This window comes from Candidatus Saccharibacteria bacterium oral taxon 955 (genome assembly GCA_010202265.1).
GTDB lineage: Bacteria > Patescibacteriota > Saccharimonadia > Saccharimonadales > Saccharimonadaceae > Saccharimonas.
The window spans coordinates 518196-575866 of sequence record CP047918.1 but is presented as its reverse complement, the minus strand read 5'-3'; the positions used below and the strand labels follow the sequence as shown (position 1 = coordinate 575866).

The following is a 57671-nucleotide window of genomic DNA, read 5'->3' as shown; positions in this document are numbered from 1 at the left end:
GGCTGGTTGTCGCTGCGCCAGTGCTGTGGTGTCTACTCGCGCTGTGGCAAAACTTTGCTGGCACGGTCGACCGTTCAAACACGGGGTTGTTTGGCGGTACGATTATAACAACCGTTGGAGTTTGGATAATTGCTTTTTCGGCGCTATGGCTTTGGGCGGCGGTGTTGACGGTTCGAGAATTACCAAGACGGACGTAGGCATATATAGAAAATCTGTCGCCCGCTTGACGACAGTTTCAGTATGACTCACTTTTACGAGTTTGCTCGAACCTACTACCAATATGCGGTACGGCGTTGAAAAAGAGATCAGGGCAAAGCCCTGTTCGGCGGGTCACCCGCGCCCTGACCCGCCGAAAACCACTGTCGAGATTCCAGCGGTTGCTATGAGGTGCCCTATTTGGTAAATAAGCTTAGGGCTGTAACTCCAAGCGCCTTAGCTACTTTTCTATATTTGAATGGGTCAAGGGAGTAGGTTGCACGGGAGAAACGGTATTTGTACCGACGGATCTTGTGTTCTACTCCACGCCAAAACTCGATAGAAAGTTGGTGGTGGATACCTGTTCTTCGGGTTTTGCGGCCCACACCGATCTGACTGGAGCAATCGACCGAGGCTTGCTAGAGATCGTCGAGCGAGACAGCCTGATGCGTAGCTGGTACGAAAAGCGTAGTCCGCGCATGCTGGATTATGCGATTCTGCCACTACATCTGCAAAACGGGGCGAAGTACTGGAGCAGTCGAGGTCACGATGTGACCGTCCTTGATGTGAGCCAGATGGGAGTTGTCATCATTGAAGTGGTGATTACCTCCGACTCATATCCCTGCTTTGTAAGTGGTGCATCCAGCTCGCTGGAGTCGTTTGATGAGGCTGCTATCAAGGCTTTTCAAGAGGCTGAGTCTAGGCTGATCTACGGCTTAAACGAGCAGAGTACACGAGAGCTTACTCCCGAACACGTTCATAGCGTCCTAGACCATGAAGTGCTTTACGCTCAGTCGAGGCTATATCATGAGCACCTGGAATTTCTTTTTGAGGGTGAAATCTCAAAAACTACTCCCGAGGTAGCAACTTCAATTGACACCCTAAGACGTAAGCTGGACGCGGTTGTCGTGAACGTATCGGAGGAAGACTCTGCGCTAAGAGTTGTAAAAGTACTAAGTCCTAAGTTGGTTCCGATCAGTTTTGGCTTTGGTGCCGGACACTACTCTCATCACTCACTGGCTTGTGTGGTGGACAACACACGTCTTATGCCACACTATTTTGCTTGATTCTGTCTTGTGTAGATGTGCGAATGACACAGGATAGATTCACGAATCCAAATAGAAAGGAGGTGATTCTATGCACACCAAGACTCTCTCGACAATCACGGTGACCATGTCGCCCATCTTCCGGGCTATGGATAGCGGTGGCGGAAGCAACTGCGGTGGTGTCTCTGGTGGCGGCAACTGCGGTAACGGCGGCGGAAGCGGCTGTGCTGGTGGTAGCTGCGGTTCCGGGTGCGGAGGCAGCAGCTGCGGAAGCGGCTGTGGCAAGTAGCCTCCATCTCCTCGGATAGTGCGATTACAAAAACGTAGTGAACACTACGTCTCGTCCCCGTCGTTACGCATATCGCGACGGGGACTCTTCAATTTATAGAGTAAAATCTTTATAGCTAGCCAATGTTGCTTGCACAATATCTTGGTCAGTCTGGCGCAAGTACTGTTTCACGAAATAATACCCAAGTCTATATCCGGCCCAGCGTGGCAAAATATCATCGCCAGTGAAGAATATTTTGTTATAATCATAAATTTTGTCTTCAAACTTATCTTTTAGCACGGTAATCATCTTATCTATTTCAGCTCGAGGAGTTTCCTGTATTTCTTTCAAGAAAAACTGTTTATCTTGTCGCCCAGTTTTAATCATCGCCTCCTCTTCTAGCGCAATAGCCAGGCCTTCCAGAATCATCCCATCAAACATAGTTTCGGCATATTCAGGCAGTTTCTCCCAGCGTAGCGAATGTGACATCTCGTGGCATATCGTTTCGAAGATAAAACCTTCGCTAATTTCGTGTTGATTTTTATCAAGCGAGAGTATAATCAAGCGTGAATGAAGCGTCTTGCCAGCGATTCCATCCTCGGCGATAGTTGGCAATATAAATGAGGATGTAGCGATAATTACATCAACTTCATAGTCAAACTGTGCGAATGTGGCGGAGATAAAGCCTTCGGCTTTTTGAGTCGCGTTTTTGAATATCGTAATTTCTGCATTAGTGAATATTTGATTGGCATTGGCGATGTGAATATGGATTTTGCTCATGGTTTTATTATACTGGCAATAACATAAGTATTACTACAGGAGACGATGCTAACTATTAAATTCACCACTCCAATAGCAACCGCTGGAATCTCGACAGTGGTTTTCGGCGGGTCAGGGCGCGGGTGACCCGCCGAACAGGGCTTTGCCCTGATCTCTTTTTCAACGCCGTACCGCATATTGGTAGTAGGTTCGAGCAAACTCGTAAAAGTGAGTCATTTTAGAGGCTAAATACAAACTGTCGCCCATCGAGCGACAGTTTCAGTATAATTTCGTATCTGGCTGGGGATGAGGGATTCGAACCCCCGAATGCTGGGACCAGAACCCAGTGCCTTACCGCTTGGCGAATCCCCACTAACGGATTCAATCTATGATTATACTACTGATTTATGTATGTCGCAAGGGCTGATAATAGGTAATTGACAATACCACTTTACTTTGATAAAGTGAAGGTATGGAAAACGTAAGTGATATTTGGAATGAGGCGCTACCGAGTCGTTTTGCTCGAGAGTTGTGTGCGATTTCTAATGAGGAATTGATGCGGGCGTTTCTTCGTGATGTCATGACTGAACGTGAGCTAAGAGAGGTGGGCGCTCGGTTACGTGCGGCTGAGATGCTACGAGCGGGGGCGACATATACACAGATTGTTGCTGAGACCAAGTTATCGAGTCGTACGGTCGCACGAATCAGTGAGTGGCTCAAGGGCGGTGCTGGCGGTTACGCTTCGGTGCTTGATCGCGCCCATACCAAGCCAGCGCAGGTTGACTAGGAGTATTTCGTATCTCCTGGTCAGTGATGCCGCTGGTTTTTCGGGAGGGTAGTTGATTTATAGCGACGGGCTCATGAGGAGTCTGACCTATCTATATCGATAGGATATAATTGAAAGGAAGATGAAAGTGAATATTACGACGCCACGAACTCCTAGCGGGTTCAACGAATATCTACCAGCCGAGCAGATTGAGTTTAATCGACTTCTTGATATTGTTCGAAATACATATGAAAAATACGGGTTTACGCCACTTGATACGCCAGTGCTTGAGCTCTCGGAGGTCCTACTTGCAAAGGGTGGCGGAGAGACAGAAAAGCAGGTGTATAGATTTGAGCGTGGTCGCAATGACTTGACGATGCGTTACGACCTGACTGTTCCTCTGGCACGTTATGTCGCCAAGCATGAGGGGGTGTTAGCATTTCCGTTTCGGCGCTACCAAATTGGCAAGGTCTATCGCGCCGAGCGGGCGCAGGCGGGGCGTTTTCGCGAGTTTTATCAGTGTGACATAGATGTGATCGGTAGTAATAGTCCGATTGTAGATGCTGAGTTCCCAGCGATTATCAACGATATATTTGATCAGTTCGGTTTTGGTGAGTTTACGATCCGAATTAACAACCGCCTAGTGCTTAATGGTTTTTTTGAAGGAATCGGGCTGGAGGACGTATCGGTCGAGGTGCTGCGTGCTATCGACAAGATGGAAAAAATTACTCGAGAAGAGCTAGTTGCTGAATTTGAGTCGATTGGACTTAGCAAAAAGCAAATTGACCAAGTAATTGAATTTACCGAGATTGCTGGCACGAACGACGAGATACTCGGTAAGCTTGCTGGTTTGGGTGTAAAGTCTGAGGTGTTTAGCGATGGTGTTGCTAAACTTGGTGCTCTTGTTGCGGCTTTACGCGCGATGAGTGTACCAGAAAAAAGATTTCAGATTGACCTGAGAATTGCACGCGGACTCGACTACTACACGGGTACAGTGTACGAAACAGTTCTCAATGATTTGCCAGGGGTGGGTAGTGTGTGTTCGGGCGGTCGATATGACGACTTGGCGGGATACTACACCAAGACGAGGCTGACGGGGGTTGGTATATCGATTGGTTTGTCGCGGTTATTTTATAAGTTATGTGAGGTGGGTGTCATAAAGACGACAAGACAGAGCCTAGCTAATGTCATTGTTTTGCCTCTCGATAGCGAGCAGGTTTCGTATGCGCTTGAGGTGGCCTCTGAACTACGTACGACGGGTCTGCCAGTGATCCTATATACAGAAACGGTGTCTATAAAGAAAAAGATGAAGTATGCTGATCGTATGGGGTGTCGATATGCTGTAGTAATAGGCGAAGATGAGGCGATAAAGAGAGTGCTGAACGTGAAGGATATGACGACGGGTGAATCGAGTATTGTGTCGGTTGAAGAGCTAGTCTGGTTGTTAAAAAGATAACCCCGTGTCCTCACAATAAGAGGCTGCCAGAGGTCGGCTCCTCGTTGCAAAAACTACTTTCTTTTCACGTATTTTCACGGGGTAGGATATAAGCATGAGCACTGCTCATGGTTTAACAGAAAAAGGAGGTCTACATGAAGCTATCGACAAAAACTGTCGCCAGCCTACTAGTTGTCACGGCAGTAGCGGCGGCTGTTCCAGGACTTAGCCAAATCGCAGTCCCAAAAAAGCGCCGTGAATCGCAATTTGATAAATTACTACAGACGCATGACCGCAAGGGCGAGCTTCGGGCAGAGGTGCTTGGTATCTCGCCGCATCGATTTAAGCAGATGTGTAAAAAAATGCCGTTTGAGGAAGTGACTCGTACTTGCGGGTTGAGTTCGAAGCGAGACTTCCGCATCGCTCTTTTTGGTTGCCTAAAAAACGAGTTGCTTGGACGTGGCTGGTCGCGCGCTAAGATTGAGGCGTATATTTTGACTCGTGCGCCTCGTATGGCTCTGGTTTAATACGTCGTGTGGAAAATACGCCCCAGGGCAGCTACTCTGGGGCGTATTTGCTTGAGCCTACGCTACCTGTAGCGTATTACAATATCACAATAACGCTATTGCTAGTCCTATGATATCAAAAATGGTTAATTTCAAGAGTTGACGACGCTATGGGTGTGGGCTATTATTGAGGACAGACGCTACTGGTAGCGTGTTTGGCACCACAACACACAAATAATCAACAGTAATTCGGGCGTTCATCGAGACACCTTGAGTGTCTTTTTTGGTACCCGAGAGCAAACGTACGAGGAGGGGGTATGTACACATACATCAAGAAACGAGACGGACGAAGGGTTGCATTTCGCCAGGCAAAAATTATGTCAGCGATTGAGCGCGCTGGTCTCGAGACTGGTGAATTTGGCGAAGTAGTAGCTGATAAGCTCGCCGAAAAGGTTGTCGCACGAGCTACAAAAGAGATCAGTGAAAAGGTTCCGACTGTTGAACAGATCCAGGATATAGTTGAAGAGATATTGCTTGAAAGTCGGTACAAGAAAACTGCCAAGGCTTATATTATCTATCGCGATCAACATAAAAAGCTTCGAGAGATTGCTAGCGGCGCGCATGTTGATCTGGTTGATCAGTATCTAGCGAAACTCGACTGGCGTGTCAACGAAAATAGCAACATGGACTATAGTCTCCAGGGTCTAAACAACTATATTTCGAGCGAGGTAAGCAAAACTTATTGGCTTAATAAGATTTACTCACCAGAGATTGGTAAGCTGCACCGAAGTGGTGATATGCATATCCATGACCTTAATCTCGTTAGTGTTTATTGTGTCGGCTGGGATCTGCAGGATGTGTTGCGATCGGGCTTTACTGGCGTTACGAATAAAATCTCTTCTCGACCAGCGAAACATTTTCGTACAGCTCTCGGCCAGGTGGTGAACTTCTTTTACACGCTTCAGGGCGAGGCGGCAGGTGCTCAAGCGTTTAGCAACTTCGACACGCTCCTCGCGCCATTTATCGCTTACGATAAGCTGAGCTACAAAGAAGTCAAGCAAGCTCTCCAAGAGTTTGTGTTTAACGTAAACGTTCCGACTCGTGTTGGATTCCAGACGCCATTTACTAATATTACACTTGATCTCGAGTGCCCAAGCTATATGGCGGGTCAGCCTGTAATAATTGGTGGTGAGCTGGCGGACACAAACTACGGTGATCACCAGGATGAGATGAATATCTTCAATAAAGCACTACTCGAGGTACTGTGTGAGGGTGATGCAAGCGGGCGCGTCTTTACTTTCCCAATTCCGACTTATAATATCACTCAGGACTTCAACTGGGATAATCCAGTTATCGAAAAGCTATGGGAGGCTAGTGCGAAATATGGTATTCCATACTTCTCAAATTTCGTAAATAGCGATATGAACCCAGAGGATGCTCGTAGCATGTGCTGTCGTTTGCGCATAGACAATCGCCAGCTTGAGTATCGTGGTGGTGGCTTGTTTGGGTCAAATCCGATGACAGGAAGTGTCGGTGTGGTAACGATCAACCTGCCTCGTTTGGCGCTCAAGAGTAAGGACGAGGCGGAGTTCCGCAAGGGCCTTGATCATCTGATGGAGAAGGCCAAGGAGTCCCTCGAGGTTAAGCGAAAGACACTAGAACGCTTGACGGACATGAATCTCTATCCTTATACAAAATACTACCTACGTGATATCAAAAAGCGCTTTGGAGTTTATTGGAAGAACCACTTCAGTACAATCGGTTTGATCGGTATGAATGAGGCTTCAGAGAATCTGCTGGGTGTAAATATCGGTTCAACTCAGGGTCGTGAATTTGCTGAGCGAACGCTTGATTACATGCGTGATCGCCTAGTTGAGTTCCAAAAAGAAACTGGCAATAACTACAATCTCGAGGCGACACCTGCCGAGGGTACGACTTACCGTTTGGCGCAGATTGATAAGGCTGATTTTCCAGAGACAGCACATTTTGCAAACGGTATCGGTCGTGATGTTGAGCATCCGTTTTATACAAACTCGACACACCTACCTGTTAACTTTACAGATGACCTGTTTGAGCTACTTGATTTGCAGGACAATCTCCAGACGAAATATACTGGTGGTACGGTGATCCACTTCTTCCTTGGTGAGCGCATGGCTGATCCGAAGACGCTCAAAGGCTTGGTCAAGAAAATCTGCGACAACTACCATTTACCTTACTTTACCTTCAGTCCGAGCTTTAGTGTTTGTCCAAATCACGGATATATCAATGGCGAACAGTCGACTTGTCCAAATTGTGAGTCGAACTGTGAGATATACTCGCGTGTGGTTGGGTTCTTGCGTCCAGTTGAGCAGTGGAACAATGGTAAAAAAGCAGAGTTTTGTATGCGTAAGCAGTACGACAAGGCGGGGAACAAATAGAGTAGGAGACTTAGCATGAGGCCCCTAGCGGGCCTCATGGATTCTTGTGCCATGAGAGTAGGCTGGCTCTGGTGCAATCCAAGACAAAGGGGAAATAAAATGACAATCGGCGGTATTCAAAAGTTTAGTACAGTTGACTATCCGGGATATACAGTCGCGAGCATATTCACGATTGGATGCAATATGCGGTGCGGTTATTGTCATAACCCCGAACTGGTTTTGCCGGAGCAATACGCTGGCGCTATCCCCGAAGAAGAGATATTTGAGTTTCTCGAGAAGCGTCGTGGACTACTTGATGGCGTGGCGATCAGTGGTGGAGAGCCGACTATGCAGGAAGATCTACCTGATTTTATACGTCGATGCAAAAAAATGGGCTTTCTAGTCAAGCTTGATACAAACGGGACAAACCCTGGGGTGCTAAGAGAACTACTCCAGGAAAATCTGGTTGATTTTGTTGCAATGGATATAAAAGGCCCGCTCGAGAAGTACTCACAGATTGCAGCTCGGCCGATCGATATTGACGCAATTCGCGAAAGTATTGATCTAATCCGGACAATTCCGCATGAATTTCGTACAACAATTGTGCGGGGACAGCTCGTTCCTGAAGATTTTGAGTCAATTGGCCAGCTTGTGCACGGCGCTGATCGTTTTGCTTTGCAGTATTTTGTGCCTGGGACGACGGTTAGTCCACAGTTTAACAAACGCGAATCATTTACAAAACAAGAGATGGATCAGGCTCGCGACATTATGAGCCGTCATGTCCAGGAATGTGTGGTGCACTAATGGAGAGATATGTAGCCAAGGTAACTCGGATTCATAAAGAATCGTCTGATACGATAACGATTTATTTTCGTGTTGAGGATGATAGGCAGTTTATATATACGGCTGGTCAGTATATCACGGTGTTTTTTGATGATAGCTCGACACCTGAGGGAAAAGCATATAGCCTATCGTCGGCGCCACATGAGGACGATTTGAGTATTACGGTTAAGAGGGTCGGTGAATACTCGGGTAAGTTGCACGATCTGAAGCCCGGTGATACGTTTATGATCTCGGCGGCTTATGGGTATTTTAATCCCGAAACATCTCGACCGTTGGTTTGTATTAGTGCAGGCTGTGGACTTGCGCCAATCTGGAGTATTGTCAAAGACGAATTGCGTCGAGACAAAGGACGATTAGCGCACGTATTTTTCAGTAATCGTGATGCAAAAGAGATTCCTTTTCACGAGGCGTTAAATGGTCACGAACAGGCGCATGATTCGCTCACGGTACATCATCATATTACACGAAATAAGCAGGTTCCGGTGAACATGCACCGCGGACGGATCGATCTTGACGCTTGTGTAAAAGCTGTAGAGGGAGAGGTGAATTACCTACTGTGCGGTTCGGTTGAGTTTGTGAGAGATATGTGGCGTGGGTTGGTCGATCGTGGGGTGTCGAGCAGCTTGATTAGTACGGAGACGTTTTTTGAATGAGTGAATTGTTGATAAAAGATCCAGAGATGTTACTACCCAGTAAACAGGCCGTTCGGTCTGAGATTGCTTCTCGTGCAGTGGCGCTTTGTGAGGGCTGTCCGATGGCAAAGCTTTGTGCGTCCAAAAATACTGGTAAATGTCCTCCTCCTGAAATAAAGCAGCAGATGCTTGAATCAATCGACATTGGAGACGGGGGGGCAAATACGGCTCCTGTGTCGTATCGCAAACAGCTTCTCGACGATTCTATACCGAGCGTCATGGCACAGCTGACACCGAAACCGGTAGTAAAGAAGCCCGAGATAAGACCTAGTCATTTGCCTTTGCCAAAAGCGGCTCCACGTCCAGCTCCAGTGGCTAAGTTACCGGAGCGTCGTCAACCATCTCGTCCTATGCGTCAGCAGAATGATATGAGTGCAATTGGTCGAGCGGTGGCTGATATTGCGCACTTGATGTTTGGCGGAGCTGAATCTGGTGCAGGTCGCCTCAAAAAGTAGTATACTTTAGGCATGGAGATGATCATAAAGCTACTTGCCGACTGGTTGATGTTGCCGCTCATTGTACTGGCGATGTATGGGCTACTATTTCGGGTGCCAGGTAACGATCGGTATGATCGCTATAGTCGAATTTTTATGGCGGGTATAACATCGTATTTTACTGCTAAGTTACTTGGTTCTATATGGCAACCTGAGCAACTTCGACCGTTTGAGCAGTTGGGGCTAAACCCTGGTGCGGCTTACCTCAATAATCCTGGCTTCCCGTCTGATCATGCGTTGTTTGCGATGTTTTTAGTGCTGGCTGTATGGTATGGTACGCGTAGCCGTAAGATGACTATTTCGATGGCAGTGATGACGCTACTAATTTGTATTGGTCGTGTGCTTGCTCTGGTACACACGCCCCTCGATGTTGTTGGTGGAGTAGCTGTTGCCGGTGTTGGGGCGCTTTGGTATAAGAATTACGCAAAAAAGCGACTGAAGGCGCGTCTAGCCAAACCCGTCAAAAAGTAGTACAATATACCAAAGTTTAGTAATAGTTTGTGGAGAAACTTATGGTAAAAGAAGCAGTCCATGAAGACGCTACTGATGCGCGCGTGTCGCCACTGGTATCGATGAGCCGTCGTGAGCTTATCAGTATGATTCTTGTGGGTGTTGCAGTTGGCGCGATTATCTCGGTGTTATATTTCCTGCTCAATAAATTTATATTTAGCGCAGTACTTTGTCGTCCTCAGTCGACAGCTGATTGTGGTCAAGCGCCTAATTATGCGATGATTGTCGCCATGCTGGTCGGGTCGATTGGCGGAGTGGTGGGATTAGCGCGAACACGCATATATCGCCCGTTACTTATCGTTATCGTATCGGTAATCGCCCTTTGGGGTATCCAGAATGTTCTGATGGGTCTAGATTGGTACTGGGCAATGATGATCACTGCTGTATTTTTTGGTCTGGCCTATGGAGTGTTTGGCTGGTTGGCGCGTATACGTAATTTTATTCTAGCTATCGTTTTAGTGGCTGTACTAACCGTGCTTGTTCGCTGGGTGCTAGTCGCGTAAAGTAGTATTCGTGAGTGATATATAATAATGAGTATGGAAATCGTACTCATTATTTTGTTGATAGTAGTTATTTGCGGGATTGGCGTCGTATTGTTTGTGTTTTTGCAGAAGTTTAACGAAATAAAAAATACAAATGCTGTAGAATTGATGAAGACTGATGTGACAGAGTTGTCGCGTAGTATAATGTCGCTTCAGCAGACGATGGGCGACAAGCTGGAAAAGTCAAATTTGGGTGTACAGCAGTCGGTCCAAAAGCAGTTAACCGAAAGTGCAAAGTTGGTGGCCGATGTGACTCAGCGTTTGGCGCGGCTGGATGAGACAAACCGACGAGTCATAAATGTTGCAGATGAGCTAAAGACTCTGCAAAATGTACTGTCTAATCCAAAACAGCGCGGTGTGTTTGGCGAGTTTTATTTATCGAGTGTGCTGGAGAATGTCCTACCGCCGGGGCAGTTTCAGACACAGTATAAATTTAACGACGGGGAAATTGTTGATGCAGTTATCTTTCTAGACAAGGGGCAAATATTGCCAATTGACTCGAAGTTCTCGCTCGAGAACTACAATCGCATGATTGAGGCGAACGGTAAAGAGCGCGAGCAATATCTTCAAAAAGTAAAGGCAGATCTGAAGGGTCGAGTGGATGAGACGGCAAAGTACATTCGCCCGAGCGAGAAAACGATGGATTTTGCATTTATGTTTATTCCTTCCGAGTCACTCTACTATGATTTGTTGGTGAACAATGTTGGCAGTGGCGGTAGTTCGCGTGATTTGATCGAGTACGCGTTTCGGGAGAAGCATGTTATTATCACTAGCCCGACAAGCTTCATGGCTTATCTCCAGACTGTATTGCAGGGGTTGAGGAGCCTACAGATTGAAGAACAGGCAAAGGATATACAGGTGCGAGTCGGCAAACTTGGCCAGCATATTGCTAAGTATGATGAGTATATGAAAAAGCTAGGTAACTCGCTTGGCACAACGGTCAATCATTATAACAATGCCTATAAAGAATTTGGCAAGGTTGATAAAGACGTTGTAAAGATTGCTAATAGCGACTCTAGTGTAGATCCATTGTTGCTCGATAAGCCTAACGTCGAATAAGTTGGTTCAATAAAAAATCGCTCTCATTAGAGGGCGATTTTTTAGTTGCTTGTTACGACTAATCGCTTCGACGACCAGCAACAAGTAGGTATAGATTTCCACCGAGAGCCGCACCTATTAGTGTACCGAGAATTACTTCGAGTGATAGGCGACTAGTGGTTTTTTCCTTGTTGGTGGTTGCGCCATTTGAGCTGTTTAGTTCACCTTCCGTGCGGTCAGTGACGGCAAGTGCTACTGCCGGGTTGATGGTTACTCCCTTGACATAAGCTACGTGTGGAATCTTTGGTGCTTCTGCCTTTTGGTTCTGCTGTGTGGCAAGATATGCACTCTGGTACCTTGCGACTTCTGCGGTACGAGTTGCGGTGTATAGGGTAGTGCCGGCTACTACGCCAGCTACTAACGAGAGGCCGATACCAAGTGCACGAGCGCCGTTTGAAAGTTCACGATGGCAGACGACCGCTGCTATACCGAATAGGAATACGGCGCTACCAACAAGTTCGGCGCCAAAGATCGCCCAGTCCATGTTTGTGATCTTGTCAAAACTGAGACTTAGGGCGTTATTTGATACCCAGTTGATTGTGATAACGGCTAGCATCGCACCGAGGAACTGAGCGCCCCAGTAGAACGGCACGAGAATGCTCTTGAGCCGTCGCATTGCCCAGAGTCCAAACGTCACTGCTGGGTTGACATGTGCACCAGAGATGGCACCGACTGCCATAACAATTACAGTGAGAGCGAGGCCGGCATATAGAGCGCCTGACTCCTGATACGTCGCTAGAACGACCAGTGTCAAGATGAATGTACCTAGAAGCTCGGCAAATACAATATTGACGATATTTTCTGGTAGTTTGTTTGCGTTACTCCTGCCGCGAACAGCTGCTGATACAGTAGTGGTTTTAGGTTTTGACGCGTCTGCACGAGCAGTGCGGACACTAGTCTTGGCTGCGGCCGGCTTTTTGGCGGTCGCTTTTTTTGTAGAAGCGGCTTTCTTTGTAGCCATTTGATATATCCCTCCTTTAATCAGATATGAAATCAGTATAGCATAAACTATAAGCTGTCTACTACTATCTGGTCGTATCTGTTATAATAGCTGGCATATGGGAAGATATCTTGAACAGACTGAAGCACGAAGCGAACTCCAACAGAGGATAGCTGCGGAGCTAAAAGCAAAGGCTTCGGCACGTGCAAAACAAGAGGGTGACGGCGCGGAACTTCGCGATGCGCCTGATGGTGTTAATGATGCGGCATACCTAAAGGGCACAAAAGCGACTACGACGCTCGCGCCAGTGTGGATTTTGATATTTTTTGCGGCGCTTGCCGTGCTTGCTTTTTTCATCTACCAAACCAATCGATAATATTACAAACCCTAACTAAGAGGTAGCGATTATTATGACAGATCTCACAGAACTACGTGCCCTACTTATCGCGCGTGTAACTGAGTCCGCTAATCCGAACGATGTTTTAAAGAGCAGAGAGCTTCGCGAGCTTTACGCGCAAATACCCAAGCAAGCTCCAGAAGACCGAGCGGAATTCGGACGGCGCGTTAACGAACTGAAGGTGGCGATTGAGGCCGAAGTCGCTAAAAAAGAGGTCGAAGCAATAACTGCTACTTTGCCGCCAATTGATGTAACCGCGCCGATGGATGTCAATGCGCCAATACCAGACCTGTTGCCTACCGAGCATGGTACGACACATCCACTCATGCGAGAAATCGAAACTATTTCGGATATTTTTAATCGCATGGGGTTTGTGACCGAAGAGTCGCGCGAGATTGATGATCAGTATCATATGTTTGAGGTACTTAATTTTCCTAAAGGACATCCAGCGCGTGACGACTACGACACTTTTATGACAGTCGAAAAAGATTCAGAAGGCGATCCGCTGATTGCGCCAGCACATACTAGCACTATGCAGAATCGAACGCTTGTCAAATATCGCGATCAGCTTGAGCGTGGAGTACCGATCGCTGCGATTGTACCTGATCGAGTGTTCCGGAATGAGGATCTAGACGCACGACATGAACATACATTCTACCAGGTTGAGGGGATTTATGTGGCAAAAGGTGTAAATGTCGGTAATCTCGTCTCAACTCTTCAGAAGTTTCTCGAGGAGTACTACGGTCGCACTCTGAATGTACGGGTTAATCCATTTTATTTCCCGTTCACTGAGCCAAGCTTTGAGTTTGCGTTGGAATGTCCGTTTTGTGAAAAGGGTTGTTCAGTCTGTAGCCACAGTAAATGGATTGAGCTTTTGGGCTGTGGGTTAATCCACCCAAACGTGTTACGCGCAGCTGATATAGACCCATCAATCTATACTGGCTTTGCTTTTGGCTGTGGCATTGATCGATTAGTGATGATGAAGTATCAAATTGAAGATATCCGTCACCTTGAGAGCGGTAAACTTAATTTCTTGAGGCAGTTTTAGTATGGTAGATCGATACAAATTGAAAGTCGCTATCAACGCAGTACTGTGTAGCTCGCGGGAGCTGAGGCGATGATTACACGTGCTGTTGTTGTTGGGTTGATGTCTGGTGATAAGGTGTGTCTACTTCGGCGTGCTTCTAACTCGGACTGGGAGCCAAATGCTTGGCATATGCCGGGTGGTACTGTTGAGGACGACGAGGAGGTTCAGAAAGCTGCTGTTAGAGAAATTAAGGAAGAGACGGGCGTATTGGTCAAGGAGAGTGATCTGATATTTCTTGGAGTAGCGATATATCGCGAAACTAAAGGCAGGGATGTGAGTGTATATTTCTTTGCAACGAAAAAATGGACGGGTCAGCCAGAAGTGTGTGAGCCGGATAAAACCCGGGATATTATGTGGTGTGATGTGGCTGGCATGCCAAAAAGCGTACCGGCACACGCAATGCGGGTGTTTGGCGATCTTTCGGCGTCACATTTTCTAGAGTTGCGTGACGGGGTTGTTATTTACGAAACGAAAGGTGTAACTCATGAAGGTTAGTTTAAAGATAATTCAAAAACTCGTCGACGTTGATATTCCTCCAATTGACGAGTTGGTCAATCGAATAAACGGACAGCTTGGTGGGGTTGAAGAGGTTATTGACTTTGGCAAAAAATACCAAGATGCGATTGTTGTGAAAGTAGTTAGCGTCGAGAAGCATCCAGATGCGGATCGGCTGAGCGTCTGTCTGATCGACGACAATGGGGCTGTTGGCGATGTTGAGCGCAATGGTAATGGCCGTGTACAGGTTGTTTGCGGTGCGTCTAACGTTCATGCTGATATGTGGGCGGTATGGCTGCCGCCAAAAGCAACTGTGCCGGCGAGCTATGACGATGCGGAGCCATTTGTTCTAGATTCACGTAAGTTGCGCGGTGTGATGAGTAGTGGCATGTTGGCGGCTGGTGATGAACTAGCTATTAACAGCGATCATGATGGTATTGTTGAGCTAACAGAACGTGATTTACCAAAAGGGCGAACGTTGCAGACAGGCGCTAATTTTATGGATCTGTTTGATCTTGACGATGTTGTTATTGATATCGAAAACAAGATGTTTACTCATCGACCAGATTGTTTTGGGCAAATTGGTATAGCTCGCGAGATATCAGCAATTCTAAGAGGCGTACCTGCTGATAATGAAGAGATTTTTGATATGGGATTTGCTAATCCTGACTGGTACTGGATGAAACCTTCGTTTGAATCGGCTAGTGGGCTTGAGTTAAAGGTCGTAGACCAGTCTCCAGATAAAGTTCCACGTTTTATGACTGTTGCTATGAAAGACTGCCGAGTTGAGCCGAGTCCGTTCTGGCTTCAGTGCGAGTTAGTTCGACTGGGCTCAAAGCCGATTAATAACATTGTTGACATAACAAACTACATAATGCTGATGACGGCTCAGCCGACTCATGCTTATGACTACGATAAGCTGCGCGGAAAAGAGATTAGCGCACGTATGGCTCGAGATGGCGAAGAGGTTTCGCTTCTAAACGGCAAAACTTATAAGCTAACAGCTGACGATATCGTGATCGCAGACGCCGAGGGGCCAGTTGGTCTGGCTGGAATCATGGGCGGTAGTGATAGTGAGGTGTCGTCTGAGACCAAAAATATTGTGATTGAAGTTGCGACATTTGATATGTACGCAGTGCGAAAAACCGCGATGCGACACGGTGTATTTACTGACGCGCTTGCGCGCTTCAACAAGGGCCAGTCGCCACTTCAAAATGATCGTGTTTTGGCTCGCCTTATGAAGATGATTCAAGATTTAACAGGAGCAAGACAAGCCAGTGACGTATATGATCTCCCAGATAAAACGGGTCAACTTGATGAGGTGTCACTGAGTGGTGAAATGCGTATAGCGACAGATTTTATAAATAGCCGGCTCGGTAGCAATCTGACGGTTTTTGAAATTGGCGGATTGCTGCGCCGTACTAATTTTGCCTCGTACCCGGCCGAAGACGATGGCCAAACGCTTATCATCGGCGCACCGTTTTGGCGTACCGATATCGTTGATCCTGAGGATGTTGTGGAAGAGGTCGGTCGTCTTTATGGTTTTGATAAGCTTCCATGCGAATTACCGTTGCGTGTTATGTCGCCAGCGCCGAGGAATGAATCTCGCAGTTTCAAGCAACAGGTGCGAGATAGCTTGTCACGTGCTGGTGCGAACGAGCTTTTGACTTATAGTTTTGTTCATGAAAATATTATGAAGCGCGCCGAACAGGATGTTTCTCGGGCATTTCGGTTGTCAAATGCGCTTAGTCCCGATCTGCAATACTATCGTCTCAGCATTTTGCCGAGTTTGCTCGACAAGGTCAACATGAACATTAAATTGGGATACGATGAGTTTACGCTATTTGAGATTGGTAAGGCTCACGATAAACGTGATCATGCGACCGACGACAACGGATTGCCGGGCGAAATTGAAATGATTGACGCGGTGTATGCTAGCAAGCGTCCGCAGTCTGGCTCACCATACTTCCGTGTACGTCGGTTAGTTATGCGTCTTGCTCAAGACCTGGGAATTACCCTAAAGACCGCACCAATAGAAGAAACCTTAGATGATCCATTTGTTGCTCCATTTGAGCAATCGCGTAGCGCGCTAGTGAAAACATGCGACGGTAAGAGCGTTGGTATAGTCGGCGAACTAAAAGCAAGCGTCCGTAAGTCATTTAAACTTCCTGAATATAGTTCAGCAATGAGTCTTGATCTTCAGGCTTTAAAAAAGGCTAGCGAAGAAAAGAGCAAGCAATATCGTCCTTTGAGTCGGTATCCATCGATTAGTCAGGATGTCACTCTTAAGTCCCGGGTTGATGTGGCCTATGAGTCGTTACTTGACACCACGCGGACTTCACTTGCTGAACGGGCTGGGGAAATAAATATAACAATTGACCCAGTGAGTATCTATCAGTCGTTAGACGACGCCGACCATAAGTCAACTACATTGCATATTACGTTTACGCACCCCGATCGGACGCTGACGGATGCCGACATCAAGCCACTTATGGATCACCTAGCTTGTGTCATGCTCTCTAAGTATGACGCCGAGCGTGTGTAGCGACCTTTGATTCGTAATAATCTAAATATCGCGATACACTAGCAATATGGGAATTATTCGATCAGTTTATTATCTTCTTAGCCCCTATGTTGATGTGCGTGAGCGTCGTGTGGCAAAGTTTTTTGATCGGCTGTCGGAGCATAATTCTCGAGTATATATTAGCGCCGAGCTAGACAGATTAGTCCAGGAAAATATCGCAGTAGTTAATTTGTGGACTGAGTTTCGCTACAAAGGCTATCGATATCTAACGAAATCAAAGCGTCGTGAGCTATACGCTAATCTTGATCGTATCACTGAAGATTTTGAGAAGTTTTATCGCACGTATGGTGCGTCGGCAGATGAGATCACTAGGCATGTTCGTGCGATCGTGCCTGGTGTAAATATTCGTAGCGATCAAGTTCGGCTAATTCAGGTGATCATGGACTATCTATCGCCGTCGAATGGTAGGTATGAATATCGGGCATCAAGTTCGTTTGGGCGACTATTGCGTGACCCGTTACAAGATACTATGGTAGGTGACTGTAATCAAATCGTCACTCTCTATATCTACCTGTACTCTAGATATCTGGACGTTAAGGATTTGCGTGTTAGGACTTTGCCTGGTCATGTGGCGCTTCATTGTGGCGGTGTTGATATCGAAGCGACGAACGGGACGTGGAAAAATTATGCCTCAAGTGCCGATGCGAGTGTACTGCCGCTAAGTGAGATAGTAAGTATCAATTTACTCGATACAACCGATGAGTATTTCGAGACACATGAGGTGCGAGCGGAAGATTTTTTGCAGAGTGCAAGATTTGCTTATCTTTTGAGTCATGAGCGCGATATTGTTAGCAGAAATCTCGATGCAGCTTACGGTAAAGTAGTGAGCCAGCTGATGAAGCGTAATTCCTATGAACATGCACTTAAGGTCGCGCGAGCTAGCCGTGACGCGGAGTTGCTAGCGGTTGTCGGTAATAATGGCGCGATTTATTATATGGGTAAAAATGACTTTACTGCTTCACGCCGTTTTGCCGAGTATGCACTGCGTAAGCCTGAGCTAATTCGTGATAGCTGGCGTGCCGAAGGAGTGTATCACTATAATGCGAATCGATTCCACGATGCGATTCGTGCCTTTAAGCATTGCAATGACGAAAAGCTAGTCAGCAGGTGCTACGAGGGGCTGTTTTTTGTTGAGCAGGATAAATTACCAAAAAACTTAACCAGTGAATCAATCCGCAATCATAAACATACGATCAGACGTATGGATGATTATGCGCGAAAGTCAAAAAACCATGAACTAATACAACACCTGTCTACGCTTAAAAAGTACCTATAGGTAACGGTTGAGAGAATAGTCTGTTGTAGTGATGGTTATTTTTTGGATGAAGAGCGTTATCTATAGTCTACTTTTGATTGTGCTTGTGGTTTGATAAAATAATACTGATGAATGCAAAAAATATGCACGGTCTAACGGTACGTGAGGTGGCCGCCAGACAGAGGCGAGACGGCTACAACGAGTTGCCAGATCGCGAAAAGCGCAGCATCTTTGGACTAGTATTTAGTATTCTGACTGAGCCGATGATCTTTCTTTTGTTGGCGGTCGTCGTAGTTTATTTTTTGCTCGGTGATCGTAGTGAGGCGATTGTGCTTATGGTTTCAGTCATTGTTGTTGTTGCTATCGAGCTATATCAGGATACAAAGACTGAGAAAGCGCTCGAGGCGCTTCGTAGTTTGGCCAGTCCAAATTGCGAAGTTGTGCGCGGTGGCAAGCACGTAGTCATACCGAGTCGAGAGTTAGTGGTGGGCGATCTGGTTGTTGTTAGTGAAGGCGGAAGGGTGCCTGCTGACGCGCGTCTAGTTGATGCCTATAATCTTATGGCTGATGAAAGTATATTGACTGGTGAGTCGGTGCCAGTCGACAAAAACGCTACGTTGGCAAAAGACATACGAGAGAATCATGTATATTCGGGGACAATGATCGTCAAAGGTCACGCGATCGCCGAGGTGATAGCGATTGGTGTAGCAACCGAAATGGGTAAAATCGGCACGTCGCTAAATGAGATCAAGCCAGAAAAGACCCTACTTCAAAAAGAGATTAGCAAAACGGTGCGTATTATTGCGGCAATCGCTATCGGTTTGTCTGTGGTGCTGACTATATTATTTTGGGTGTTGCGAGGTGATTTATTGCACGGCTTTTTGGCTGGCTTGACTCTATCGATTGCAGTGCTACCTGAGGAATTTCCTGTTGTTCTGACGGTGTTTATGGCGCTTGGCGCATGGCGTCTTGCTAAAAATAACGTGCTGAGTCGACGGAGCCAGACGATTGAAACACTTGGAAGTGCGACCGTTTTGTGTACTGACAAAACAGGGACATTAACTGAAAACCGTATGACTATTGTCGGTATAACCGACCGTCACGGTAAAGTATGTAAAGCAGGTGGGCAGTATGATGAAGTTGTCACTTTTGGGGTCCTCGCTTCTCAAAAAAATCCATTTGATCCTATGGAGGAAGCGTTCATCTCAGCGGTATCTGATCTAAATACGATTTATGGCAATATGGAGATCATAAAGGAATATCCGTTGGAAGACACGTCAATGTCAGTTGGCCATGTTTGGGCGAATACAGAGGGTGTGCCTAAGGTGCTTGCGTTAAAGGGTGCGCCGGAAGCGGTATTTGATCTATGTAATCTGAGCAAGACCGATCGTAGTGTGCTTCAGGCACAGGTCAAAGCTTACGCCCAGGAGGGGTTGCGCGTTCTGGGTGTCGCTAGGGGTCGGTTGACTAACAGAGTTGAGGTGTCGCGCGAAAAATACGCTTATGATTTTCTTGGTCTTGTTGCTTTGGCAGACCCAATTCGCAAGGAAGCAGCTAGTGCAGTTAAGCTGGCGCATCAGGCGGGTATCAGAGTTATGATGATTACTGGGGACTATGCTGAGACGGCGAGACGTATTGGTAAAGAGATTGGCCTTCGTGCGGGGCGAGTTGTGACGGGTGAGGAGTTTATGAGGGCCGATGAGGCGATGCGTGATCGTATTGTTCAGGAGACGGAGATATATAGCCGGGTGGCACCTGGAGTAAAGCTTGAGATTGTTAATGCTCTCAAGCGTAACGGCGAGGTAGTTGCGATGACAGGGGACGGGGTAAATGACGGCCCAGCCTTAAAGAGTGCGCATATTGGTATTGCTATGGGCAAACATGGCACAGATGTAGCACGTGAGGCGTCATCGATTGTATTGCTCGATGATAACTTTGTGTCTATAGTCAAAGGTGTGCGCACGGGGCGGAGGATCTTTGCAAACCTTCAGAAGACAGCGATGTATATCTTGACGGTTCACATACCAATCGCGGTTCTCTCGATTCTTCCAGTTCTGTTTGGCTGGCCAATAATTCTACTACCGATCCATATAGTTTTCTTTGAGTTTATTATCGATCCTAGCTGTACACTCGTATTTGAGGGTGAGCCAGAGGACGAGAATACTATGAGGCGCCCACCGCGCCGACTTGACGCCCCATTATTTAGTAGACGATTGGTGCTTCAAAGCGTTGTCCAGGGTGGGCTAGTGGTTGTGGCGATTGCGCTCATTCACGGATATATGATGTATCAAGGTTGGACAGAATCGCGCGCGCGAGCCATTACGTTCTTGTTGGTTGTGTTGACAAACGTCTTTTTGATTCTAGCTATTTCTGGTCGGAGAGTTATTTTGGATACGCTTAGGAGTAGGCGTCCAACACCACTAGCTATGGTGGTGATCGGAGTTATTTTAGTGCTGTTTGTCGTCTACTCGTTACCAGCAACTCGTGGCTTATTCAAGATTGAAATGTTGACGGTAGCGGAGGTGGGCCTAACGACATTGGCTGCTATTTTGACGTCAAGTTTGGTGACTCCGCTTCGTAAAATACTTCATACATTTTAAAGATCGCTTCAAAAGCTGATTGCCAGATATAATAAATACTAGATGAAGCAAATTCGTGAAATATTTAATTACACAAAAGGGCTGAGGCGCTATATTTTAGCAATTGCACTACTTTCGATTATTAGTTCTCTGTTGTCTTTTGTCGTGCCAAATATAGTTAAGTACGCAACCGACTGGGCTGTCTCGATAGTCGCCGATAAAAGTGTGTTTACCTGGAAGCCGTTGATTCTCTTTGGACTTCTCATGGTGGGGGCGTCAGTTATCTCAGCGATTGTTAGTGACGTTAGTGGCTACTTTGGCGACCAGCTGGCTATCAGGACTAGGCATCAGCTATCTACAGCATACTACAAGCATCTTCTTAGTTTGCCGCAGTCGTATTTTGATAAAGAGTCAATGGGCAAGGTCGTTAATCGTCTATATCGAGCAATTATCGATATAACTAATTTCCTTCAACTATTTAGCAATAACTTGTTGCAGATGTTGATTACGACTTTACTGACGCTGGTGGTTTTGGCGTTTTATGGATGGCAACTGGCCTTGCTGTTTATTATCTTAATACCAGCAAATTTCTATCTAACAGCACGCACAAGTGGTAGATGGCAGCGCGTCGAAAAAGAAAAGAACAAGCATTTCGATCGTGCGAGTGGACGTTTTACGGAGGTAATTGGCCAGATTAGACTTGTCAAAAGTTTCATTGCAGAAAAGCGTGAATATAAACAGTTTGACGAAGATATGCGAGCGATGATAGGGCTAACTGCAACACAGTCAAAACATTGGCACGGCATGAATTTTATGCGTACGGTTGTATTTGGAGTAATCCAAGCTATCACGCTCAGTTTTGTATTTTATTTTGCTTCAGCAAAGCGTTTTTCAATTGGTGATATTGCGCTACTTGTCATGTTGATTCAACAGGCAGGAGCGCCACTTCGCGGTCTGAGCTTTTTTGTCGATAGTTACCAGCGTGCGGTTGCAAACAGCAGGGATTATATAGAAGCTATGGAGATTACACCTGAGGTAGACCAAGGTAGCCGTGTGCGGCTTAGTGTATCGCATGGTGATATTAGGTTTGATCATGTTTCATTCGCGTATAGTGATGGCGCGCGCGTGCTTAACGATATCTCTTTTACGGTTAAAAAAGGTGAGAAAGTGGCGCTTGTTGGTGAGAGTGGGGGCGGAAAAACTACAATCACCAATTTATTGATGGGGCTATATTCTGCGACAGATGGGTCAATTTTTATCGACGATCAAGACATTAGAAAAGTTCGACAGGCGGATGTCCGGGTGCATATTGCTACTGTATTTCAGGAGTCGGTATTATTTAGCGGAACGATCCGGGATAATATTGCCTACGGTCGTCCCGATGCGACTGATGATGAAATTATGAAAGCGGCAAAAACCGCAAATGCTGACACGTTTATAAATAAGTTTGAAAATGGTCTTGATACTGAGGTCGGTGAACGAGGAGTTACGCTGTCTGGTGGTCAACGGCAACGTATTGCAATTGCCAGGGCGGTACTCAAGGATGCACCAATTTTGATCCTAGATGAGGCGACTTCTAGCTTAGATAGTCGAGCTGAACATGAGGTCCAGGAAGCGCTTGATAGGCTGATGAAATATCGGACGACATTGATTATCGCTCACCGATTAAGTACGATCGCTGGTGTTGATCGTATCGTAACGCTCAAGAAGGGCCGTGTTGACGAGATTGGTACGCCTGTTGAACTTGCAAAAACTAATGGTATCTATGCTCAGTTGCTAAAGCTTCAGCTCGGTGCGTCTGAGGTGGCCAAGAGGAAACTGGCGCGTTTTGAGATTGCCGAATAGCCGCCTCTTGTCAAGAACGCTATATAGTGGTGGTCTGGTTTGCTATAATGAAGCAAGTTGACTAATAGATAGAGAGGGAATATGGCAACGACAAATTTTCAGCGTTGGGGTATCCTGGCGATTGTCACCGTAACGATAATTGGTACAATTGGTGGATTTGCTGTAATGGTGCTAGCCCAACAGCAGGCGTCGGAAAATCAGGCAAAGTATCAAAAATTACTTGGCGAGTATCGAGTCAAGAAAGAGGAGTATGATAAAAAAGTTAAGGCGCAAGGCGATGAACTGTCAGCAAAATATTACGAGTCGTTTAAACAATATAGCGATCGTGTAGCTGCATTTGATATCAATAGCGTCAAAGAAGTCTCGACCGAAGACTTGCTGGTTGGTGAGGGTGAAGAGGTCTCGGGCTCAACAAAAATGGCGGCGTACTACGTCGGCTGGGATGCAAATGGTCATATATTTGATCAGAGTATCGACACTAGCGCCAATAAGCTCAAGAGTCCGCTACCAATTAGTGAGGGGTTAGATAAGGCAAACTTAATTGCTGGCTGGAAAGAGGGTATGAAGGGTATGCGGATAGGCGGTGTTCGTATGTTAACGATACCGTCTGACAAAGCATACGGCGAGCAAGGTCAAAAGGATGACAGTGGTAAAGAGACGATAGCTCCAAATATGCCACTGAAGTTTGTGGTGATGGCAATTCCCGCCCCTGAAACTATACAGCAACCCGATGCGACGGAGCTAACAGAGCTTTATACTAAGATGAATAGATAAAAGGAGAGGCTATGGAGCAAGAAATTAAACCAGTTGTAATGGTCGGTGCTGGTCCAAGCGCCCTGACCGCTGCAATTTATACGACGCGAGAAGATATCGATACGACGCTATATGAAAAGGGTGTGGTTGGCGGTCTTGCAGCGATTACCGATAAAGTCGATAACTATCCAGGCTTTCCCGATGGAGTTGAGGGCATGGCGCTTGCCGATCGATTGCAGCGTCAGGCTGAACGTTTCGGTGCAAAAATTGAATACGGTAACGTATCGGCCATACGACACGAAGACGGGGTTAACATCTTGACGGTCGACGGCAACGAAGTCCGCGCAAAAGCCGTCTTGATTGCGACTGGAAGCGACTACAACAAGCTAAATATCCCAGGTGAAGCGGAGTATTATGGTCGTGGTGTGCATTACTGTGCAACCTGTGATGGTGCATTTTATCGTGACAAAAGACTGGTTGTTGTGGGTGGCGGAAACTCTGGTGTACAGGAGGCAATATTTTTGACGCGTTTTGCAAGTCATATTGACCTACTTGTGCGCAGTACTGTAAAAGCTAGCCAGGTGCTACAAGATGATCTAAAGAAGTATATCGACGACGGCAAAGTGACGATTCATCTCGAAACGGTGCCTACAGAAATAGTTGCCGATAACACCGGTAAAGTGACAGCCGTTAAGGCGACCAAGGCTGGCGAGGCAACGGAGTTTATGGTAGACGGCGTGTTTATATTCATCGGGCTCAAGCCAAATACTCAATTTCTCGAAGGTAGCGGTGTCGAACTCGATGAGCGTAGGTTGATTAAAACCGACAATCACCTAGCAACCTCACTGCCTGGTGTATTTGCCAGTGGTGATGTGCGAAGCGGCGCGACGATGCAGGTGGCGAGTGCCGTGGGGGAGGGTGCTACGGCGGCGCTGAGTATCCGTGAGTATCTCGAGTCGCAGGCATTGAGCAAATAGCCGTATGTGAACTTTGACGTGGCTGTTTTATAGCCATTGAATTTCTAGTGTGCTTAGGGTTATTCTGTTGCGGCGATCAGCTTATCGGGATAGTTGGTTACGACGCCTTGTACGCCCTTTTCTTCGAGGTGGCGTAGTGCACCTGGCCGGTCAACGGTATAGACGTAAATAAATATCCCCGCGCGCCTAGCAATCTCTAGCGCTAGGCGATTAAGATATAACCGATGAAAGCCGACAGCAGTAAGATTTATAAAACGGTGATAGGCGACAAATATAAAAGGATTTTCGCTATGAAGCAGGGCAAGGTTTGCACGTTTTGCTAACTGTCGGACTTGTACAAGCTCGCTACCCCTAAATGAAGAGACGATTACTTTGTCCCAGTCGGAAGCTTTGGCGATGTAGTGTTTTTTGAGGAGACGCACGAGTTGTTCGCCGCTTCCTCGGCTTTTTAATTCGATATTAAGTAGAATGCGTCCAAAATAAATATCTAGAATTTCCTCGAGCAGGGGGACGGGTCTATCAACAGTTAGCTTGCGTAAACGTTCGTACGTAACATTTGCAACCAAGTCACGCAGATGATGTGTTCGTAGCAGTCTCGAGTCGTGTATTACCACTAGGCGATTATCGGCAGTGAGACGTACATCAAGCTCTATCATGTCGGCTCCAGCTTTAAATGCAGCCTCAAAAGATGACATAGTGTTTTCGGGCGCATGACCAGCTGCGCCACGGTGTCCTATAATGAGCATACAGTAATTATATCACTGCGATTATTAGACGACGTGTCGATGAAGGAAGGACTCGAGCTGACGAATGATATGATGATCGGTTGTCTCAAGCGCTATCTCTCGCGTGCCCATGGCACCAGAACCAAACATAAAGTTGTGCGATCCAGTGATAGCGACTTTTTGTCCATCAGGCATCGTAAATATGATAAACTTCGCATGCAAATAGGCGTCGCGCGTGTATAAAGTGTCGTGCCTTGCGGTAAACATTCCCAGCGTAATTAAAAATCGATTAAGCGATGAGGCGTGTCGCCAGTGGTTAAAATATAGTACGGACGGTTTTTTCTTTAGGATATGAGCTAGTCGACCAGTTGGACAGTATTGAGAGACCAAGATTATTTTGTCGGCTTTTTGAGCGAGATCGCATGCGCGCCTATAGATAATTGAATCTCCGATTAGGCCGCCGTCAAAAAGAGTGATAGATTGATCAGATATGGCATAAGAATGACTGCGGGCTGCGCCTCCTGAACAATCTAGACTGTAGATATACTCCTGCTCTTTTGCGATTACGTCAGCTAATAAGGCGTTTTTTAGTCGAAATATATAATCAACGTTTGTAAAGCTACTGTGATCAAGGTTTACTCCGCCAAATGTGTAAACTACGTCATCAATTACTGTCCACTTACTGTGTGTTCTGCCGACTAGAAGTCCGATCGTTTTGCGTCCAAGCCAGTGAAAAGTGATGCCGTGTTGTTTTAGTCTGCGCTCTAGTTTCATCGCTTGGATAGTACGGGCTGGCTGGCGCTTTGATGAACGCAAAGCGAACCCTTTGGGCTCCAAGTAGGTAAATGTATCGATATAAACTATTGTCTCGACGCCTCTGTCTGAGGCCTCGCAGAGTGCTTCAACAATTGCGTGACTGTTCGGACCGTCGTCTCGAAGAACTGTTGCGACAATTAAGATTCGCTTACGGGCTGAGCAAATTTTTTTACGACGTCTGAAGCATATTTATCGGCAGTCAGGAGAGTTGGTTGATTAAATAATTGCATAACGTCCCTCTAGTATACCTTGTGCGAGCAAAAGCTGATACTATATAGTCAGATAAACGAAAGGAGTTCGAGACAGTGCCTGATTTTAATAAAGTTTTGACACCCGGCGACATTGATGGAGGGGTCCTTAATACGGTCGTAGAGATTCCAGAGGGGTCTCGACTAAAAGTTGAATGGGATCGCCAACGAGCGGCATTTATGCTTGATCGTGTTGAGCCGCGTATATTCGCCAAACCGTGTAACTATGGATTTATACCGCAGACACTTGATGAGGATGGTGATGAGCTGGATACGCTAATCGTCTGTCCTGAGCCGCTGCCAACTGGCGTATGGCTTGAGGCAAAAATTATAGGTGTTATGAAATTTGAGGATGACGGTGAGGTTGACGACAAAATCGTAGTTGTCCCGGCCGACAACCGAGATGATGCTGATGCGATTAATTCGCTTAGCGACATTCCACAGCTAGTTAAGCAGCTCGAAAATCACTTTACCCACTACAAGGATCTCAAAAAGCCTGGTAGCACCAAGGTGCTAGGTTGGGGTGATGTCGAAGAAGCCAAGCAGGTAATTAAGCAGTGTATTGAACGATACGGCAGTAACCGATAGGAGGGCGCTAAGACGTGGAAAACTACAACTACTCAAGCCTGCCGACGTATCCTACGAGCTATAGCGATGACATATTAGCAAACGGCTTGTCCCCAGAGGGGGGTATCTTGATAGCTATGGCATTGCTTTTTGCGTTTAGTATCGCTTTTATACTGACAATAGCCACTGTAATTGGCCAGTGGAAGGCGTTTACAAAGGCCGGTAAGCCTGGTTGGGCGGCAATTGTGCCCGTCTATAACCATATAGTTGTTCTCGAGATTGCGGGACGACCAGTTTGGTGGGTTCTGCTCACCATGTTTGTCCCTCTATTTGGTGTTTGGGTAGCAATTGTTGCGCTAATCGATCTGGCTAAGTCTTATGGCAAGTCAAACGGTTTTGCAGCGCTGTTAATTATATTTCCGATTATCGGTTGGCTGATTCTCGGGTTTGGCAAAGATAAATATATCGGTCCGATTGCGGCTGGTCGGGAGGATTTTGTGCCGGCTCCAGACTTTGCGCCAACTGCCAAACCGAATAAGTCGGCAACTCAGAAAAAAGCGCAACCAGCAAAAACAAAATCAGGTCAACCGCTTCCTCCGGGCGCGTCTAAAGACGATAAGGCCAAGAATTAAACCGTTAACTTTTGAGACAATAATAGTCAGTGGTTTTATGCACTGGCTATTTTGTTTTACGTTGCCGACGTTCGCGCGCCTTGCGCTGGATGATTGCTGCGGCGTGGCTGATTTGCCCCAGTAGACCACCTTTACGCAGCTGAGCGCGAAGCTTCATCCGAGCGTGGCTGGTGATCATAAATTGTTGCCAATCTTGTTTTGGGCGCGCACCTTTGCTTGTCAGGATCTCGATTACATCTCCGTGCTGAAGCGTATGGCTAAAAGGCTCCATCTTGCCATTGATGATGAATCCACTCGCACGTGCCGCTAAGTCTGAGTGGACGCGGTAGGCGTAATCAAGGGGAAAAGCGCCAGCAGGTAAATCATAGATATCGCCTTTTGGAGAATACACGAATATCCTATCGCCAAACAGATCGATCTTTAGGTCTTCGCCGTCAAATTCTTTACCCTCAGAAATTTGAGCGGCTGCTGACTGAAGGTGTTGAATCCAGTGCAGATCGGCTGGCAATTCGGCGATCGTACCTTTTTGATAAGCCTCAGTTAGCTTTTGTTCATTGTAGTGAAAGCTTGCTGCCAGTCCACGTTCGGCGTATTCGTGCATTTTGTTAGTGCGAACTTGAAACTCAACCGCTTGGCCGGATTTTGTGACGATCGTAGTATGGAGAGATTGATAGCCGTTTGGTTTTGGTTTTGCGATATAGTCTTTGATTCGATCGACCATTGGCTCGTACAATCGATGAAGCTCCCCGAGTACTAGGTAGCAGGTGGCGATATCGTCAACGATAATACGAAGCGCCATCAGGTCGTAGATATCATCAATATTTGGTACTCGCTTCATTTTTTTGTACAGACTATAGATGCTTTTCACGCGTCCGTCTATCTGATGAGGAATGCTTTCTTTGGTGAGGTGGGCGTCTACGGCCTTGCGAACGCTTCGGAGCTTGCGCTCGCTTTTTTTGAGGCGACTATCCATCAACGACTTAGTTTGCTCAAATTCCTGAGGCGATAGATATCGAAAGCTAAGCTCCTCCAGTTGGACACGGACCCGTCCCATATTTAGACGGTCGGCAAGTGGTGCGAAGACCTCGATCGTTTCGCGAGCGATTTTCTTTTGCTTTGGCGCGCTTTTATATTGCAGAGTTTGCATATTGTGGAGGCGATCGGCTAGCTTGATAATAATAACTCGGACATCTTGACCAACGGCAATCAGTAGCTTGGTTAGGTTGTCTTTGGTTGAGGGCAGGTAGCTTTCGAGATTGCGCATTCCGGCACGAGCTTGAGAAACTTTTGTAACGCCATCAACTAGGAATGCTACATCGCGTCCAAACTGCTCTTCAATTTCCTCGATAGTTGCGTCCGTGTCTTCAACGGTATCGTGAAGAACGCCGGCAACTACTGAATCTATATCCATTCCCCAGTCGATAATTGTTGAAGCGACATGGAGTGGGTGGGTGATGTATGGCTCGCCGCTTCGACGAGTCTGTCCTTTGTGCTTTTTGGCTGCGTAGTCAATGGCGTGGTTGAGGCGGCTACACTGTTCTTCGGTGTAGTGTTTTTCGGCAAGCTCCTGCAACTCACTCCTGTCCATATAGATAAGTATACAGAGCGAGACTTGCTTATGCAATTGACAAACGTATATATAAGTGGTATAATGAAAGAATAAATCTAGACATATAAATAGCATCTCATTGGGGTGCTTTTTTTGTGGCCTAAGGTGCGGTATACTATAACTAAATAGCTCATACTAATAACGTGTTCATGGAGGTGGGAACAATGAGTGCAATACGGGTTGCTATCAATGGGTTTGGTCGGATCGGACGAAACGCGTTTAAAATCGCGTTTGATCGTAATGATATAGAGGTCGTTGCGATCAATGACCTGTCGGATGCCAAAACTCTCGCTCACCTTTTGAAACATGATTCTATTTATGGTACTTATAATCGTGAAGTTGGATATGACGAAGTTGGTATCACCGTTGATGGTACGCACATCAGAGTGCTTAACGAAAAAGATCCAGCAGGCCTACCGTGGCGCGATCATGAGATAGACGTCGTGATTGAGTCGACTGGGTGCTTCACTGAATCACAAAAAGCGCAAGCACACATTGCAGCGGGGGCTAAACGGGTAGTGATATCGGCTCCAGCCAAGGGCGAGGGGGCGGACACCATTGTAATCGGTGTGAATGATGATGCGGTAGCGACCAGCTCGCCAGTTGTCTCAAACGCTAGTTGTACTACAAACTGTGTCGCTCCAGTGATGGCGATACTAGAAGAGGTGTTTGGCGTTGAGAAGGCTATGATGACAACGGTTCACAGTTACACCGCAAGTCAACGACTTCAGGATGCTCCAGCAAAAAATCTTCGTGAGGCGCGTGCGGCTGCAGAGAATATCGTCCCAACCACTACTGGAGCATCGATCGCTACGACAAAAGTACTGCCTTCTCTAACAGGTTGTTTCGGTGGGCTATCAGTTCGTGTACCGACGCCTACGGTGTCGATGTGTGATTTTGTCACGTTGATCAAGCGAGATGTAACGGCTGATGAAGTAAATCAAGTATTTCGTGAGGCGGCAGGTAAGCCATTTTACCAGGGCATACTTGATGTTACCGATGAAGAGCTAGTCTCTATGGACTTCAAGGGCAATAGCTACAGTGCAATCGTTGATTTAGCGCTAACTGATGTTGTCGGCGGCAATCTCATCAAGGTGGTCGCATGGTATGACAACGAATGGGGTTATTCAAATCGATTAGTTGAACTAACAGTCGATGTAGGGCGTGCTTCTAGGGCTGTATAGTCTGTATATTTTAAGCAAATACGACCCCATAGAATCCTCGGGGTCGTATACAGTTGTTCGTACATGTATTGTGGTTGAATAATAGCAAAATCATGTAAAAAAGTCAAGCGTAAGCAGGTAGCTTTACAGATATAGTCTAACCGCTTATACTTAGGTGTATGAAGATATTTATTGGTGCTGATCACGGCGGATATCATCTCAAAGAAAAGATCGAGGCGTATCTAACTAAGCGAGGCTATGACTGGGAAGACGTCGGCGGCAAGGAATTTGATCCAAATGATGATTTTCCGCAGTTTGCTCAGATTGCGGCCACTAGGGTGCTTGGCGAGGATGAGTCAACTGATCCACGTGCGATCTTGATTTGCACGGGTGGTCAGGGTATGGCGATGGCAGCCAATCGTTTCAGCGGTATTAGGGCAGCGGTCATCTGGGATAGTTTTGAGGCAAAGGAGTGTCGAAACGATAATAATTCCAATGTTTTGTGCCTGCCTGCGCGCGTCCTTGACGCCGAGGGTGACGACTTAGAGCTATGGAAAGACATTATCGACACATGGCTCAACACGCCATTTGCTGGAGCCGCGAGATTCATCAGGCGTAATGCAGAATTGGATCGATTTTAATGAGTGAGGTGGTACCAACAATTCTCTGTGAGACCGCCGATGACTATAAGGCGACTGTTGAGCGTCTTATGCCGTTTGCGAAGCGGGTCCATATTGATTTAACGGATGGAGAGTTTGCGCCTACGTTTACAGTTGGCGTCAACCAAATGTGGTGGCCACAGGAGTGGGAAGTTGATATTCACGCCATGGTAGCTCATCCGAGTCAGTATGTCGATGCATTGATTCAGATGAAGCCAAAGACGGTTATTTTTCATGCCGAGACGAACGAAGACCTACTGCCGATAATCCAAAAACTCAAATCAGCAGGTATTAATGCTGGTGTAGCGCTTCTCAAGCCAACCGTTCCAAGTACAGTTCACGATTATATCGAAAATGCTGACCATGTTCTCGTGTTTAGCGGTGATTTGGGTCATTATGGCGGCACCGCTAGTCTGATGCAGTTAGAAAAGGTGCGACTGATTCGAACAATCCATCCTGAGGTCGAGGTAGGCTGGGACGGTGGCGCGAATGTGGAGAATGTATTTAGTCTAGCTCAGGGGGGCGTCGATGTGGTGAACTGTGGTGGCGCTATCAACAAGTCCCAGGATCCTGCGGCGACATACAAACAGTTAGTTGATGAGATTAATAAACATAGTGTTATTTAAGAGGGTTGAGTGTGGGTGGACAGCTAACAATTAGACAGCTTGAGCAAAAAGCCAATCAAGTTCGAAAAGATATCATAACAATGCTAGAGCATGCGGGTAGTGGACACCCAGCAGGCTCGCTAGGGTTGGCTGATTTGGTGACCACGCTGTATCTCAGTGTGATGAATATCGATCCGAAACAGCCAGATATGCCGAATCGAGATTTGTTCTTCTTGAGTAACGGACACTGCGTGCCTGCCCAGTATGCCGCTATGGCGGAGGCGGGTTATTTCCCTCGAGAGGAATTGATGACTCTGCGCAAGTGGGGTACGCGCCTTCAGGGTCATCCAGAGCGGACTAAGCTCCCTGGACTTGAGAATACGTCGGGACCACTGGGTTGTGGTATTGGGCAGGGGGCAGGGGCGGCTTACACCTTCCAATATATAGATAATCAACGACATCGCTGGGTCTACGTAATCACCGGTGATGGCGAGCTTGATGAGGGCAATATCTGGGAGTCTGTCATGTTTGCCTCCAAGTACAAGCTCGCTCAATTGATCGTGTTTGTTGATAGAAATAATATTCAGATAGATGGCCCAACCGAACAGGTGATGCCACTAGAGGATTTGGCCGATAAGTGGCGAAGTTTTGGGTGGCATGTCCAAGAGATAGACGGCCACAATATTGAGAGTATCCTTGATGCAGTCGGAATGGCAAAAGCGATCGAGAATCGCCCAAGTGTCATCATTACTCATACTATTCCAGGCAAAAATGTCGAATTTATGGAGTATGACTATAAATGGCACGGCGTCCCGCCAAACAGCGAGCAGGCTAAACAGGCATTGAGGGAATTACAAACAATGGGCGGAAAAATCCGTGCGGAGTATGAATAATATGGAATATCCACTAAATGATAAGCTACTGACAGATTCACCTGATGTCGAGCCGACACGGGCTGGTTTTGGACGAGGCTTGAGGACGGCTGGTGAAGATAACGAAAATATTGTCGGGCTTTGTGCTGATCTGGTTGAGAGCGTTCAGATGCATTTGTTTGCCGAAAAATTTCCAGAAAGGTATGTCGAGGTTGGTATCGCCGAACAAAATCTCCCGATTATTGCCAGCGGCATGGCGGTTAATGGTAAAATTCCGTTTGCAGCGAGCTACGCTGCATTTAGTCCAGGTCGTAACTGGGAGCAAATCAAGACAACGGCAGCCCTCAATGATCAGCCGGTAAAAATAGTTGGTGGACATAGCGGTTCGACCGTAGGCCCGGACGGTGCGACTCATCAAATGTTTGAAGATATCGCCCTAATGCGTGTCATGCCAAATATGGTCGTAGTCTGTCCGGGTGATAGTGTAGAGGCTGAAAAAGCGACTTTGGCGATAGCCAAAAATGGCAAACCATGTTATTTGAGGGTAGCGCGTGAGAAAACACCAATTTTTAGTAAGCCAGAAAGCCCATTTGAAATCGGCCGAGCGCATGTACTGCGAAAGGGCCAAGACGTAACTATATGTTCGACGGGTATAGAAACACCTTATGCGCTAAAGGCGGCTGAGCTACTCGCTCATCAAGGAGTAGACGCAGAGGTAGTTCACGTGCCAACCGTGAAGCCACTTGACGTCGAGACGATTATCAATTCTGTGAAAAAAACTGGTCGGGTAGTGTCGTGCGAGGATGCGCAGGCGGCAGGTGGTTTTGGTGGTGCAATTGCTGAATTGCTTTGTGATGAGATGCCAGCGCCGCTTCTCAGGATTGGTGTTCAGGATCGTTATGGTGAATCTGGCGAGCCACTTGAAGTTCATCAAAAACTAGGGCTTGCAGACGACACAATTGCCGTGCGAACTAAAGAGTTTGTTAACTCACGACCACAATACAAACCTGGCTTCTAGTGCTATACTAAGTACAGATAAGCATAATAAGTTTAGGTGAGGAAACGGTATGGGTCTAACAATTAGCCAAATTCGTGATAGAACATTGAGGGCGCGGCACCTGATGCAGCGCAGTCGCCAGCAGGGGTTTGCGGTCGGTGCATTTAATATTGACAACCAAGAGACCCTGATTGCGGTTTCTCGAGCAGCTCAGAAGCTGAATGCGCCAGTTCTCGTTGAGGTGAGTCAGGGTGAGGTTGATGCTTTGGGGCTTGAGAATATTCGCGACATGGTCGACAACTATCGTGATGAATATGGTATCGAGATATATATCAATCTTGACCACAGTCCAACGGTTGAAGCGTGCAAGCGAGCGATTGACGTGGGTTTTGAATTTATCCATATTGATATTTCGCAGGCGAACCATGACGCAAGTGAGGAGGAGATTATCGCCAAGACCAAAGAGGTTGTCGAGTATGCGAAGTTTACAGGTGCGCTTGTGGAGAGTGAGCCGCACTACTTTGCGGGCGGTAGTAATGTTCACGATGAAGATATAGACTACGAGGAAATTCGTAAGACATTTAGCACTCCAGAGGGGGCGCGAGCGTTTGTAGAGGCGACGGGTATCGACACATTCGCAGCTGCGATAGGTAATCTCCACGGAAAATACAACGTTCCGAAAGAATTAGATCTAGAGCTTTTGGCGCGAATTCGATCAGCAATCGATTGCCAGATTTCGCTTCATGGCGGGTCAGGTACGCCGTTGCATTATTTTGAGGATGCCTCTAAGGCTGGCGTGAGCAAGATAAATATCAATACAGACATGCGTGTTGTCTTCCGCGAAACACTTGAAAAAGTTCTCAAGGAAAATCCTAAGGAGTATGCGGTTGTTAAGTTGATGCCACAAGTTTACGGGGCGGTTCAGCAGGTTGTTGAAGAGAAAATCGCTGCGTTTGGTAGCGCCGGAAAGGCAGTTAGGTAGAGTGAGTTTTGGTGATAGGCTATCGGTCGTGCAGGTCAATGCTACTCATGATGGTCTTGTCAGCATGTCGGCTAGACTAGACCTAGGAGGGGGTGTTATATGGTGAAAATTCTCGCAATTGGTAAGGGGACGCAGGATGTATTTTTGCGATCCGATGAATTTGATCCACACAAAGAAGGTGAGCACATGTATACTCACCTACCTCTCGGCCTCAAGATGGAGGTAGAAGACGTTACTTTTGAGACTGGTGGAAACGCGACCAATGTTGCCGTTACTTTTGCACGTCAGGGGCTTGAAAGTGGATATCTTTGGGGGCTTGGTGAAGACCCAGCCAGTCAAGCAATACTACATGAACTCGATAAAGAGGGCGTTGATACTAGTCATGTGATTCAGGACCCTGAGTACCAATCAGGATATTCGGTTATTATGATCGCGACAAATGGTGAGCGGACGATCCTCAATCATCGCGGGAAAGCTTTCGGGCGGACTGGCAGGCATAATTTTGATCTCAGTGCAATTGCAAAATACGACTGGGTCTATCCAACCAGCCTTGGTAATGGCGGTTTGACGCTGCTTCGGCAGATTATTGATACCGCTGAAAAAAATGGTGTAAAGGTGATGCTAAATCCTGCAGGTCCGGAACTGGCCGAAAAAGACAAGCTTGTCGGACTACTAGATGGCGTTGATATCCTCTGTACAAACAAGGAGGAGATGCAGTTATTGGTTAGCGGCAATACTTGTGAGGAGTTGGCCTTGCACGCACTTCACTATGTGCCAGTTGCGATCGTGAGTGATGGTCCAAATGGTGTGGTCGCGACTGATGGCAAGACGATTGTGCGAGCGGGTATGTATGAGGATGTGCCAGTGCTTGATCGTACAGGGGCGGGAGATGCATTTGCTAGTGGATTTTTGAGCCAGTGGTCGCAGGGTAAATCGTTGCGTGAATCAGTAATTTTTGCTAGCGCCAATAGTACGAGTGTTGTGACAAAAATCGGCGCCAAGGCTGGTATCTTGCGTCGTGGTGTAGTGCTTCATGAGATGCCAATTCATGAAAAAGAGATAACCACAAAGGAGATATAAGTATGGCGAAGTTCTTGCGTGTATTGCTCGACGCTAATGAGCCGATGTTTAGTGCGACATTGCGTCAGCTTGAAAAAATGACAGGACGTAAGGGTGTTGACGTTGCGTATATCGCTGACATTACCGCTAGAGCTCATGCTTTAATGCGCAAAATCGGTCTCGACCCAGCAGACACATCAGAACATGAGCTTTATAGGGCGCTATTAGCACATGTTGATGACACTTATTTGTTTGCACAGACAGACGATGTGGCCTTGATATTTGGCGGTAGTCGCGTCGTCTCGTTTAACTATGATGATGTCAAGGAAAATGTATCACGTCCTTATGAGTCTAGGACTTATCGGCATATGCGCTGTCAGGTTCAGCATGGGTTGACTGCTCGATATATTGCTGCCGATGGTGACGATGAGATTGCTATTGATGAGATGATATCCCAGTCAGGTATCAAGGCCTGTGATTTGATCGATTATCATGAACAAAAATTAGCTCAGAAAACCAAAAAAAACGAGCCATATATTTTGTGTATAGGAGATATTTTTACCGATGTTAGCATCAGATTGCATGATGACGGGACGAAGGTGGAAGTAGATGGTGACGGTTTGAGGCGATTGAGTGTTCCAGTTGGTGTAGAGCGATCATACGAACAAGCTGATGCCATCTTTAGTGTTGGTCCAGCGGCTAATGCGTCTGTTTCTATGGCGCGTCTTGGTGCGCAGGTTGGCTTGATGAGCTGGCTGGGAGATGACCGGACGGGCAAGGATTCTCTCGAGTATCTAGCTCGTAAATCGGTTGACACAACACCACTGTTCGTCCAGAAAAAAATGCCATCAGGTGTACGCTATGTTTTGCGATATGAGGCTGGGAGCACTCCGTTTGTCAAAAATGAAACATATGATTATGTCTGGAAAAAACCAAAGACAAAACCCAATTGGATATACCTCGCAACGCTTAGTAATAATAGCTGGGAATTTCATCTCCAGCTGATAGATTATCTAGAAGCGAACCCAGATGTAAAATTTGCTTTTCACCCAGGAGTATCTCACCTTAAGTGGGGCGCAAAGAAGCTTGCTAGATTATATAGGTGTGCCGATGTTGTGGTGATGAATCGTGAGGCGGCCGCTGAGGTGACTGGTAGGCCATACGGTGTCATTCGTCAATTAGCTGAGGGCTTGAGGGCGCTTGGTCCGAAGCGTGTCGTAATTACTGATGGCCTAAAGGGTTCTTATGCTTTTTGTGATGGCAAGCTTCAGACGGTTCCGATTTACCCTGATTCTAGCTCTGTGTGCGATAGGACTGGCGCAGGTGATGCCTTTGCTAGTACAATTGTCGGAGCGCTTGCTTTTGGTGAGTCTTTTGAGACGGCACTTAAGTGGGCGCCAATAAATAGTATGAGCGTGGTGCAGCAGCTTGGTGGTCAGGCTGGTCTATTGACTAAAAAAGAAATTGAGACACATCTCAAGCGTGCGCCAAAGAGCTATAAGATAGAGGAGTATACGAGATGAAATATCAGATTTGCGTGTCTGGGGCGGCTTCAGGGGAGACCGTTGATGCTTCACACGATCAGGCGTTTGCCCTCGGTGCGGAGATCGCCAAGGCGGGCAAGACTTTGCTGACTGGAGCGACGGTAGGCTTACCGCATTATGCAGCGATGGGTTTTGTGAGTGTCAAAAATTCGAAAGGTAGTTCGATTGGGTTTAGTCCGGCTAGCTCGTATCGAGAGCATGTCAGTACTTATCGATTACCAACTAAGGAGTTTGACTACATAAACTTTACTGGTATGGAATATGTTGGACGAGATGTTCACCTGGTACGTAGTGCCGACGCGGTGATTACGGTTGGTGGACGCATGGGGAGTTTGCACGAACTATCGACCGCCCTCGAGAGTCGCAAAGTCTGTGGTGTTTTGCTTGGAAGTGGTGGGCTTGCCGACTATACGGCGACATTATTGAAACATATAGAGGCGCCAGGTGGTAAAGACGTCATATACGACACTGATCCGAAGCGTCTCGTCAAGAAGGTTGTCGACGTACTCGATAAGCGCTACGCTGATTTTATTGATCCGAGAGATAACGTGCGCGGTGGCGTTTCGGCGGAGCCTCCAGCAAGCTCTGGTCGACGCGGATAGGCTAGATGAGGTTATAATATAGAGGTGAGTAAATTTCGTCTCTCTTCAAAATACCAACCAACCGGCGATCAGCCGACGGCGATCGCTAGACTGGTTGATGGTCTAGAAAAAGGCGTAAAAGAGCAAACCTTACTTGGCGTAACTGGTTCTGGCAAGACCTTTACGATGGCAAATATTATCGCTAAGCGTAATACACCTACGCTAGTTTTGGCCCACAATAAAACGCTCGCGGCTCAGCTTTTTTCGGAGTTCAAGAGTTTTTTCCCTGATAACGAGGTCCACTATTTTGTGAGTTACTTTGATTACTATCAACCAGAAGCTTACATCGCCTCGAGTGACACTTATATTGAAAAAGATTCGGCAATTAACGAAGAGATTGATCGCCTACGTCACGCCGCTACGTCGGCGCTATTATCACGCCGGGACGTCATTATCGTTGCCAGTGTATCGTGTATTTATGGTATTGGTTCGCCAGATGATTATGCTGAGATGTCAATTGTAGTACGACGCGGCGAGCGACGAGTTCAGGATAAATTTATCAGGCAACTGACTGATATTCAGTATTCGCGAAATGATATTGATTTTCATCGTGGGACTTTTCGAGTGCGCGGTGATGTTGTTGACGTGTTTCCGGCGGGGAGTGATTTAGCGTATCGTATCGAGTTTTTTGGTGATGTTGTCGACCGTATCACACAGATTGATCCACTAACAGGTGAGATTCTTGACGAGCCAGCTAGCTGTAGTATTTTCCCATCGAGTCACTATGTTACACCAAAAGAAAAGGTCAAGCGTGCGATCGAAAATATTCGCTTGGAGTATGAATCGCGTCTAGCTTGGTTTGAGAAACATGATAAGTACCTCGAGGCGCAACGTCTTGCCCAACGCACGAAGTATGACCTAGAAATGCTAGAAGAAACCGGTTTTGTCAAAGGTATCGAAAACTATTCTCGGTATCTAACGAACCGTGAGCCAGGCGAACAGCCAGCTACGCTACTTGATTATTTTCCAGATGATTTTTTGTTACTTGTTGATGAGTCGCACGTGACAATCCCTCAGGTTCGCGGTATGTACAATGGTGATCGAGCGCGCAAGGAAGTACTGGTGGAATATGGTTTTCGACTACCGAGCGCGCTTGACAACCGTCCACTCCGGTTTGATGAATTTGAACGTCATATAAATCAAGTAATTTATGTTTCCGCAACCCCAGGACAATATGAGCTAGATCACAGCCCAGAACCTATTCAGCAGATTATCCGCCCTACTGGACTGCTTGATCCAGAGATTATGGTGCGTCCAGTTGATACGCAGGTAGATGATTTAATCGCCGAAATTCGTGACCGTATCGCGAAACATCAGCGTGTACTTGTGACAACGCTAACCAAACGTATGGCCGAAGATCTGTCGGGACATCTAGTCGAGCTAGGTATCAAGACTGCTTATATCCATAGCGAGATCGACACGCTAGAACGAGGTGATATCTTGCGTGATCTTCGCATGGGTGTTTACGACGTTCTGGTCGGGATCAATTTGTTGCGCGAAGGGCTTGACCTGCCTGAAGTCTCGCTGGTGGCGATTCTTGATGCAGACAAGGAAGGGTTTTTGCGATCAGAAAGCTCGTTGATCCAAACGATCGGTCGTGCAGCGCGTCATGTTGAAGGCAAAGTGATTATGTATGCCGATACGGTTACCGATAGTATGAAACGGGCAATTGACGAGACTGATCGACGACGCGAGATCCAGTCTAGCTATAATCTTAAGCACGGAATAACTCCCCGAGGCGTTGACAAGGCAATAGACGAGGGGCTAAGGGCAATTATTCCACAAAAAGATGAAGATAAAAAAGACAAGATCAATCTCAACAAAATTCCGAAAGATGAATACGCTAGCCTAGTAAAAGACCTCGAGGGCCAGATGAAGCTGGCTAGCGCAAACTTAGAATTTGAGCGGGCGGCTGAGCTTCGGGATTTGATAGCCGAGATAAAAGGTAAAATGTAGTCGGCTCGCGTCGATAGCGTCAGCCCTTGCTTGCCAAGGCATACAAAATATGATAAAAAGATAAGACTGCGTAATCCCGCGTAGTGGAACGTCTATATTAGGGGTGACTTAATGTATGATGGTCTGGATAGTCAGGTAAACAGAAGTGTTGATATACTCATGTGTGCCTACGATTACCTAGAAAGGAGGGGCAGTCCCTCGTTCGACCTGGATTTGGTCGAGGGTGCAAGCATGGTAGCAAGTATCTCCGAGCTCGACGACGATCTGAGCAGGAGGTGTGGGCGATGAGAGAGGAGATTGCATCTGAGATCGAGTATTGCATACAAGGAGGTTGCTAGGGCGTACTCCATATTCAACCCCTCTTCTGCGTCTATGAATGTAGGCGCAGAAGAGGGATTTTATTATTGGGAGAAGATGATTATTGAGTAGGGGGCAAGGTCAACACTCGCGTTTGTAGCGTCTTGAGCACCGATTGCATCAACTGGAAGTTCGGGGAAATCAGGACTGTAGCCTTTCCATGAGCTATTGAAGCGAGTTATCCATGTGCCGGGCAGCGGTAGTGCTAGGTGATAGTCGTGTAGGGTTTTGTTGCTGAAATTAGCGAGTACAAGTACATCGTCGTCAGGTCCACCCGCTTTCCAACGGTGATAACCAATTACATGGTTGTTATCATCCTGATGAAATATGGCTGTGTGTTGGCCTGAGAGACCAGCTGTATTGTTGTAGGTGTTCTGTCTCAGGTCTATCAGGTGTTTGTGTGCCTCGACGAAGCCGGCATACTTATCGATATGTTGCCATTCTAGTGCTTGCCAATCATTAAATGCTCCTTCTTGGAGGAACTCGGCGCCCTGTAGGATCATCGGTATACCTGGCGCGGTTAGAGCCAGGGCGGTTGCCAAGAGTGACTTTTGGCGCGCAGTCAGACTAGTTGGATCTTCTGGAGTAACCGCATCGTTTAGTCGGACTGACCCGTTGGCGGCTGTGTCGTGTGAGTCACTGAAAATCACCTTTTCAAAAGCATCACCGTTATATGATCTTTCGAGTTCGTAGCGAACGCCAGCTAACGTTGGCGTGATAGATGGCGTGAGGCCGAGCGCGTCGCGGAGTGCGTGAGGAAAGCCAAGTTCCCACTGGGCATCAAACGCACAACCTGACTCATTGCGTGGCTTGGTGATGTAGGCGCTGTTGGCGCAGTCTTCGGCAATAATAATTGCCTGGGGGTTGATCTTGCGCGCTAGTTCAACAATATCTTGAAGCAAATACCACGCGTCAGCAATGTCGTGTTCGGGGTCGTTGTCTCGTCCCTCGGTATTTCGCATGTAGATAGTTGAATCAACGCGTAGTCCATCTAGGTGATATTCAGTGAGCCACATGGTGATATTGTCGAGGATAAATTGACGAACCTCGGGTCGACCATAATCTGGCCGTCCGCCCCACGGCGTGTCGCCACGAGTATCATTATAGAAGTAGATTCCACCTCTGTCGTTTTCGCTCCAGCCGTCATATTGCCATAGATCACTGTCGCCGAAGAAGTGGTTGTAGACGACGTCTAATATGACGCCCATGCCTCGTTTGTGGGCCTCTTTGACGAATTTCATCAGTCCATAGCGCCCCCGAGCATACTCTCGACGCTGTAGATGTAGTTTGGTGCGTAGCCCCAGCCGTTTGAGTACGCCATGCTTGTTACGGGCATGAGTTCGATAGTCGTAATGCCAAGGTCTCGTAGATAATCAAGCTTTTCGATGGCGGTATCAAATGTTCCAGTAGTTGAGGCGTCGGGGCGGTTAAACGTACCGATATGTAGCTCGTAGATTATCTGGTGTTCTTTTGGGGGTGGTGTATAGTTGTCGTTTTCCCAGTCGAAATCATTGTCGACCACAACCGAAAGCCCGTTATCGCTTGATGTGATTGCGCGAGCACGCGGGTCGTTTTTTTCGAGAATTGTGCCGTCTGGGGTCTCAATGTAGTATTTGTACTGCTGACCTGGTTCGACGTCTTTGATTTTAATAGACCAGTAGCCGCCAGGCTCTTTTGTCATGTCGACAGGACCATCTGGAGTGAATGTGCCGCCAATCTGGACATTGATAGCAAATGGCGCCCAGACACGAAATTCTGCCCCGTTTTTATATAGAGTTACGCCGAGATTTTTCTTTAGCTGATGGCTCATTCTACGATACATTATGAAGCATAAGCGACAAAAGAAAAAGCCAAGGAGGATTGCCCCTTATCATTGGTCTCTTGTCGGTGTATAATTGGCTATAATGAGTACAATAACTAACGATGATGCGCGACACCTCGCACAGTTAAGCAGTTTGCAACTTTCTGATGATGAGGTTGCGGATCTTCAGGTCGACCTGAAGAATATTTTGAATTATATCGATCAATTAGCGGAGCTTGACACAACTGGTGTTGAGCCGACTTACCAGGTGACAGGACTTGAAAACATTTGGCGCGATGACGTTATTGATGTGTCATCGGTAGGGCGTGAACAGCTTCTCACTTTGGCGCCTGACCAGGCAAATGATAGCGTGAAAGTGCCACAGGTACTCTAATGTCAATCGCTTCTCTCGTGTCGTCAGTCTATTCTGGTGCAACTACCGCTCGAAAAGAAGTAGAAGCAGCCTTAGCGCGCGCTAAGAGTGCCGAGGAATATAACGCAATCCTCAATTTGACCGAGTCTCGCGCTTTAGAGCGTGCTGACAAGATAGATGAACGTATTAAAAAGGGTGAAAATGTTGGTCCGCTGGCTGGTGTGCCGTTTGTTGTCAAGGATAATTATCTAGCATTTGGCGCTCCGTCGACGGCGGCTAGTAAGATTCTCGAAAACTTTGATGCGCCACTTCAGGCGACAGTTGTTGAAAGGCTTGAATCGGCTGGAGCGATTTGTATCGGCAAATCCAATCTAGACGCTTTTGCACATGGTGGATCGACCGAAAACTCAGCCTTTGGCGTGACACATAATGCGATTGACAAGTCAAAAGTGGCTGGTGGCTCAAGCGGTGGCTCGGCAGTTGTTACTGCGCTAGATATTGTGCCGTTTGCACTTGGCAGTGACACGGGTGGCTCAATTCGTCAGCCGGCAAGTTTCAACGGTGTATTTGGTATGAAGCCAACCTACGGTATGAGCAGTCGATACGGAGTTATTGCGATGGCGTCAAGTACCGATGTGATGGGTTGTTTTGCGAGGTCGGCCGAGGATGTTGCGTTGATCGAGAGCGTCATGGCGGGGCAGGATCCACGCGATATGACGACATTGCCTGATTATTTTGAAGCTAAAGAAAAAATTGCTCCTGGACAAAGGATTGGTCTTATTACAGAAACTATGGGCGAGGGCGTAGACAAAGACGTCAGGGCGGTTGTGAATAATTACGCTGAGAGGCTACGAGCGGCTGGACATACGGTCGAAGAAGTCAGCATGCCAAGCGTTAAGTATGCTCTAGCAATTTACTATATCGTAGTGCCGGCCGAGGTAAGTAGCAATCTAGCGCGTTATGATGGTATTCGCTATGGTCGTCGTGCCGAGGGTGCAAAAACCCTGGCAGAACTTTATGGGCGATCACGGGCTGAGGGTTTTGTTACCGAGAACAAGCGCCGTATCATGATCGGTAGCTATGTTCTCTCGAGTGGTTTCTTTGACGCTTACTATCTCCAGGCACAAAAAGCACGTACAGTGTTGATAAACGAATTCAACGAACTATTTAAACAATATGATTTCCTATTGACGCCAACTGCACCAACGCCAGCGTTTGGTATCGGTGAAAATGTGTCTGATCCTGTAAAAATGTACTTGTCAGATGTCATGACCGTACCAGCAAGCCTCGCTGGTCTGCCGGCAATTAGCATACCAGCTGGAGTCAGTGGCGACGGTCTGCCAATTGGCGTTCAGCTGATTGGTAAAATGAAAGCAGACGCCGACGTGATTGCTATGGCTGGTGAAGTGGAGGTCGCAAATGGACGCTAATCCCGCAGTTGTACTGATCCTGATAGCGATATTTTTAGTGGCAGTTGTCGGGGTAGTTTATCTAGTATTCACCCGCAAAAGTAGTCCTAAGCTTAACATCGAGAAATACCAGACAAAATGGCTGGCAGTCGAAAATAGTGTTTCGCGCAATAACTCAGCGAGTTGGCAGCTAGCTATATTTAATGCTGACAAGCTAGTTGATCTAGCGCTCAAAGAACGGCGGTTTGCTGGTCAAACAATGGGTGAGCGCATGAAGTCTGCAGAAAAAGTGTGGAGTAACGCTAATCACATATGGGGCGCGCACAAAATTCGTAATCGACTGGCGCACGAAACTGATGTCCATCTCACTTACGAAACGACTTTGCGCGCTTTGACTGCATTTAAGCAAGCACTTAAAGATTTAGGAGCTATCTAATGATGACTGATGAAATTCTCGCAAAATATGAGATGACAATCGGTATTGAGTGTCATGTCCAGTTAGCAACCAAGACGAAGCTATTTAGTCCGGCTGACAACGATGCGCGTGACGCCGAGCCAAATAGCAAAGTGCACCCGATTGATTTTGGCTTACCGGGCATGTTGCCAGTTCTAAACCGTCATGCAGTCGACCTAGCGATCCGAGCTGGCAAAGCACTTAATGCGCCGATTGCTAACGTTTCTAGGTTTGACCGTAAACATTATTTTTATCCTGATTTACCAAAAGGCTACCAGACTAGCCAGATGTATCAACCGATTATTCTTGCTGGACATGTCGATGCGCACCTAGAGGATGGCTCAACTGTCAGGGTGCGAATTCATCATGCCCACATGGAGGAAGATGCTGGCAAGCTTACGCACCATAGTGGCTATAGTTTAGTAGATCTCAACCGTGCCGGCACGCCATTGATTGAAATTGTATCTGAGCCTGACATCCACTCGCCAGTCGAAGCGCGAGCCTATGCCACTGAGCTTCATCGTCTCATGACGTATGCTGGGGTGACCTACGGCGATTTGTATCAGGGTAACATGCGGTTTGATGTTAATATTTCAGTTGCACCAAAGGGATCAACAGAGCTTGGTCGACGTGCAGAGGTGAAGAACCTTAATTCATTTCGCAGTGTTGAGCGAGCTTCTGAATATGAGTTTCGTCGTCAGGTAGAGCTGGTTGAGCGGGGCGAGACGGTTGTCCAAGAGACGCGCGGATGGAATGACGACAAGGGTATAACAACCAGTCAGCGAAGCAAAGAAGACGCCCAGGACTATCGTTATATGCCAGACGCAGATATTCCGCCAATTGTCCTGACAGATGAGGAGATTGCCTTGATTCAGGCTGATATGCCGATGCTCCCAGGTGAGTTCCGCAAGATTCTAGAGGGGCGGGGTTGGATTATGCGATGACTGAGATCGCACTAAATATTCCTGAAGCAGAGGTGCGAGATTTTATAGTAAGGATTGCGGTCGGCACTGATGGTGAGATTCGGCGACGAATTTTGAACTGGCTGATCATCGATGTCCAAGGTAGGGTTAGCGCTGGTGATGACACCTGGGACGACAAGCACCTAATGCCTGATCATATGGTGGCGCTTGCAGAAATGGCAGAAAAAGGTGAGATTAGCAGTAATTCAGCGGTTACAGTTTTGTTTGAGATGCTTCTAACTGGCGATGCACCACGGATGATCGCTGAGGCAAAAAACTTGCTTCAGGTTAGTGATGAGGGGGCGGTTGCTGAGATTGTTGACGCTGTTCTAGCTGATCCAGCTAGCGCTTCAAGCATCGCAGATATCAAAGCCGGCAAAGAAAAGGCGATCGGCTACCTGGTTGGTCAGGTCATGAAGCGGTCAAGAGGGCAGGCAAATCCAGCACTTGCTCAGAAGCTGATCCGCGAGAAACTCTAATTAGCGGCTCGAAAGATAAGGAGGATATGATGAAACGACCGACAAAAGCAATTATCCCAGCGGCGGGATTTGGTACGCGGTTTTTGCCACAGACAAAAGCTATGCCAAAGGAAATGCTACCCTTAATCGATAAGCCAATTATTCAATATGTTGTTGAAGAGTTGGTAGCGGCGGGAATCAAAGATATCATTATTGTTGGTAACGCTAATAAACGACCTATCGAGGATCATTTCGACTTACCGAGCGCTGAACTTGTCGCCAATTTGAAGGCTGGTGGTCCAAAAAAACAGCCGTATATTGATGTTATCGAAAAAGTATCTAGTATGGCGAACTTTATCTACGTACGCCAAAAAGGTCCATATGGCAATGCGACGCCATTGCTTAGCGCCGCCCACCTGATCGGTGATGAACCGTTTATCTACACTTGGGCAGATGACTTTTTCACGCCAGAGGCCAACTCAACCCAGCAAATGATCGACGCTTATATGAAGCATGGTGGCGGTGTGTTTGCCTGTAAAAAAGCTCAAGCCGACACGGAGTACGATTCGTATGGGTTTGCTGATGGCGAAATTGTCGGAGATGGCTTGATGAAAATGTCAAAAATTATCGAGAAACCGGGCAAAGACAATGCTCCATCTGATCTTGCGAGCGTTTCTGGTTATCTGTTGCCAGCGGAAATTATGCGTTATATCGAGCGTGCCGAGCACGACCCTAGGGCGGGTGAGTTCACTTTCCAGCCGTTTGTTCAACAGATGATTGATGATGGTCATGATTTCTATGCAAAAGAAATTGTCGGAGCGGATTTTTATGACACTGGAAACCCACTCTCGTACTTGAAGACGGTTGTCGATTTTGGGCTAGCTCACCCTACATTTGGTGTTGAACTAGCTGAATATATGAAAAAGCGTCTTGAAGAAAAATCATAAATACTAACATTTTCGTGCTACTTATGCCATAAGCTAGTATACTAGTGGTATGGCCCGTTGGTTATAGCGGGCAAGTAGCCAAAATTAAATAAAAAGGAGTGTCAAATTCATGGAATGGGCACAAATACTGGTCATTATACTGTCGGTATTTCTCGCACTGTTCTTGCTTCTCAGTATGATCCTCGTCGTACTCCTTATCAGAGTGACGAAGCAGATCAAAACTGTGACAAGCGTTGCGGAACGGACTGCGGTCAAATTTGAGAAGACTGCCAGTAATATAGCGGCAGTGACGTCGCCGATCGCTATAGCAAAGCTGATCACGTCGTTTTTCAAAGATAAGAAAAAATAAAACCACAAAAGGAGGATTTATGTCAAAAGGTAAATTTGCGCTTGGAGCAATCATTGGTGCGGCCGCTGGCGTTGTCGCTGGTATTCTCACGGCTCCAAAATCAGGCAAGGAAACTCGGGCTGATCTACGTGCAAAGGCCGAGGAGATGAAAGCTAGCGCTGACAAGGTAGCGTCTGACGTCAAGGCCAAGGGTGAAAAGGTCTACAAAGATACCCGTAAGCAGGTGGAAACTGCGGTCAAAGACGGCAAGAAAACGCTTGACGATTATCGCGATCGAGCTGAACGCGCCGTAAATAGCGCCAAAGCAGAGCTTAGCGAGAGCAAAAAGAAATCATAAGCTTGCCAAATAAATAAAAAGACGACATACTAGCATAAACGGTATGTCGTTTTTTATCTACGGCGTGAAAGGACTTAAACGATGAGGCTCAAGTTTTGGAAAAAGCTCAAAACAGATGTCAGAAACGAAAATGAAAAAGGTGCACGTGTTGCGGTGCTCGAGGATTTATTCAATGATTTCAATCGAAGTCAGCTGACGATTTATAAGTTTAATTTTATCCGTGGGGTATTTTTTGGGCTGGGGTCAGTGATCGGGGGCACGGTGGTGATTGCTTTGATTATCTGGTTGCTAAATGTCATCGGCTGGCTAATCCCAGGTGTGGCAGGGTTTGTAAATTCGGTTGTTGATGTGATGCAAAAGACTGTCTCCCGTTGATTTGTGACCAAAGACAAAGAAAAAGCCCCAGCTCGCCACCCCTTTGAAAAGGGCGGAGAGCTGAGGCTAAAATCACTGTCCCGGTCCGCGGGTGACAAAGGTCACCCGCTTTTCGGAGACCCAGAGGCCCGATTCGTGTCTCTGTACCTCGTAGGTAACTAGGTTTCCGACTTGGGCGCCTTTGCAGGCGCCCTGGTCATCCCGGCACTCTACTTCAGTGCCGTCTGCCAGAGTCAATTTGACTCCGTTAGCGTCGGTCGTCGTAGCGACCACGACGGACGCTTTTTCGACTACCTTCCCCGAAAGAGTCAGGGAAGAGAGTACCATGACGAACCCGAATGCGGTGAAAAGCAACACGGGTATGGTTTTGAGGATACTTTCCTCATCCCCGATCATGAAAAAAATTGTGGTCGCTCCGATTCCGATGATGACAACTCCGAGACAGAGGTATATGACCATCTTACACCTTTCTACTAGATGATCTTATCTGTATGGTAGCATATAATTTACAAAATGTCAATATATTTTAGCTATAATCTACTATTTTAAGAGATAGCTTTTTCATGAATTCTATACAAAGAAAAAGCCCCAGCTCGCCATCCCTGATGAAGGACAGAGAGCTGGGGTAAAGACTACTGTTCTGGGTGCGAGACTAGTATAACCTCGCGCCGTTCGATCCACATCCCAGATGTGTGCCACTTTGACCTATATGTTACCAGGTCGCCTATCTTGGCGTCCAGGCACGCCTGCTGATCAGGCAGGCACTCTACTATATCACTGTTCGCCATCTCCAGAGACCGGCCTTCCCCAGTGAACACTTTTACTACGACTGACGCTTGTTCGATCTCCTTTCCTGACTCGAATAAGGTGATGAAGCACGCGACGGGCATTAGTAAGGCAACTATGGCCATAAGCGTGCCTATCCAGCACGCTACTCCCCTCCATTCGTAGCGCATACTTAAGTATGCTATAGCTACACCAGCGACGATAATCAGTATCTCCAAGCACAGGTACAAGATCATGATGCTCCTTTCGTGTAGACATGATCTTACTCATATACAAACATATAACTTACTATATGTCAATTGCAGCGGTAAATAGTAGGTGTAATTGGTGTAAATTGCATCTCTAGACAAAGAAAAAGCCCCAGCTCACCACCCCTTTGAAAAAGGGCAGAGAGCTGGGGTGAAATCAGCCTTTGGATTTTTGAGATACTTGGATAAACTCGAATTCTCTCCAAAGGCCAGACCAGTTATAGTCTCTGTACATGACTACGTCACCTGCATGAACCTCCTAGCAGCGATGCTCGTCGGCCTCATGACACCTAATAGTTATCCCGTTTGATAACTTGAGCGACCTACCCATAGGTCCAGTTATCACCTGATCGACAACCGATCTGCGAAGGTCGATACTCGAAGGAGGAAATATCCTCGCCACAATTACCATTATTATAATTGTTGGTATCGACAACATGATTATTGTGAACGGGAATAATATCCTGTATCGTTCGCTGATAAAAATAACAGCAAACACCGCCGCTACTAATACTAGTGCGATAACGAGGGTGACCATGACCGGCTCCTTTCATCTAGGCATGATCTTATCCTATTGCAACATACTACGCATAGTATGTCAATGAGAGCTTATGAAGGTATCGTACTGAGACGTCTCCAGGGGGGGCGATCTCTCGATATAAGAAAAGCCCCAGCTCGCCACCCTTTGAAAAGGGCAGAGAGCTGGGGCGAAGATCACCGATCTGGGTGCGAGACCAGTACGATCTCGCGCTTCTCGACCCAGAGCCCAGATTCGTGGTTCTGGGTCTGGTAAACTATCATATCTCCTGCACGCGCTTCGTAGCAGGCTTTGTGCCTAGGCTCGCAGGAGATGGTCGCCCCATCCGCCATGGTTAGCTCCGTTTTGCCGGAGCTTTCGCTGACGGCGGTGACAACAGCCATGTGACTAGTCACACGACTAGACAGAAAGCATGCGGACACTATCAACATAGTACCCGCTATCACCGGTGCCGTAGCTAGTGTCACGACAACGGGCAACTTGAAACGTATTTTGTCGGACAACAGTGCAACTAATATGCCCAAGCCGACACCTATTATCCCTATGATAGCGTATAGGGTCATTTCATCCTCCCTAGGGGGTAGCTTAACGTGGGTCCTCTGTTGCGAGAATAACCTCTCGCCTCTCAATCCAGAGTCCAGACTCATGCCACTTGGTGCCATACACCACCAAGTCGCCGATTCTGACACTCGCACATATTTGGTTATCTGGCTGACACGGAATAGTGTCACCGTTTGCCATCAAAAGCGATCTTTTTTCGGCCTCTTCAATCGTCACTTTTGTGACAGTAGAGACATGATCAACTTCTTTGTTTGAGTTGAGGAGGGCGCATACAGACATCGCCCCACCTGTTACTAGAGGTATTATGAACATCATCGACGACAGCCATGGGCCTAGACTGTGGCGCTCGCTAAATACCGCACTTACAACCCCTGCGGCTATTAGCAACACCCCCAGACAAAGGTACAAGATCATGACACTCCTTTCATAAATACATGATCCTAACTGTATATCAACACATAGCTCATAAAAAATCAATACCTATAAGTGGAAACCTATAGGCTTGGTTGTTTTTACTACACTTTTAGGTCTCGCGATGGGCTATAATATAAGTAATATGAGTGATTCTACGGAGGGGTCGACAAAAAATGATACTTCGCTGATGCCAGATGGTTCTGGCAAGATAGCAAAGCGTGGAAATGATCTCAAGCCGAGTGATTTCGTACATCTACACAATCACACCTATCACTCGGTCCTAGACGGCTTGACAAAAGTTGATGAGCTGGCTGCAAAGGTCAAAGAGTTTGGCATGGAGGCGGCGGCGGTGACTGACCACGGTACACTAAGCGGCGTTCTCGATTACTACAAAGCGGCAAAGGCCGAGGGAATTAAGCCGATTCTTGGGATTGAGACTTATGTCGCGGCACGTTCGCGTTTCGACCGTGATCCGAGCAAAGACAAACAGCGTTTTCACCTGACGGTTCTAGCAATGAATAATCAGGGCTACCAAAATCTCATGAAACTTTCGACCAGAGCGAACCTAGAGGGGATGTACTATAAGCCGCGAGTTGATCATGACCTGCTCGAGGAGCTAAACGAAGGGCTGATTGTGTTATCTGGTTGTGCGAGCGGTGAGGTTGCTGATGCTTTACGAAATGATGATTACGACAAAGCGAAGCAGACAGCTCAGTGGTATCGAGGTGTATTTGGCGATAGATACTATCTAGAACTACAGGATCATGGACATCCAAAATCCAACACGCACTGGGATGTTCAGGCAAAAATTAACGATGGTATCATGAAGCTCTCAAAAGAGCTATCGATCGACATGGTGGTAACCTGTGATGGACATTACCTCACACACGACCACCAGGACGCGCACGAGATATTGCTCTGTGTTGGAACGGGAGCGTATTTGTCGGACGAAAAGCGTATGAGCCTCAAAGAATTTGAGCTTCATCTGACTGATCCACGTGACATAATCGACCACTGGGGCGATGAATATCCCGAGGTCGTGCGCAACACCAAAAAAGTCGCCGATCGCTGTAATGTCGAGCTTGAGCTAGGCAAAATCTTGATTCCTAAATATCCTGTTCCTGGTGGCGGTACGGAGCATGACTACCTGAAGCAGTTGGTTTATCGTGGTCTAGCAAATCGCTACCTCAAGATGTCGCGTGAGGAGACGAGTAAGCTCGAGCCAGATGATATAATTCCAAAGCTCGGCGACAATGTTCGTGATCGTGCGAAGATGGAGATAGATGTCATGGCCAATATGGGCTACGAGGGGTATTTCCTAATTGTTCAAGATTTTATCAACTGGGGAAAAGACCGCGGTATTGTATTTGGCCCAGGGCGTGGTTCGGCGGCGGGGAGCATTATCGCCTATGCTCTAAATATCACCGATCTTGATCCTCTGAAATATGGCTTACTATTTGAGCGTTTTCTAAACCCTGATCGTATCAGTATGCCAGATATTGATGTCGACATTCAGGATACGCGTCGTGACGAGGTGATTCAGTATTGCGCCGAAAAATATGGCGAGGATCATGTTAGCAACATCGTTACATTTGGTAAAATGTTTGGTCGCATGGCGGTGCGTGATGTCGCCCGTGTGTTGCAGGTGCCGTATGCCGAGAGCGATCGTTTAGCAAAGCTTGTTCCGCCGCCAAACCAGGGTAGGCATATTCCACTCAGTAAAAGTATTGTCGATGATGTTGATCTGAGGCATGAGTATGAAAACAACCCAACCGCCAAAGAGGTGTTGGATTATGCGATTCAGCTTGAGGGGACGATTCGTAGCCATGGCGTACATGCCTGTGGAGTGGTGATTGCGCCCGATGATCTGGTGAAATATATCCCACTTGAAATGGCGCAAAAAGGTGTGGTTGCTACTCAATTCCCAATGGGTGAGGTCGAAGAGCTAGGTCTACTCAAGATGGACTTTTTGGGTCTATCTAACCTCACGATTATAAATAACGCCATGCGCATCATCCGTAAAGTTTACAAAGAGGAGGTTAATCTCTCCGAGCTACCGCTTGATGATGAGCCGACTTTTGAGTTATTCCAGCGCGGTGATACGACTGGCGTATTCCAGCTTGAGTCGGCTGGCATGAAACGATATTTGCGTGGTCTTAAGCCAACGGTTTTTGAGGATATTATCGCGATGGTTGCTCTGTATCGACCGGGGCCGATGCAATTTATTGATAGCTTTATCAAGCGTAAGCATGGACAGGAAAAAATTACTTATCTACACGAAGGTATGCGTAGTTCGCTTGAAAACACCTACGGAATCCTCGTTTACCAAGAGCAGTTCATGCAGATTTCAAAAGAATGGTGTGGGTTTACTGGCGGTCAGGCGGACACGTTGCGTAAAGCAGTGGGCAAAAAGAAGATCGATTTGATGAAAAAGGTCAAACCAGAGTTTGTCGAAGGTGCGATTAAGGTTGGTGGCGCTACCAAGGAGATTGCCGAGCAATTTTGGGGTGCGCTAGAGGAGTTTGCAAATTACTGTTTCAATAAGAGCCACGCAGCGTGTTATGCATTAATCGCTTATTGGACAGCATATCTCAAGGCGCATTATCCTGATGCCTTTATGGCGGCTCTGATGACGAGTGACCATGACGATATCGATCGCTTGGCGATTGAGATTACCGAGTGTCGTCACATGGGTATCACGGTGCTAAATCCAGATGTCAACCAGTCGTATGTAGAATTTGCGGTGGTGCCAGCGGCCAAGCAGATTCGTTTTGGTATGGCGGCGGTCAAAGGCGTAGGGGTTGCTGCGGTAGAAGAAATTATCAGGGCACGAGACACAGGCGGTAAATTTGTAAGTGTCGAAGATTTCGCGAAACGTGTTAGCGCTAGCAAGGTGAATCGTAAGGCCTGGGAGGCGCTTATCAAGGCGGGAGCGTTTGATAGTTTGGGTGATCGGTCTGACTTGCTGTTTAATCTTGATAGTATACTAGCGTTTTCATCGAAGTTGCAAAAAGAAGCTCTTTCGGGGCAAGTTGACATGTTTGCAGCTTTAGGTGGAGATAACCTCATGCCGAGTATCGAACTCAAGACCTCGCCAGTGAAATACACCGAAAAAGAACAACTAATGTGGGAGCGAGAGCTGCTAGGGCTGTATATATCGGCTCATCCGCTAGACAACTACGATGCGTTTTTTGAGGAGCAGACCATTCCTCTTAGAAGTGTCACACCTAAGATTGATGGCCAGAAAGTGACAATTGGTGGGCTGGTTGCGACGATTCGTACCATTGTTACGAAGTCTGGTACAAAGATGGCGTTTGTCGGGCTGGAGGATAAAACCGGCGAGGGTGAAGTGATTGTATTTCCAAAATTATACGAACAGCTGGGCGACTCGTTGCGTCAGGACGTTGTCCTGAAAGTGACCGGCAATGTTTCAGCACGTGACCGTGAGGGCAATCTCGGCGATGAGGCAAAGATGATTGCTGATCAGATTGATATCGTGAGCGACAAGGAGCTTCGTGAGTACGAGAGTCACGGACGCAAGATGGTCGCGCCGACTACTCAGGCTACCGTATCCCGTAAACGCTACCAGGCAAAGAATAAGCCCGTAGAATCAACGCCAAAAGCCGTAAAATCAGCGAGTGTCAATAACCAACCACGAGAAGCGGTTGATGTGCCACTTGAAACGTTGCCGACGGCTTATGTAAGGGTGGCGAATCCAGATGATCATGAAAAACTTCTCGCCCTCAAAAAGACTTGTGGGCTTCATCCTGGCCAGAGTGACATTATCATGGTGCTAGGTGATAATAAATCATCAGCAATTCGTCTGCCGTTTCGGGTTGACCTCGCAGGAGAGTTGCGTAGTCGGCTGATTGAACTGCTGGGTGATGAGTGTGTGGCGATTAAGTAGCTAGGATGTAAGCGCATAGAGTGCGATACCGGTGGCTACAGAAACATTAAACGACTCTTTTTTGCCACACATAGGGATTTCTATGGTGTCGTGGACTTTTTTGAGAAGTTCTGGCTCGATTCCGTGAACTTCTTCGCCAAGCAACAGGGCAATCTTGTTGGTTGGTTGATAGCGATGTATGTCGATAGAGTTCGGGGCTTGCTCAAGCGCCACTAGTCGATAACCCGCTATATCTAGCGTGCCTAGATCTAGTGTGTCGTGATATTCAAATGGGACGATTGCTTCTGCGCCAAGGGCAGTTTTGTGGATGTCGCGCGTGATCTTTTGCCGAACGTGAGGTAACCTAGGGTCTTTTTGGGTTACCTTGCTATCGATATGAGCACGCGAGGGGTTTTTGGGGTCTAGAGAAAGCTCGGGGTAGGGCGTGTAGCCACTGAGGATAATACGTTTCACGCCAAAACCTTCGCAGGTACGAAAAATACTACCGACGTTATGGGTTGAGCGGATATTGTGAGCGATTACGATAATTTCTGACATGGTTGGTCTAATTATAATACATATGAAATACCCCTTTGCGTCACGTTATCGCGACACAAAGGGGCGTCTTGGTCAGAGGACTACTACTCTTGCTGGGTGCATGCCCCAGCCTAGGTCGGCGGCGACAATCTCAGGTGGACCGAAAAGCCACCACCGTCGTCTTGTCTTTACCCTCGCGCTTCTCTTTCCCGGCGCCAGGACACCATCGATTAGGTGGGGTGTATCTTTCAAAAAGACGAGAACAGCCGACGTTTGTTGTAGCTCAGGCCCGTAGATGCACTCGTCCCAATCCAGGTAACGGTACCCGTTACGAGCCGGTACTGTGTGCCTCCGTGTAAAAAACATCTCAAGTATCCTTCCTCTAGAGACTTGGGATATTATATCATGAAATTTAGATATAGGTAGGAGTGGTGAGCGTCTGGATGCGATAGGCTACAAAAACCACAAGCGATTTGCTACTATAAATATAAATGGACGAGCAAGAAATACAGCGTCGTCGACGTGATCAAGACGAGCGCTCCACTAAGCAACGTGGGGACATACTTGGGTTTCCTTATATTGATACACGAGAATTTGAAGAGAACTTGCCTCTAGCCCTAGATGTAATGCCGATCGAGGCGATGCACCGAGACAAGATGGTGCCACTGGTCAAAGGAGATGGTCAGACTTCGTTTCAGTTTGGCGTGACTGCTCAGACTCCGCAGTCGGTTATCGAAAAAATGCGTAAAGAGTATAACGAGCAAGGTCACATCATTCAGTTCTTTTTGATTAGCCTGAGTGGTTATCGTGCTCTCATGCTTCGTTATGACCCTCCAAAAAAGACCATATACAACGATATCAAGATTGCAAAAGATGGCGATAGCGACACAATTGCCGAGGTGAGTCGGACACTAAACAGCGTTAGTAGTGGTGAGCTGTTTGATTATCTGATTCAGCAGGCTGATAAGCTGGGTGCGAGCGATATACACATCGAGAACGAGCGTGACAATATCCGTGTACGCCTACGTGTCGACGGGGCGCTTCATCCTGTTGCTCATCTCAATCCTGAACGTTATCGGGTGATAATGGGCGAGTTGGCTAGTCGGGCTGGAGTTAGTTCAGCTTCGCAGGAGAGTCAGTCGGGGCATATGCAAAAGGAGATCACGACTAGCCAAGGAACGCACTTGCTTAACTTGCGCGTAGAAACTGTACCGACAATGTACGGTCAAGATGCGGTGCTTCGTTTGTTTAATTTTGATGAGTCGCTACTAAATCTCGATCTGCTTGGTATCCCAGAAAAACAACGTCGTGAAATTGATGAAGTGATTAGTCATCCACGTGGCTTGGTATTGATGGTAGGACCGACTGGGTCGGGTAAGTCAACTACGCTTTATAGCATGCTAAATGCTCTCAATACATCAGATAGAAAGCTGATAACACTTGAGGATCCGATCGAATATGGTCTATCTGGTATTTCTCAGATCCCGATCGATACGACGCATGGACAGAGTTTTGCCGACGGCCTGAGGAGCGTCTTGCGCCTCGATCCAGATGTAGTGATGGTCGGCGAGATTCGTGATGTTGATACGGCGCGGACAGCGATCCAGGCATCTATCACTGGACATTTGGTGCTTTCGAGCTTTCACGCTAGCTCAACCAGCGCGGCATTTAGTCGTATTATCGATATGATCGGCGTAAATCCGATATTTAGCTCAGCGGTTCGTCTCGTGATTGCTCAGCGTCTCGTTCGACGACTTGTCGATGAGACGAAAGAAGCCTATGAACCCGACGAGGCGACGCGAAATTATGTGAGAAAAGTACTTGAAGGGATACCAGAGGGTATCGATCATCCAGATCTTGATTCATTTAAGCTTTGGCGACCGAAGCCGAGTAATGATGCGCCGTTTGGATACCGTGGACGCATGGTAATTATGGAGCAGATGGTGGTCGATGAAGATATCCAGAAATTTATCAGAGGTGATATTTCTGATATCCATTCTGAGACAATCGAGAAAGTTGCAAGATCGCACGGTATGCTGACGCTCGAGCAAGCTGGCGTACTGGCTGCTCTTCGTGGCGAAACTACCATTGAAGAGATTAATCGTGTGATTTAGTCAGCTCTATAGGGTTAGTTGCGACACTCTAGCGAATAACCTGGGCAACAGCTGGAACGACCCTGTCGTCAAATGGTGAGGGGATAACTTCCTCAGGAGTTGGGTTGTCGACGAGTGACGCAAGTGCTTCGGCGGCGGCAATTTTGTGGTCGTCGGTGATTTTTTTGACTCCATGGTCAAGCGCTCCACGGAATATGCCAGGAAAGGCGATGGCGTTGTTGACTTGATTTGGAAAATCACTTCGGCCGGTAGCGATCACCGCTACTCCAGCTTCTTTGGCCACGTCTGGCATGATTTCGGGTACTGGGTTGGCGAGAGCAAAGACGACAGGTTTATTCGCCATCTTGGCGACTAACTCTGGAGTGAGGAGGCCTGGTTTTGACACACCGATGAAAATGTCGGCGTCGGTAATCGCATCGCTAAGCTTACCTGAAATATCGGTACGTAGATAGCTCATGAGAGCCTTTTTTTCTTCATTTAAGTCGTCGCGAGCGTCAGAAATGATGCCGCGACTGTCGACGGCGTAGATATTCTCCGCACCATATTTGTGAAGTAGCTTGGCGATCGCAGTACCGGCCGCACCAGCGCCAATCATGACAATTTTTGCACTTTTGAGGTCTTTTTTGACGACTTTCATGGCATTAATTAGCCCAGCAAGTGTCACAACGGCCGTGCCGTGCTGATCATCATGAAATACTGGAATGTCAAGCTCAGCCTTGAGTCGTTCTTCAATCTCGAAGCACTTTGGTGCGGCGATATCTTCGAGGTTGATGGCCCCAAAACTAGGGGCAATCGCCTTGACGGTCGCGACTATCTCGTCTGGCGTATGGACGTCAAGTACAATCGGCACACTGTCGATATCGGCAAAATGTTTAAATAATAGCGCCTTACCCTCCATGACCGGCATCGCGGCCTTTGGTCCTAGGTCACCGAGTCCTAAGATAGCAGAGCCGTCAGAGACGACTGCAACGAGATTGTTGGTCCAGGTGTATTTGCCCAGATCTGCTGGATTGGTGGCGATCGCTTGGCTAATAGCGCCTACGCCTGGGCTGTAGTAGGCACTTAGTTTTTCTTTGTCAAGTTTCGATGGGTCACGAAGCTTGGTGGTGATTTTGCCTTTGTACTGTTCGTGAAGGCGGAGTGCAAGAGTGTTATAGTCCATAGCTACATTATAATCTATTGATTTATTGCGCATAAAGTGGTATAATTACGACTATGTGGATATGAG

The 57671-nt window shown here is 47.2% G+C and carries 54 protein-coding genes, 1 tRNA gene and 2 pseudogenes (1 of these 57 only partly in view); 44 read left to right on the top strand and 13 right to left on the bottom strand.

What is annotated here, in order from left to right:
- The 3 genes from GWK75_03040 to GWK75_03030 all read left to right on the top strand — a co-directional run.
- Window positions 1–197, top strand: the end of a protein-coding gene (locus GWK75_03040) for a hypothetical protein (GenBank protein QHU91412.1). Its footprint begins 274 nt before the window's first position; only the last 197 of its 471 coding nucleotides appear in the window; its start codon lies beyond the left edge, outside the window; it ends in the stop codon at window positions 195–197.
- A 249-nt stretch (window positions 198–446) separates the two neighbouring features.
- Window positions 447–1262, top strand: coding sequence for a hypothetical protein (locus GWK75_03035; protein QHU91714.1), 816 nt, complete (start codon window positions 447–449; stop codon window positions 1260–1262).
- Window positions 1263–1332: 70 nt separating this feature from the next.
- On the top strand, window positions 1333–1530 hold the full coding sequence (locus GWK75_03030) for a hypothetical protein (GenBank protein QHU91411.1): 198 nt from the start codon (window positions 1333–1335) through the stop codon (window positions 1528–1530).
- A 93-nt stretch (window positions 1531–1623) separates the two neighbouring features.
- On the opposite strand, the gene GWK75_03025 is transcribed toward GWK75_03030, so the two are convergent.
- Window positions 1624–2289, bottom strand: a complete 666-nt coding sequence (locus GWK75_03025) for a hypothetical protein (GenBank protein ID QHU91410.1) — start codon at window positions 2287–2289, stop codon at window positions 1624–1626.
- Between the two features lie 276 nt (window positions 2290–2565).
- Window positions 2566–2640, bottom strand: a tRNA-Gln gene (locus tag GWK75_03020).
- Between the two features lie 100 nt (window positions 2641–2740).
- Between GWK75_03020 and GWK75_03015 the strand changes: the two genes are divergently transcribed.
- The 10 genes from GWK75_03015 to rmuC all read left to right on the top strand — a co-directional run bounded on the left by GWK75_03015 (window position 2741) and on the right by rmuC (window position 11511).
- Window positions 2741–3055 (top strand): TrpR YerC/YecD, encoded by a 315-nt coding sequence (locus GWK75_03015; GenBank protein ID QHU91409.1) that lies wholly within the window; start codon window positions 2741–2743, stop codon window positions 3053–3055.
- A 121-nt stretch (window positions 3056–3176) separates the two neighbouring features.
- Window positions 3177–4490, top strand: coding sequence for a histidine--tRNA ligase (hisS, locus tag GWK75_03010; protein ID QHU91408.1), 1314 nt, complete (start codon window positions 3177–3179; stop codon window positions 4488–4490).
- A gap of 134 nt (window positions 4491–4624) precedes the next feature.
- Window positions 4625–4996 (top strand): hypothetical protein, encoded by a 372-nt coding sequence (locus GWK75_03005; protein ID QHU91407.1) that lies wholly within the window; start codon window positions 4625–4627, stop codon window positions 4994–4996.
- Between the two features lie 296 nt (window positions 4997–5292).
- The gene (locus tag GWK75_03000) at window positions 5293–7392 is read left to right on the top strand and encodes a ribonucleoside triphosphate reductase (protein QHU91406.1); all 2100 of its coding nucleotides are present in this window, start codon (window positions 5293–5295) and stop codon (window positions 7390–7392) included.
- Window positions 7393–7491: 99 nt separating this feature from the next.
- Entirely contained in the window at window positions 7492–8175 is a 684-nt protein-coding gene (locus tag GWK75_02995) for an anaerobic ribonucleoside-triphosphate reductase activating protein (GenBank protein ID QHU91405.1), read from the top strand.
- Window positions 8175–8867 (top strand): hypothetical protein, encoded by a 693-nt coding sequence (locus tag GWK75_02990; protein QHU91404.1) that lies wholly within the window; start codon window positions 8175–8177, stop codon window positions 8865–8867. The genes GWK75_02995 and GWK75_02990 overlap by 1 nt, the downstream gene beginning before the upstream one ends.
- A complete protein-coding gene (locus GWK75_02985) occupies window positions 8864–9361 on the top strand; it encodes a hypothetical protein (GenBank protein QHU91403.1) in 498 nt (165 codons plus the stop codon). The genes GWK75_02990 and GWK75_02985 overlap by 4 nt, the downstream gene beginning before the upstream one ends.
- A 12-nt stretch (window positions 9362–9373) precedes the next feature.
- Window positions 9374–9871: a phosphatase PAP2 family protein gene (locus tag GWK75_02980; protein QHU91402.1), complete on the top strand. Its 498-nt coding sequence runs from the start codon at window positions 9374–9376 to the stop codon at window positions 9869–9871.
- 41 nt (window positions 9872–9912) lie between these two features.
- Complete coding sequence (locus GWK75_02975) at window positions 9913–10413, top strand: hypothetical protein (protein QHU91401.1); 501 nt, start codon at window positions 9913–9915, stop codon at window positions 10411–10413.
- A 33-nt stretch (window positions 10414–10446) separates the two neighbouring features.
- Entirely contained in the window at window positions 10447–11511 is a 1065-nt protein-coding gene (rmuC, locus tag GWK75_02970; protein ID QHU91400.1) for a DNA recombination protein RmuC, read from the top strand.
- A 58-nt stretch (window positions 11512–11569) separates the two neighbouring features.
- Here rmuC and GWK75_02965 read toward each other — a convergent pair whose 3' ends face one another.
- The gene (locus GWK75_02965) at window positions 11570–12511 is read right to left on the bottom strand and encodes a hypothetical protein (GenBank protein ID QHU91399.1); all 942 of its coding nucleotides are present in this window, start codon (window positions 12509–12511) and stop codon (window positions 11570–11572) included.
- A 97-nt stretch (window positions 12512–12608) separates the two neighbouring features.
- Between GWK75_02965 and GWK75_02960 the strand changes: the two genes are divergently transcribed.
- From GWK75_02960 to GWK75_02920, 9 genes are all read left to right on the top strand, one after another.
- Window positions 12609–12866: a hypothetical protein gene (locus GWK75_02960; GenBank protein QHU91398.1), complete on the top strand. Its 258-nt coding sequence runs from the start codon at window positions 12609–12611 to the stop codon at window positions 12864–12866.
- 34 nt (window positions 12867–12900) lie between these two features.
- The gene (pheS, locus tag GWK75_02955; GenBank protein QHU91397.1) at window positions 12901–13935 is read left to right on the top strand and encodes a phenylalanine--tRNA ligase subunit alpha; all 1035 of its coding nucleotides are present in this window, start codon (window positions 12901–12903) and stop codon (window positions 13933–13935) included.
- A 69-nt stretch (window positions 13936–14004) separates the two neighbouring features.
- Window positions 14005–14469 carry an NUDIX domain-containing protein gene (locus tag GWK75_02950; GenBank protein QHU91396.1) on the top strand — a complete coding sequence of 155 codons (465 nt, stop codon included), beginning with the start codon at window positions 14005–14007 and terminating at the stop codon, window positions 14467–14469.
- Window positions 14459–17014 carry a phenylalanine--tRNA ligase subunit beta gene (gene pheT, locus GWK75_02945; protein QHU91395.1) on the top strand — a complete coding sequence of 852 codons (2556 nt, stop codon included), beginning with the start codon at window positions 14459–14461 and terminating at the stop codon, window positions 17012–17014. The genes GWK75_02950 and pheT overlap by 11 nt, the downstream gene beginning before the upstream one ends.
- Window positions 17015–17060: 46 nt before the next feature.
- Window positions 17061–18329 (top strand): hypothetical protein, encoded by a 1269-nt coding sequence (locus GWK75_02940; GenBank protein QHU91394.1) that lies wholly within the window; start codon window positions 17061–17063, stop codon window positions 18327–18329.
- A gap of 107 nt (window positions 18330–18436) precedes the next feature.
- Window positions 18437–20908: an HAD-IC family P-type ATPase gene (locus tag GWK75_02935; protein ID QHU91393.1), complete on the top strand. Its 2472-nt coding sequence runs from the start codon at window positions 18437–18439 to the stop codon at window positions 20906–20908.
- Window positions 20909–20950: 42 nt separating this feature from the next.
- On the top strand, window positions 20951–22732 hold the full coding sequence (locus GWK75_02930) for an ATP-binding cassette domain-containing protein (protein ID QHU91392.1): 1782 nt from the start codon (window positions 20951–20953) through the stop codon (window positions 22730–22732).
- A gap of 81 nt (window positions 22733–22813) precedes the next feature.
- On the top strand, window positions 22814–23506 hold the full coding sequence (locus GWK75_02925) for a hypothetical protein (GenBank protein QHU91391.1): 693 nt from the start codon (window positions 22814–22816) through the stop codon (window positions 23504–23506).
- An 11-nt stretch (window positions 23507–23517) separates the two neighbouring features.
- Window positions 23518–24462 (top strand): FAD-dependent oxidoreductase, encoded by a 945-nt coding sequence (locus tag GWK75_02920; GenBank protein QHU91390.1) that lies wholly within the window; start codon window positions 23518–23520, stop codon window positions 24460–24462.
- A 59-nt stretch (window positions 24463–24521) separates the two neighbouring features.
- Here GWK75_02920 and GWK75_02915 read toward each other — a convergent pair whose 3' ends face one another.
- The gene (locus GWK75_02915) at window positions 24522–25208 is read right to left on the bottom strand and encodes a hypothetical protein (protein ID QHU91389.1); all 687 of its coding nucleotides are present in this window, start codon (window positions 25206–25208) and stop codon (window positions 24522–24524) included.
- 24 nt (window positions 25209–25232) lie between these two features.
- The gene (locus GWK75_02910) at window positions 25233–26192 is read right to left on the bottom strand and encodes a hypothetical protein (GenBank protein QHU91713.1); all 960 of its coding nucleotides are present in this window, start codon (window positions 26190–26192) and stop codon (window positions 25233–25235) included.
- Between the two features lie 116 nt (window positions 26193–26308).
- Between GWK75_02910 and GWK75_02905 the strand changes: the two genes are divergently transcribed.
- Window positions 26309–26839, top strand: a complete 531-nt coding sequence (locus GWK75_02905) for an inorganic pyrophosphatase (GenBank protein ID QHU91388.1) — start codon at window positions 26309–26311, stop codon at window positions 26837–26839.
- Window positions 26840–26955: 116 nt separating this feature from the next.
- Window positions 26956–27291 (top strand): annotated as a pseudogene (locus GWK75_02900) (signal peptidase I).
- Between the two features lie 205 nt (window positions 27292–27496).
- Here GWK75_02900 and GWK75_02895 read toward each other — a convergent pair.
- Window positions 27497–29038 (bottom strand): RelA/SpoT family protein, encoded by a 1542-nt coding sequence (locus GWK75_02895; protein QHU91387.1) that lies wholly within the window; start codon window positions 29036–29038, stop codon window positions 27497–27499.
- Window positions 29039–29223: 185 nt separating this feature from the next.
- Here GWK75_02895 and gap point away from each other — a divergent pair, with 185 nt between their 5' ends.
- The 10 genes from gap to uvrB all read left to right on the top strand — a co-directional run bounded on the left by gap (window position 29224) and on the right by uvrB (window position 39537).
- Window positions 29224–30243 (top strand): type I glyceraldehyde-3-phosphate dehydrogenase, encoded by a 1020-nt coding sequence (gap, locus tag GWK75_02890; GenBank protein ID QHU91386.1) that lies wholly within the window; start codon window positions 29224–29226, stop codon window positions 30241–30243.
- A gap of 158 nt (window positions 30244–30401) precedes the next feature.
- Window positions 30402–30863 (top strand): RpiB/LacA/LacB family sugar-phosphate isomerase, encoded by a 462-nt coding sequence (locus GWK75_02885; GenBank protein QHU91385.1) that lies wholly within the window; start codon window positions 30402–30404, stop codon window positions 30861–30863.
- Window positions 30863–31507 carry a hypothetical protein gene (locus GWK75_02880; GenBank protein QHU91384.1) on the top strand — a complete coding sequence of 215 codons (645 nt, stop codon included), beginning with the start codon at window positions 30863–30865 and terminating at the stop codon, window positions 31505–31507. Before GWK75_02885 ends, GWK75_02880 begins: the two co-directional genes overlap by 1 nt.
- Window positions 31508–31518: 11 nt before the next feature.
- Window positions 31519–32379 (top strand): transketolase, encoded by an 861-nt coding sequence (locus GWK75_02875; protein ID QHU91383.1) that lies wholly within the window; start codon window positions 31519–31521, stop codon window positions 32377–32379.
- On the top strand, window positions 32372–33376 hold the full coding sequence (locus tag GWK75_02870; protein QHU91382.1) for a transketolase family protein: 1005 nt from the start codon (window positions 32372–32374) through the stop codon (window positions 33374–33376). Before GWK75_02875 ends, GWK75_02870 begins: the two co-directional genes overlap by 8 nt.
- Window positions 33377–33425: 49 nt before the next feature.
- Window positions 33426–34337: a class II fructose-bisphosphate aldolase gene (locus GWK75_02865; GenBank protein QHU91381.1), complete on the top strand. Its 912-nt coding sequence runs from the start codon at window positions 33426–33428 to the stop codon at window positions 34335–34337.
- Window positions 34338–34436: 99 nt separating this feature from the next.
- Window positions 34437–35417: a hypothetical protein gene (locus tag GWK75_02860; GenBank protein QHU91380.1), complete on the top strand. Its 981-nt coding sequence runs from the start codon at window positions 34437–34439 to the stop codon at window positions 35415–35417.
- A 2-nt stretch (window positions 35418–35419) separates the two neighbouring features.
- Entirely contained in the window at window positions 35420–36919 is a 1500-nt protein-coding gene (locus GWK75_02855) for a hypothetical protein (GenBank protein QHU91379.1), read from the top strand.
- The gene (locus GWK75_02850; GenBank protein QHU91378.1) at window positions 36916–37542 is read left to right on the top strand and encodes a hypothetical protein; all 627 of its coding nucleotides are present in this window, start codon (window positions 36916–36918) and stop codon (window positions 37540–37542) included. The genes GWK75_02855 and GWK75_02850 overlap by 4 nt, the downstream gene beginning before the upstream one ends.
- Window positions 37543–37566: 24 nt before the next feature.
- Window positions 37567–39537 (top strand): excinuclease ABC subunit UvrB, encoded by a 1971-nt coding sequence (gene uvrB / locus GWK75_02845; protein QHU91377.1) that lies wholly within the window; start codon window positions 37567–37569, stop codon window positions 39535–39537.
- A gap of 401 nt (window positions 39538–39938) precedes the next feature.
- Here uvrB and GWK75_02840 read toward each other — a convergent pair whose 3' ends face one another.
- Window positions 39939–41135 carry a hypothetical protein gene (locus GWK75_02840; protein QHU91376.1) on the bottom strand — a complete coding sequence of 399 codons (1197 nt, stop codon included), beginning with the start codon at window positions 41133–41135 and terminating at the stop codon, window positions 39939–39941.
- On the bottom strand, window positions 41135–41704 hold the full coding sequence (locus GWK75_02835) for a hypothetical protein (GenBank protein ID QHU91375.1): 570 nt from the start codon (window positions 41702–41704) through the stop codon (window positions 41135–41137). Before GWK75_02835 ends, GWK75_02840 begins: the two co-directional genes overlap by 1 nt.
- A 94-nt stretch (window positions 41705–41798) precedes the next feature.
- On the opposite strand from GWK75_02835, the gene gatC reads away from it, so the two are divergent.
- The 8 genes and pseudogenes from gatC (at window position 41799) to GWK75_02795 (ending at window position 47359) form a co-directional block, all read left to right on the top strand.
- The gene (gene gatC, locus GWK75_02830) at window positions 41799–42089 is read left to right on the top strand and encodes an Asp-tRNA(Asn)/Glu-tRNA(Gln) amidotransferase subunit GatC (protein ID QHU91374.1); all 291 of its coding nucleotides are present in this window, start codon (window positions 41799–41801) and stop codon (window positions 42087–42089) included.
- The gene (gene gatA / locus GWK75_02825; protein QHU91373.1) at window positions 42089–43498 is read left to right on the top strand and encodes an Asp-tRNA(Asn)/Glu-tRNA(Gln) amidotransferase subunit GatA; all 1410 of its coding nucleotides are present in this window, start codon (window positions 42089–42091) and stop codon (window positions 43496–43498) included. The genes gatC and gatA overlap by 1 nt, the downstream gene beginning before the upstream one ends.
- A complete protein-coding gene (locus GWK75_02820) occupies window positions 43488–43913 on the top strand; it encodes a hypothetical protein (GenBank protein QHU91372.1) in 426 nt (141 codons plus the stop codon). The genes gatA and GWK75_02820 overlap by 11 nt, the downstream gene beginning before the upstream one ends.
- Window positions 43914–43915: 2 nt before the next feature.
- Window positions 43916–45372 (top strand): annotated as a pseudogene (gene gatB / locus GWK75_02815) (Asp-tRNA(Asn)/Glu-tRNA(Gln) amidotransferase subunit GatB).
- A 29-nt stretch (window positions 45373–45401) separates the two neighbouring features.
- The gene (locus tag GWK75_02810; protein QHU91712.1) at window positions 45402–46298 is read left to right on the top strand and encodes an NTP transferase domain-containing protein; all 897 of its coding nucleotides are present in this window, start codon (window positions 45402–45404) and stop codon (window positions 46296–46298) included.
- Between the two features lie 109 nt (window positions 46299–46407).
- Window positions 46408–46647 carry a hypothetical protein gene (locus GWK75_02805; GenBank protein QHU91371.1) on the top strand — a complete coding sequence of 80 codons (240 nt, stop codon included), beginning with the start codon at window positions 46408–46410 and terminating at the stop codon, window positions 46645–46647.
- Between the two features lie 19 nt (window positions 46648–46666).
- The gene (locus GWK75_02800) at window positions 46667–46984 is read left to right on the top strand and encodes a YtxH domain-containing protein (protein QHU91370.1); all 318 of its coding nucleotides are present in this window, start codon (window positions 46667–46669) and stop codon (window positions 46982–46984) included.
- An 81-nt stretch (window positions 46985–47065) separates the two neighbouring features.
- Window positions 47066–47359, top strand: coding sequence for a hypothetical protein (locus tag GWK75_02795; GenBank protein QHU91369.1), 294 nt, complete (start codon window positions 47066–47068; stop codon window positions 47357–47359).
- A 72-nt stretch (window positions 47360–47431) separates the two neighbouring features.
- Here the strand turns inward: GWK75_02795 and GWK75_02790 are convergent, their stop codons facing one another.
- The 3 genes from GWK75_02790 to GWK75_02780 all read right to left on the bottom strand — a co-directional run bounded on the left by GWK75_02790 (window position 47432) and on the right by GWK75_02780 (window position 49906).
- Window positions 47432–47818: a hypothetical protein gene (locus tag GWK75_02790; protein QHU91368.1), complete on the bottom strand. Its 387-nt coding sequence runs from the start codon at window positions 47816–47818 to the stop codon at window positions 47432–47434.
- A gap of 315 nt (window positions 47819–48133) precedes the next feature.
- Entirely contained in the window at window positions 48134–48403 is a 270-nt protein-coding gene (locus GWK75_02785; GenBank protein QHU91367.1) for a hypothetical protein, read from the bottom strand.
- Window positions 48404–49516: 1113 nt separating this feature from the next.
- On the bottom strand, window positions 49517–49906 hold the full coding sequence (locus tag GWK75_02780) for a hypothetical protein (protein ID QHU91366.1): 390 nt from the start codon (window positions 49904–49906) through the stop codon (window positions 49517–49519).
- A gap of 142 nt (window positions 49907–50048) precedes the next feature.
- Between GWK75_02780 and dnaE the strand changes: the two genes are divergently transcribed.
- Complete coding sequence (gene dnaE / locus GWK75_02775; GenBank protein ID QHU91365.1) at window positions 50049–53813, top strand: DNA polymerase III subunit alpha; 3765 nt, start codon at window positions 50049–50051, stop codon at window positions 53811–53813.
- Here dnaE and GWK75_02770 read toward each other — a convergent pair whose 3' ends face one another.
- A complete protein-coding gene (locus tag GWK75_02770) occupies window positions 53814–54350 on the bottom strand; it encodes a TrmH family RNA methyltransferase (GenBank protein QHU91364.1) in 537 nt (178 codons plus the stop codon).
- A 470-nt stretch (window positions 54351–54820) separates the two neighbouring features.
- Between GWK75_02770 and GWK75_02765 the strand changes: the two genes are divergently transcribed.
- Window positions 54821–56443 (top strand): hypothetical protein, encoded by a 1623-nt coding sequence (locus GWK75_02765; GenBank protein ID QHU91363.1) that lies wholly within the window; start codon window positions 54821–54823, stop codon window positions 56441–56443.
- A gap of 28 nt (window positions 56444–56471) precedes the next feature.
- On the opposite strand, the gene GWK75_02760 is transcribed toward GWK75_02765, so the two are convergent.
- Window positions 56472–57605, bottom strand: a complete 1134-nt coding sequence (locus GWK75_02760; GenBank protein ID QHU91362.1) for an NAD-dependent malic enzyme — start codon at window positions 57603–57605, stop codon at window positions 56472–56474.
- Between the last annotated feature and the right edge of the window lie 66 nt (window positions 57606–57671).

Coding starts and splice junctions, on each gene's coding strand:
- GWK75_02770 (QHU91364.1), bottom strand. CDS start 54,350: ATGTCAGAAATTATCGTAATCGCTCACAATATCCGCTCAACCCATAAC.
- GWK75_02915 (QHU91389.1), bottom strand. CDS start 25,208: ATGCTCATTATAGGACACCGTGGCGCAGCTGGTCATGCGCCCGAAAAC.
- GWK75_02855 (QHU91379.1), top strand. CDS start 35,420: ATGGCGAAGTTCTTGCGTGTATTGCTCGACGCTAATGAGCCGATGTTT.
- GWK75_02790 (QHU91368.1), bottom strand. CDS start 47,818: ATGGTCATATACCTCTGTCTCGGAGTTGTCATCATCGGAATCGGAGCG.
- GWK75_02930 (QHU91392.1), top strand. CDS start 20,951: ATGAAGCAAATTCGTGAAATATTTAATTACACAAAAGGGCTGAGGCGC.
- GWK75_03015 (QHU91409.1), top strand. CDS start 2,741: ATGGAAAACGTAAGTGATATTTGGAATGAGGCGCTACCGAGTCGTTTT.
- pheS (QHU91397.1), top strand. CDS start 12,901: ATGACAGATCTCACAGAACTACGTGCCCTACTTATCGCGCGTGTAACT.
- GWK75_02940 (QHU91394.1), top strand. CDS start 17,061: ATGGGAATTATTCGATCAGTTTATTATCTTCTTAGCCCCTATGTTGAT.
- GWK75_02880 (QHU91384.1), top strand. CDS start 30,863: ATGAGTGAGGTGGTACCAACAATTCTCTGTGAGACCGCCGATGACTAT.
- GWK75_02780 (QHU91366.1), bottom strand. CDS start 49,906: ATGATCTTGTACCTTTGTCTGGGGGTGTTGCTAATAGCCGCAGGGGTT.
- GWK75_02850 (QHU91378.1), top strand. CDS start 36,916: ATGAAATATCAGATTTGCGTGTCTGGGGCGGCTTCAGGGGAGACCGTT.
- hisS (QHU91408.1), top strand. CDS start 3,177: ATGAAAGTGAATATTACGACGCCACGAACTCCTAGCGGGTTCAACGAA.
- GWK75_02820 (QHU91372.1), top strand. CDS start 43,488: ATGGACGCTAATCCCGCAGTTGTACTGATCCTGATAGCGATATTTTTA.
- GWK75_02960 (QHU91398.1), top strand. CDS start 12,609: ATGGGAAGATATCTTGAACAGACTGAAGCACGAAGCGAACTCCAACAG.
- rmuC (QHU91400.1), top strand. CDS start 10,447: ATGGAAATCGTACTCATTATTTTGTTGATAGTAGTTATTTGCGGGATT.
- GWK75_02995 (QHU91405.1), top strand. CDS start 7,492: ATGACAATCGGCGGTATTCAAAAGTTTAGTACAGTTGACTATCCGGGA.
- GWK75_02835 (QHU91375.1), bottom strand. CDS start 41,704: ATGAGCCATCAGCTAAAGAAAAATCTCGGCGTAACTCTATATAAAAAC.
- GWK75_02965 (QHU91399.1), bottom strand. CDS start 12,511: ATGGCTACAAAGAAAGCCGCTTCTACAAAAAAAGCGACCGCCAAAAAG.
- GWK75_02975 (QHU91401.1), top strand. CDS start 9,913: ATGGTAAAAGAAGCAGTCCATGAAGACGCTACTGATGCGCGCGTGTCG.
- GWK75_03000 (QHU91406.1), top strand. CDS start 5,293: ATGTACACATACATCAAGAAACGAGACGGACGAAGGGTTGCATTTCGC.
- GWK75_02980 (QHU91402.1), top strand. CDS start 9,374: ATGGAGATGATCATAAAGCTACTTGCCGACTGGTTGATGTTGCCGCTC.
- GWK75_02765 (QHU91363.1), top strand. CDS start 54,821: ATGGACGAGCAAGAAATACAGCGTCGTCGACGTGATCAAGACGAGCGC.
- gatC (QHU91374.1), top strand. CDS start 41,799: ATGAGTACAATAACTAACGATGATGCGCGACACCTCGCACAGTTAAGC.
- gap (QHU91386.1), top strand. CDS start 29,224: ATGAGTGCAATACGGGTTGCTATCAATGGGTTTGGTCGGATCGGACGA.
- GWK75_02785 (QHU91367.1), bottom strand. CDS start 48,403: ATGTCTACACGAAAGGAGCATCATGATCTTGTACCTGTGCTTGGAGAT.
- GWK75_02925 (QHU91391.1), top strand. CDS start 22,814: ATGGCAACGACAAATTTTCAGCGTTGGGGTATCCTGGCGATTGTCACC.
- GWK75_02795 (QHU91369.1), top strand. CDS start 47,066: ATGAGGCTCAAGTTTTGGAAAAAGCTCAAAACAGATGTCAGAAACGAA.
- GWK75_03030 (QHU91411.1), top strand. CDS start 1,333: ATGCACACCAAGACTCTCTCGACAATCACGGTGACCATGTCGCCCATC.
- GWK75_02865 (QHU91381.1), top strand. CDS start 33,426: ATGGGTCTAACAATTAGCCAAATTCGTGATAGAACATTGAGGGCGCGG.
- GWK75_02950 (QHU91396.1), top strand. CDS start 14,005: ATGATTACACGTGCTGTTGTTGTTGGGTTGATGTCTGGTGATAAGGTG.
- GWK75_02800 (QHU91370.1), top strand. CDS start 46,667: ATGTCAAAAGGTAAATTTGCGCTTGGAGCAATCATTGGTGCGGCCGCT.
- pheT (QHU91395.1), top strand. CDS start 14,459: ATGAAGGTTAGTTTAAAGATAATTCAAAAACTCGTCGACGTTGATATT.
- GWK75_02935 (QHU91393.1), top strand. CDS start 18,437: ATGAATGCAAAAAATATGCACGGTCTAACGGTACGTGAGGTGGCCGCC.
- GWK75_02870 (QHU91382.1), top strand. CDS start 32,372: ATGAATAATATGGAATATCCACTAAATGATAAGCTACTGACAGATTCA.
- GWK75_02895 (QHU91387.1), bottom strand. CDS start 29,038: ATGGACAGGAGTGAGTTGCAGGAGCTTGCCGAAAAACACTACACCGAA.
- GWK75_03005 (QHU91407.1), top strand. CDS start 4,625: ATGAAGCTATCGACAAAAACTGTCGCCAGCCTACTAGTTGTCACGGCA.
- dnaE (QHU91365.1), top strand. CDS start 50,049: ATGAGTGATTCTACGGAGGGGTCGACAAAAAATGATACTTCGCTGATG.
- GWK75_02990 (QHU91404.1), top strand. CDS start 8,175: ATGGAGAGATATGTAGCCAAGGTAACTCGGATTCATAAAGAATCGTCT.
- gatA (QHU91373.1), top strand. CDS start 42,089: ATGTCAATCGCTTCTCTCGTGTCGTCAGTCTATTCTGGTGCAACTACC.
- GWK75_03025 (QHU91410.1), bottom strand. CDS start 2,289: ATGAGCAAAATCCATATTCACATCGCCAATGCCAATCAAATATTCACT.
- GWK75_02920 (QHU91390.1), top strand. CDS start 23,518: ATGGAGCAAGAAATTAAACCAGTTGTAATGGTCGGTGCTGGTCCAAGC.
- GWK75_02985 (QHU91403.1), top strand. CDS start 8,864: ATGAGTGAATTGTTGATAAAAGATCCAGAGATGTTACTACCCAGTAAA.
- GWK75_02885 (QHU91385.1), top strand. CDS start 30,402: ATGAAGATATTTATTGGTGCTGATCACGGCGGATATCATCTCAAAGAA.
- GWK75_02760 (QHU91362.1), bottom strand. CDS start 57,605: ATGGACTATAACACTCTTGCACTCCGCCTTCACGAACAGTACAAAGGC.
- GWK75_02840 (QHU91376.1), bottom strand. CDS start 41,135: ATGAAATTCGTCAAAGAGGCCCACAAACGAGGCATGGGCGTCATATTA.
- GWK75_02805 (QHU91371.1), top strand. CDS start 46,408: ATGGAATGGGCACAAATACTGGTCATTATACTGTCGGTATTTCTCGCA.
- GWK75_02810 (QHU91712.1), top strand. CDS start 45,402: ATGAAACGACCGACAAAAGCAATTATCCCAGCGGCGGGATTTGGTACG.
- GWK75_02860 (QHU91380.1), top strand. CDS start 34,437: ATGGTGAAAATTCTCGCAATTGGTAAGGGGACGCAGGATGTATTTTTG.